50 protein-coding genes (1 of these 50 running past the window's edge) are annotated in these 56873 nt (G+C 72.3%); 25 read left to right on the top strand and 25 right to left on the bottom strand.

From position 1 onward, the window contains the following. A partial coding sequence (locus tag VFL99_RS16810) for an FAD-binding and (Fe-S)-binding domain-containing protein (RefSeq protein WP_325107511.1) occupies positions 1 to 2337 on the top strand: 2337 nt, incomplete at its 5' end. A gap of 134 nt (positions 2338 to 2471) precedes the next feature. Here VFL99_RS16810 and VFL99_RS16815 read toward each other — a convergent pair. The 4 genes from VFL99_RS16815 to VFL99_RS16830 form a co-directional block, all read right to left on the bottom strand. After that, a complete protein-coding gene (locus VFL99_RS16815) occupies positions 2472 to 3701 on the bottom strand; it encodes a M20 family metallopeptidase (protein WP_325107512.1) in 1230 nt (409 codons plus the stop codon). Next, positions 3698 to 4981: an aminotransferase-like domain-containing protein gene (locus tag VFL99_RS16820; RefSeq protein WP_325107513.1), complete on the bottom strand. Its 1284-nt coding sequence runs from the start codon at positions 4979 to 4981 to the stop codon at positions 3698 to 3700. The genes VFL99_RS16815 and VFL99_RS16820 overlap by 4 nt, the downstream gene beginning before the upstream one ends. A gap of 8 nt (positions 4982 to 4989) precedes the next feature. Further along, positions 4990 to 6315: a M24 family metallopeptidase gene (locus VFL99_RS16825; protein ID WP_325107514.1), complete on the bottom strand. Its 1326-nt coding sequence runs from the start codon at positions 6313 to 6315 to the stop codon at positions 4990 to 4992. Between the two features lie 153 nt (positions 6316 to 6468). Beyond that, positions 6469 to 7245 carry a maleate cis-trans isomerase family protein gene (locus VFL99_RS16830; protein ID WP_325107515.1) on the bottom strand — a complete coding sequence of 259 codons (777 nt, stop codon included), beginning with the start codon at positions 7243 to 7245 and terminating at the stop codon, positions 6469 to 6471. A 79-nt stretch (positions 7246 to 7324) separates the two neighbouring features. Between VFL99_RS16830 and VFL99_RS16835 the strand changes: the two genes are divergently transcribed. The 3 genes from VFL99_RS16835 to VFL99_RS16845 all read left to right on the top strand — a co-directional run bounded on the left by VFL99_RS16835 (position 7325) and on the right by VFL99_RS16845 (position 10432). After that, positions 7325 to 8410 (top strand): D-2-hydroxyacid dehydrogenase, encoded by a 1086-nt coding sequence (locus VFL99_RS16835; protein ID WP_414713791.1) that lies wholly within the window; start codon positions 7325 to 7327, stop codon positions 8408 to 8410. Continuing rightward, on the top strand, positions 8407 to 9822 hold the full coding sequence (locus VFL99_RS16840) for an amidase (RefSeq protein ID WP_325107516.1): 1416 nt from the start codon (positions 8407 to 8409) through the stop codon (positions 9820 to 9822). Before VFL99_RS16835 ends, VFL99_RS16840 begins: the two co-directional genes overlap by 4 nt. Positions 9823 to 9919: 97 nt before the next feature. After that, a complete protein-coding gene (locus tag VFL99_RS16845; protein ID WP_325107517.1) occupies positions 9920 to 10432 on the top strand; it encodes a DUF3830 family protein in 513 nt (170 codons plus the stop codon). A 193-nt stretch (positions 10433 to 10625) separates the two neighbouring features. Here the strand turns inward: VFL99_RS16845 and sigJ are convergent, their stop codons facing one another. Both sigJ and VFL99_RS16855 read right to left on the bottom strand, forming a co-directional pair. Next, positions 10626 to 11714 carry an RNA polymerase sigma factor SigJ gene (gene sigJ, locus VFL99_RS16850; protein ID WP_325107518.1) on the bottom strand — a complete coding sequence of 363 codons (1089 nt, stop codon included), beginning with the start codon at positions 11712 to 11714 and terminating at the stop codon, positions 10626 to 10628. Positions 11715 to 11719: 5 nt separating this feature from the next. Continuing rightward, positions 11720 to 12313, bottom strand: a complete 594-nt coding sequence (locus VFL99_RS16855) for a carboxymuconolactone decarboxylase family protein (RefSeq protein ID WP_325107519.1) — start codon at positions 12311 to 12313, stop codon at positions 11720 to 11722. Positions 12314 to 12572: 259 nt separating this feature from the next. Here VFL99_RS16855 and VFL99_RS16860 point away from each other — a divergent pair, with 259 nt between their 5' ends. Next, positions 12573 to 13412 carry a TrmH family RNA methyltransferase gene (locus tag VFL99_RS16860; protein WP_325107521.1) on the top strand — a complete coding sequence of 280 codons (840 nt, stop codon included), beginning with the start codon at positions 12573 to 12575 and terminating at the stop codon, positions 13410 to 13412. Positions 13413 to 13461: 49 nt separating this feature from the next. Further along, positions 13462 to 14115, top strand: a complete 654-nt coding sequence (locus tag VFL99_RS16865; RefSeq protein WP_325107522.1) for a VOC family protein — start codon at positions 13462 to 13464, stop codon at positions 14113 to 14115. Between the two features lie 78 nt (positions 14116 to 14193). On the opposite strand, the gene VFL99_RS16870 is transcribed toward VFL99_RS16865, so the two are convergent. From VFL99_RS16870 to VFL99_RS16880, 3 genes are all read right to left on the bottom strand, one after another. Then, positions 14194 to 14934 (bottom strand): SprT-like domain-containing protein, encoded by a 741-nt coding sequence (locus tag VFL99_RS16870; RefSeq protein ID WP_325107523.1) that lies wholly within the window; start codon positions 14932 to 14934, stop codon positions 14194 to 14196. 82 nt (positions 14935 to 15016) lie between these two features. Further along, the gene (locus tag VFL99_RS16875; protein ID WP_325107524.1) at positions 15017 to 17389 is read right to left on the bottom strand and encodes a heavy metal translocating P-type ATPase; all 2373 of its coding nucleotides are present in this window, start codon (positions 17387 to 17389) and stop codon (positions 15017 to 15019) included. A 2-nt stretch (positions 17390 to 17391) separates the two neighbouring features. Then, positions 17392 to 17673 (bottom strand): metal-sensitive transcriptional regulator, encoded by a 282-nt coding sequence (locus VFL99_RS16880; RefSeq protein ID WP_325107525.1) that lies wholly within the window; start codon positions 17671 to 17673, stop codon positions 17392 to 17394. Positions 17674 to 18103: 430 nt separating this feature from the next. On the opposite strand from VFL99_RS16880, the gene helR reads away from it, so the two are divergent. Then, complete coding sequence (helR, locus tag VFL99_RS16885; protein ID WP_325107526.1) at positions 18104 to 20320, top strand: RNA polymerase recycling motor ATPase HelR; 2217 nt, start codon at positions 18104 to 18106, stop codon at positions 20318 to 20320. Here helR and VFL99_RS16890 read toward each other — a convergent pair. After that, positions 20241 to 20720: a MarR family winged helix-turn-helix transcriptional regulator gene (locus VFL99_RS16890; RefSeq protein WP_325107527.1), complete on the bottom strand. Its 480-nt coding sequence runs from the start codon at positions 20718 to 20720 to the stop codon at positions 20241 to 20243. The genes helR and VFL99_RS16890 overlap by 80 nt on opposite strands. Positions 20721 to 21034: 314 nt before the next feature. On the opposite strand from VFL99_RS16890, the gene VFL99_RS16895 reads away from it, so the two are divergent. Together VFL99_RS16895 and VFL99_RS16900 are read left to right on the top strand one after the other, a co-directional pair. Next, positions 21035 to 21820 (top strand): nuclear transport factor 2 family protein, encoded by a 786-nt coding sequence (locus VFL99_RS16895; RefSeq protein WP_325107528.1) that lies wholly within the window; start codon positions 21035 to 21037, stop codon positions 21818 to 21820. A 91-nt stretch (positions 21821 to 21911) separates the two neighbouring features. Then, on the top strand, positions 21912 to 22193 hold the full coding sequence (locus VFL99_RS16900) for a hypothetical protein (RefSeq protein WP_325107529.1): 282 nt from the start codon (positions 21912 to 21914) through the stop codon (positions 22191 to 22193). A 1-nt stretch (position 22194) separates the two neighbouring features. On the opposite strand, the gene VFL99_RS16905 is transcribed toward VFL99_RS16900, so the two are convergent. The 5 genes from VFL99_RS16905 to VFL99_RS16925 all read right to left on the bottom strand — a co-directional run bounded on the left by VFL99_RS16905 (position 22195) and on the right by VFL99_RS16925 (position 26046). Then, complete coding sequence (locus VFL99_RS16905) at positions 22195 to 22833, bottom strand: hypothetical protein (RefSeq protein WP_325107530.1); 639 nt, start codon at positions 22831 to 22833, stop codon at positions 22195 to 22197. A 62-nt stretch (positions 22834 to 22895) separates the two neighbouring features. After that, the gene (locus VFL99_RS16910) at positions 22896 to 23126 is read right to left on the bottom strand and encodes a hypothetical protein (RefSeq protein WP_325107531.1); all 231 of its coding nucleotides are present in this window, start codon (positions 23124 to 23126) and stop codon (positions 22896 to 22898) included. Between the two features lie 65 nt (positions 23127 to 23191). Beyond that, positions 23192 to 24604, bottom strand: a complete 1413-nt coding sequence (purB, locus tag VFL99_RS16915) for an adenylosuccinate lyase (protein ID WP_325107532.1) — start codon at positions 24602 to 24604, stop codon at positions 23192 to 23194. Positions 24605 to 24632: 28 nt separating this feature from the next. Beyond that, positions 24633 to 25427 (bottom strand): VOC family protein, encoded by a 795-nt coding sequence (locus VFL99_RS16920; protein ID WP_325107533.1) that lies wholly within the window; start codon positions 25425 to 25427, stop codon positions 24633 to 24635. Positions 25428 to 25509: 82 nt separating this feature from the next. Continuing rightward, a complete protein-coding gene (locus VFL99_RS16925) occupies positions 25510 to 26046 on the bottom strand; it encodes a low molecular weight protein-tyrosine-phosphatase (protein ID WP_325107534.1) in 537 nt (178 codons plus the stop codon). A gap of 163 nt (positions 26047 to 26209) precedes the next feature. Between VFL99_RS16925 and VFL99_RS16930 the strand changes: the two genes are divergently transcribed. The 4 genes from VFL99_RS16930 to VFL99_RS16945 are packed head-to-tail and all read left to right on the top strand — an operon-like array spanning position 26210 to position 31301. Next, on the top strand, positions 26210 to 27724 hold the full coding sequence (locus VFL99_RS16930) for an APC family permease (protein WP_325107535.1): 1515 nt from the start codon (positions 26210 to 26212) through the stop codon (positions 27722 to 27724). Further along, positions 27721 to 29118, top strand: coding sequence for a glutamine synthetase family protein (locus VFL99_RS16935; protein WP_325107536.1), 1398 nt, complete (start codon positions 27721 to 27723; stop codon positions 29116 to 29118). Before VFL99_RS16930 ends, VFL99_RS16935 begins: the two co-directional genes overlap by 4 nt. Positions 29119 to 29157: 39 nt before the next feature. Continuing rightward, a complete protein-coding gene (locus tag VFL99_RS16940) occupies positions 29158 to 30054 on the top strand; it encodes a MurR/RpiR family transcriptional regulator (protein ID WP_325107537.1) in 897 nt (298 codons plus the stop codon). Beyond that, complete coding sequence (locus VFL99_RS16945) at positions 30054 to 31301, top strand: M20 metallopeptidase family protein (RefSeq protein ID WP_325107538.1); 1248 nt, start codon at positions 30054 to 30056, stop codon at positions 31299 to 31301. Before VFL99_RS16940 ends, VFL99_RS16945 begins: the two co-directional genes overlap by 1 nt. Here the strand turns inward: VFL99_RS16945 and bioD are convergent. Both bioD and galE read right to left on the bottom strand, forming a co-directional pair. Continuing rightward, on the bottom strand, positions 31291 to 31989 hold the full coding sequence (gene bioD, locus VFL99_RS16950; RefSeq protein ID WP_325107539.1) for an ATP-dependent dethiobiotin synthetase BioD: 699 nt from the start codon (positions 31987 to 31989) through the stop codon (positions 31291 to 31293). The two genes, VFL99_RS16945 and bioD, sit on opposite strands and share 11 nt — an antisense overlap. An 82-nt stretch (positions 31990 to 32071) precedes the next feature. After that, positions 32072 to 33091: a UDP-glucose 4-epimerase GalE gene (gene galE / locus VFL99_RS16955; protein WP_325107540.1), complete on the bottom strand. Its 1020-nt coding sequence runs from the start codon at positions 33089 to 33091 to the stop codon at positions 32072 to 32074. On the opposite strand from galE, the gene VFL99_RS16960 reads away from it, so the two are divergent. After that, complete coding sequence (locus VFL99_RS16960) at positions 33090 to 33749, top strand: MBL fold metallo-hydrolase (RefSeq protein WP_325107541.1); 660 nt, start codon at positions 33090 to 33092, stop codon at positions 33747 to 33749. The genes galE and VFL99_RS16960 overlap by 2 nt on opposite strands. Before the next feature lie 34 nt (positions 33750 to 33783). Next, positions 33784 to 35514 carry an arginine--tRNA ligase gene (argS, locus tag VFL99_RS16965; protein ID WP_325107542.1) on the top strand — a complete coding sequence of 577 codons (1731 nt, stop codon included), beginning with the start codon at positions 33784 to 33786 and terminating at the stop codon, positions 35512 to 35514. 111 nt (positions 35515 to 35625) lie between these two features. Here the strand turns inward: argS and paaK are convergent, their stop codons facing one another. Genes paaK through VFL99_RS16980 form a run of 3 tightly spaced genes read right to left on the bottom strand, consistent with a single transcriptional unit; the run spans position 35626 to position 38737 of the window. Next, positions 35626 to 36939, bottom strand: coding sequence for a phenylacetate--CoA ligase PaaK (gene paaK / locus VFL99_RS16970; RefSeq protein WP_325107543.1), 1314 nt, complete (start codon positions 36937 to 36939; stop codon positions 35626 to 35628). After that, on the bottom strand, positions 36936 to 37481 hold the full coding sequence (gene paaI / locus VFL99_RS16975) for a hydroxyphenylacetyl-CoA thioesterase PaaI (RefSeq protein ID WP_325107544.1): 546 nt from the start codon (positions 37479 to 37481) through the stop codon (positions 36936 to 36938). The genes paaK and paaI overlap by 4 nt, the downstream gene beginning before the upstream one ends. Next, complete coding sequence (locus VFL99_RS16980; protein WP_325107545.1) at positions 37478 to 38737, bottom strand: 3-hydroxyacyl-CoA dehydrogenase NAD-binding domain-containing protein; 1260 nt, start codon at positions 38735 to 38737, stop codon at positions 37478 to 37480. Before VFL99_RS16980 ends, paaI begins: the two co-directional genes overlap by 4 nt. Positions 38738 to 38818: 81 nt before the next feature. On the opposite strand from VFL99_RS16980, the gene paaN reads away from it, so the two are divergent. Beyond that, positions 38819 to 40543: a phenylacetic acid degradation protein PaaN gene (gene paaN / locus VFL99_RS16985; RefSeq protein WP_325107546.1), complete on the top strand. Its 1725-nt coding sequence runs from the start codon at positions 38819 to 38821 to the stop codon at positions 40541 to 40543. Between the two features lie 124 nt (positions 40544 to 40667). Here paaN and VFL99_RS16990 read toward each other — a convergent pair whose 3' ends face one another. Beyond that, a complete protein-coding gene (locus VFL99_RS16990; protein ID WP_325107547.1) occupies positions 40668 to 41750 on the bottom strand; it encodes a type IV toxin-antitoxin system AbiEi family antitoxin domain-containing protein in 1083 nt (360 codons plus the stop codon). 177 nt (positions 41751 to 41927) lie between these two features. Here VFL99_RS16990 and VFL99_RS16995 point away from each other — a divergent pair, with 177 nt between their 5' ends. Together VFL99_RS16995 and VFL99_RS17000 are read left to right on the top strand one after the other, a co-directional pair. Further along, a complete protein-coding gene (locus tag VFL99_RS16995) occupies positions 41928 to 42980 on the top strand; it encodes an isopenicillin N synthase family dioxygenase (RefSeq protein ID WP_414713794.1) in 1053 nt (350 codons plus the stop codon). Between the two features lie 264 nt (positions 42981 to 43244). Next, positions 43245 to 44186 (top strand): NUDIX hydrolase, encoded by a 942-nt coding sequence (locus VFL99_RS17000; RefSeq protein WP_325107549.1) that lies wholly within the window; start codon positions 43245 to 43247, stop codon positions 44184 to 44186. Between the two features lie 36 nt (positions 44187 to 44222). Here the strand turns inward: VFL99_RS17000 and VFL99_RS17005 are convergent, their stop codons facing one another. After that, the gene (locus VFL99_RS17005; protein WP_325107550.1) at positions 44223 to 45014 is read right to left on the bottom strand and encodes a dienelactone hydrolase family protein; all 792 of its coding nucleotides are present in this window, start codon (positions 45012 to 45014) and stop codon (positions 44223 to 44225) included. Between the two features lie 43 nt (positions 45015 to 45057). Further along, positions 45058 to 45462: a phage holin family protein gene (locus tag VFL99_RS17010; RefSeq protein ID WP_325107551.1), complete on the bottom strand. Its 405-nt coding sequence runs from the start codon at positions 45460 to 45462 to the stop codon at positions 45058 to 45060. A gap of 191 nt (positions 45463 to 45653) precedes the next feature. Here VFL99_RS17010 and hisC point away from each other — a divergent pair, with 191 nt between their 5' ends. From hisC to VFL99_RS17040, 6 genes are all read left to right on the top strand, one after another. Beyond that, a complete protein-coding gene (gene hisC / locus VFL99_RS17015; RefSeq protein WP_325107552.1) occupies positions 45654 to 46751 on the top strand; it encodes a histidinol-phosphate transaminase in 1098 nt (365 codons plus the stop codon). 241 nt (positions 46752 to 46992) lie between these two features. After that, positions 46993 to 48192, top strand: coding sequence for a pyruvate dehydrogenase (acetyl-transferring) E1 component subunit alpha (gene pdhA / locus VFL99_RS17020; RefSeq protein WP_414713795.1), 1200 nt, complete (start codon positions 46993 to 46995; stop codon positions 48190 to 48192). Then, positions 48192 to 49181: an alpha-ketoacid dehydrogenase subunit beta gene (locus VFL99_RS17025; protein WP_325107553.1), complete on the top strand. Its 990-nt coding sequence runs from the start codon at positions 48192 to 48194 to the stop codon at positions 49179 to 49181. The genes pdhA and VFL99_RS17025 overlap by 1 nt, the downstream gene beginning before the upstream one ends. A gap of 52 nt (positions 49182 to 49233) precedes the next feature. Then, positions 49234 to 50784: a dihydrolipoamide acetyltransferase family protein gene (locus tag VFL99_RS17030; protein WP_325107554.1), complete on the top strand. Its 1551-nt coding sequence runs from the start codon at positions 49234 to 49236 to the stop codon at positions 50782 to 50784. Between the two features lie 106 nt (positions 50785 to 50890). Beyond that, on the top strand, positions 50891 to 52006 hold the full coding sequence (locus VFL99_RS17035; RefSeq protein WP_325107555.1) for a baeRF2 domain-containing protein: 1116 nt from the start codon (positions 50891 to 50893) through the stop codon (positions 52004 to 52006). A gap of 60 nt (positions 52007 to 52066) precedes the next feature. Then, a complete protein-coding gene (locus VFL99_RS17040; RefSeq protein ID WP_325107556.1) occupies positions 52067 to 52459 on the top strand; it encodes a hypothetical protein in 393 nt (130 codons plus the stop codon). Positions 52460 to 52622: 163 nt separating this feature from the next. Here the strand turns inward: VFL99_RS17040 and VFL99_RS17045 are convergent, their stop codons facing one another. Both VFL99_RS17045 and VFL99_RS17050 read right to left on the bottom strand, forming a co-directional pair. Beyond that, complete coding sequence (locus VFL99_RS17045; protein WP_325107557.1) at positions 52623 to 54713, bottom strand: MDR family MFS transporter; 2091 nt, start codon at positions 54711 to 54713, stop codon at positions 52623 to 52625. Between the two features lie 38 nt (positions 54714 to 54751). Beyond that, complete coding sequence (locus VFL99_RS17050) at positions 54752 to 55282, bottom strand: MarR family winged helix-turn-helix transcriptional regulator (protein ID WP_325107558.1); 531 nt, start codon at positions 55280 to 55282, stop codon at positions 54752 to 54754. Positions 55283 to 55666: 384 nt separating this feature from the next. Here VFL99_RS17050 and VFL99_RS17055 point away from each other — a divergent pair, with 384 nt between their 5' ends. After that, on the top strand, positions 55667 to 56873 hold the 5' portion of the coding sequence (locus VFL99_RS17055; protein WP_325107559.1) for a formate--tetrahydrofolate ligase. Its footprint extends 494 nt past the window's final position; only the first 1207 of its 1701 coding nucleotides appear in the window; it begins with the start codon at positions 55667 to 55669; its stop codon lies off the right edge, out of view.

The raw sequence follows: 56873 nt of genomic DNA on the forward strand, positions 1-56873 counted from the left end.
TTCGGGCACTTCTCGCGGCAGATCTCCGGCTACGCCCTGCAGCGGCTGCTGCCGGACAACCTGTATGACGTCGCGCGCCTGCTCGTCGGCAGCGAGGGGACGCTGGCGACGACGTTGCGGGCGACGGTGGCGCTCACGCCGCTGCCGACGGCGAAAGTCCTGCTCGCGCTGGGGTTTCCGGACTCGGTCACCTCGGCCGAGAGCGTGACGCGGATCCTGCCGCACGGTCCGCTGACGGTGGAGTCGATCGCAGCGGTGCTGCTGGACCGGCTGCCCGACCACGTGCGCGCCGAGGCCTCGGCCGCCGGGCTGCCCGAGGGGCGGGCGTGGTTGTTCGTGGAGGTCGGTGGTGAGGACGACGCCGCGGCGGCGCGATCGGCGACCGCGATCGCCGACGACCTGCGCGATGCCGGGCTGCCCGTGACCTCCTCGCTGGTCACCGACCCGGGCGCCCAGGCGATCGTGTGGCGCTGCCGCCGCGATGGCACCGGCCTGGCCACGCGCCGCGCGGACGGCGGTGAGGCGTGGGGAGGCTGGGAGGACGCGGCTGTCCCACCGGCGAGGCTGGCCGAGTACCTGCGCCGCCTCGATGAGCTGCTCTTGCGGCACGGGCTGTCCGGGTCGTCATACGGGCACTTCGGGGAGGGGTGCATGCACATGCGCATGGACTTCGACCTGCTCACGGCCGCTGGTGTGTCGGCATACCGGCGGTTCATCGAGGAGGCGACCGACCTGGTGGTCTCCCTGGGCGGTTCGGTCTCCGGGGAGCACGGGGACGGGCGGGCGCGCTCGGAGCTGCTGACGCGGATGTACGGCGCGGACGCGGTCGGGGTGTTCGGGGAGGTGAAGCGGGCGTTCGACCCGGCCGGGCGGCTGAACCCGCGCATCATCGTCGACCCGCCGCCGTTCGACACCGGGCTGCGGCAGCGGGAGCCGGCCAACCGGCGGGACGTGCTGACGCTGTTCAGCTATCCCGGCGACGGGGGCAGCTTCGCGCAGGCACAGCGGCGGTGCGTCGGGGTGGGCAAGTGCCGGCAGCACTCCGGTGGGGTGATGTGCCCCAGCTACCAGGTGACGCGGGAGGAGAGGCACTCCACCCGCGGGCGGGCGCGGATGCTGTGGGAGATGCTCAACGGCGAGGTCGTCACCGACGGGTGGCGCTCGACCGAGGTGCGTGACGCGCTCGATTTGTGCCTGTCCTGCAAGGGGTGCCTGTCGGACTGCCCGGTCAACGTGGACATGGCGACGTACAAGGCGGAGTTCACCCACCACCACTACGCCGGCCGGCCCTGGGCGCGGCCGCGGTCGCACTGGTCGATGGGGTGGCTGCCGGTCACCGCTCGGGTGGCCTCGCGGCTGCCGCAGTTCGTCAACGCCGTGACCGGCTCCAGCGCGGCTGGACTGCTGAAGTGGCTGGGCGGGATCGCGCCGGAGCGGGAGCTGCCGGCCTTCGCGACGCAGTCGTTCCGGTCCTGGTTCGCGGCCCGCGGGCGCCCCGGCCCCGCGCAGCAGCAGGGTCATGGCGGCCGGGCCCTCGTCGGTTCTTTGGGACGTTTCGGACGCCCGAGGGGCACCAAACGTCCCAAAGAAACGCCCGTCCGGGGGGCCGCCCCGCGCGGCCGGGTCGTGCTGTGGCCGGACACCTTCACCAACTACCTCTCACCCGAGGTCGGCCGGGCCGCCGTGCGGGTGCTCGAGGACGCCGGCTTCGAGGTCGTGCTGCCCGCCGGGCCGGTCTGCTGCGGCCTGACATGGGTGTCGACCGGGCAGCTCGGCGTGGCCAAGCGGGTGCTGCGGCAGACGCTGAAGGTGCTGGCACCCGAACTGGACGCCGGCACCCCGATCGTCGGCCTCGAGCCGAGCTGCACCGCCATGCTGCGCCACGACGCGCCCGACCTGCTCGGCGCGGACGGGTATGCCGCCAAGCTCGCCTCCGCCACCCACACCCTCGCTGAAGCCCTGGCCACCCTGGCGCCGGACTGGGAGCCGCCGCGGGTCGGTGGCGACGCGCTGGTGCAGGTGCACTGCCACCAGCACGCGGTCATGGGCTTCGGGCCCGACCACGACCTCATGGCCCGGGCCGGGCTCGCGGCGACCGTGCCGGACTCGGGCTGTTGCGGGCTCGCCGGCAACTTCGGGTTCGAGCGCGGCCACTACGAGGTGTCCCAGGCCGCCGGGGAACGCGTCCTGCTGCCCGCCGTGCGTGAGGCCGGCGCCGACACCGAGGTCGTGGCCGACGGGTTCAGCTGCCGCACCCAGATCGGCCAAGGCACCGACCGCCGTGCGCGACACCTCGCCGAGATCCTCGCCGACGGCCTCGACCGCTCACCTCGCTGACGCAGCCGACCCCCCGCACGACTGACGACCCCGTCGGTGGCGTGTCGGGGCCGATCCGACCCGCGAAACGCCACACACGGGGTCGTCGGTCGCGGGTTGGGGCCGGGCTGGGCCGGGGCGGTCGGCCGAGCGGGTCAGGAGGCCGGCGCGAGGAGGCGCAGCGCAGTCAGCGCATAGGCCCGCGCCGCCACCACCAGCTCCTCGATCCCGACGGATTCGTCGGCACGGTGGGCCTGTTCGGCCACCGACCCGGGACCGAGCACCACGGTCGGGACGCCGTGGTCGCGGGCGACGTACCCGCCGTCGCACGCCGCCGTCCACCCACCCAGCGGCAGACCCGGCCCGCCGACCCCACCCAGGGCGCCGTCGACGCAGCGCACGAACTCGTGCCCCGCCGCGGTCTCGAAACCGGGCATGTCCATGGTCATCTCGACCTCGAGCCCCAGCCCGCGATCGGCCAACCCGAGCCGATCGAGCCGCGCGCGTGTCTCCGCGAGGACCTCCGTCGGCGACTCGCCCGGCAGCAGCCGCCGGTCGACGGTGATCCGGCACTCCGCCGGCACGATCGACCCGCCCGTGCCGCCGTGGATCGTCCCGACGTTCCACGTCCGCGCCCCGACGAGGGGGTGCCGGTCCCCGGCATACTGCTCGTGCCAGCGCTCCAACTCGCTGACGATGCGCGCGGCCCCGTAGATCGCGCTCCGCCCGTCGGCCGGGTTCCCCGCGTGCGCGGCCTGCCCGGTCACCCGGATCTCGAGGTAGGAGGCGCCGCGCGCCGCGATGATGGTCTGCAGGTCGGTCGGTTCGGCCACCACGCACCCCCGGTATGCCGGGAGCTCCCCTCCCGCTCGCCGCTCGCCCAGCCGCCGGGTCCAGTGCTGGATCCCGATGTCCGCGGCCTCCTCGTCGACCACGGCCGCGAGCTGGACCGGGCCGGCGAGCGGGAGGCCCGCGTCCCGCAGGGCGGTCATCGCGACGAGGCAGGCGGCGAGCCCGCCCTTCATGTCGGTGGTACCACGGCCGTAGATCCGCCCGTCCCGGACCGCCCCGCCGAACGGGTCGACAGTCCACCCGTCCCCGACCGGCACGACGTCGGTGTGTCCGAGCAGCAGCAGGCCCGGCCCGTCGCCGGCGTCCAGGGTGACGTCGACGTTGTCCCGTCCGGGCTCGACTTCGCTGAGCTCACCCGCGAACCCGCGCTCACGCGCCGCGGCCACGAGCTCGGTGACGGTCGCCGCCTCCTGGCCGGGCGGGTTCTCCCCGCGCGCGGCCACCAGCCGCTGGGTCAGCTCGACCAGCTCCTCGGCGCGGATCCGCTCCAGCACCGCCCGCTCGCCGGCGGAGGGCCCGTTCGACGGTTTCACCCGAGATCGCTCTCGGGAGCCCTGTCCGGTCGGGTGGCGAGGCGGTCGATCGCCCGGCGCAACCGGACCACGCCCTCGCGGATCCGCTCCGGCGCGGTGGAGGCGAAGCACAGCCGCAGTGCGTCGTGGAACCGCCCCGACGGCGAGAACGCCGGCCCCGGGATGAACGCGACGCCCTCGGCCAGCGCGACCTCGAACAGCTCCTGCGTGTCGACCCCGTTGGTCAGCGTGACCCACAGGAAGAACCCACCCTCGGGGTTCGTCCAGCGGGCGATGTCGCCGAGGTGTTGGGTGAGCGCGTCCTGCATGGCGTGCTTGCGCCGGCGGTACTCCTCGCGGTTGGCCGCCAGCAGCCCCTCCAGGTGCCCGCCGGCGAGGAACTCGGTCACGAGCCGCTGCATCGGCAGGTTGGTGCACGTGTCCATAGCCTGCTTGGCGTTGATCAGCAGCGGCTGCAGGCTGGGGTCGGCGTCGACCCAACCGACCCGCAGGCCGGGCGCGATGATCTTGGAGAACGTGCGCACCGAGAACACCAGCGGGTCACCGTCGGCGAGCTCGTGCAGCGTCGGCAGCGCGTCGCCCTCGAACCGCAGCATGCCGTAGGGGTCGTCGTCGACGACCACCGATCCCCACTGCCGGGCCAGCTCCAGCAGTCGCTGCCGCCGGGCCAGCGAAAGCGTTGTGCCGGAAGGGTTCTGGAAGGTCGGGATGGTGTAGATCACCTTCGGCACCCGGCCGGCTCGCTGGACCAGCGCGGACAGCGCCTCCACGTCCAGTCCCTCGGCGTCCACCGGCGCTTCGAGCAGCTCGGCCTGGTAGGACAACGCGGTCGCGCTGCCGTTGGTGTAGGTCGGCGACTCGACCACCACCAGGTCGCCCGGGTCGATGAACAGCTTCCCCGCCAGGTCCAGCCCCTGCATCCCGCCGGAGGTGAGGAACAGCCGGTCCGCGGTCGTGGCGTCACTCGTGCCCGCCAGCGCCGCGAGCAGGGCCTCCCGCAGCGGCGGGTCGCCCTCGGTCGCCGCGTAGTCGTAGGCGTCCGCCGACTCCGGGCCCAGCGCGGTCTCGGCGAGCTTGGACAGGATCGCGGTCGGCACCGCCTCGGCCGCTGGGCTGCCCATCGCGAACCGCACGATGTCGTGCGTCTGCTGGTGCAGCAGCGAGGTGCTCGAGTCGATCACCGAGCCGACGAGCTGGTCGGTGCGCCCGGCGAGGGGCAGCCCCCGGGACGCGGGCCGCGAGGTGGGGACGAGGGGCTGGGAGGTGGGCGTGCTCGGCATACCGTCTGTCACTTCCTGATCGTCAGCTCTTGGGGCACGTGCGTGAGGCGTTCGGCGCCGGCCGGGGTGACCAGCACGGGCTCGGACAGCTCGTAGCCCCACCCGTCCATCCACATCCCGAGGATCACGTGCAGGGTCATGCCCGCCTCGAGCTCGCGGGTCTCGCCGGGACGCAGGCTGATCGTGTGCTCGCCCCAGTCCGGCGGGTAGGCGATGCCGATGGAGTAGCCGATGCGCGAGTCCTTGGTCAGCCCGTGCCGGTTGATCACGTCGTTGAAGGCGGTATGCACGGCCTCGCAGCTCGCGCCCGGATGCGTCGCCTCCAGGGTCACGGCCATGGCCTCCTCCACCACCTTGGCGGCGTCGGCGAGCCGCTGCGGCGGCTCACCGAGCATGATCGTGCGGGCCAGCGGCACGTGGTAGCGCTGGTGCACGCCGCACAGCTCGATGGTGGTGGCCTCGCCCTCGACGAAGGGCGCGGAGCTCCAGGTCAGGTGGGGCGTGCCGGCGGCGTCGCCGGTCGGCAGCATCGGCACGATCGCCGGGTAGTCCCCGCCGTGCTGCGCCGTCCCGCTGGCCTGGGCGTGCAGGATCTCGGCGGCGACGTCGCACTGCCGACGGCCGACGACGATCGACTCGAGGGCCCGCTCCATGGCGCGCTGGGCGATCTGCCCGGCGATGCGCATGAGCCGCTGCTCGTAGGGGGACTTCACCACGCGCACCCAGTTGACGAGCTCGTTGCTGTCGATGCCCGGCGACTTGGGCAGGACCGAGGCGAGCGCGAGGTAGTCGCGGGCGGTGAAGAAGTGCGAGTCGCTCTCGACGCCGATGCGGAACCGCTCGTCGTCCTCGACCAGGCCCAGCTCGCGGGCGCGGGCGCCGATCCACTCGTAGGGGTGGGCATCGGAGCGGTGGACCAGCTCCTCGGGGTAGCCGTGCACCTGCTCGGTCGGCAGCACCGCGGTGTAGCCGGCGCCGGCGGCGTCCATCGCGCGGGCGAACAGGTGCTGCTCACCGCTCGCCGGCACCACGAGGCACTGCGGCATGTAGAACGACCACGCGTTGTAGCCGGTGAGGTAGTACATGTTCGCCGGGTCGGTGACGATGAGCGCGTCGAGGTCCTTGGCCGCCATCGCGGTCCGCACCTTCGCGAGGCGCTCGTCGAGCTCGGCCTGCGAGGGGGTGGTGGTGGCGTGCTCCGGGCTGTCGACCGGGATGGCCTCCACGTCCACCGAGGTCGGCTCGCCCTCGAGCGGGGCGAGCGGTCCGACCTGGTCGTCCTCCACGGGAGCGTCCAGGTCGCGGGTCAGCAGGTGGTCGGTCGAGTCAGCCAACGGGGCACCTCCTTGTCACGAGTTGGTCATGAGAGTTGTGGTCGACTCGGGGTCGTCGGGGTGGGGCCGTGTCCACGCCGTTGCAGATTGTCGACAATGCGAGCGTACGGTCGGGTCTGCCGGGTCAGCAAGAGCGGCTGGCCGCCGGCGCGATCACGACTCCAGCAGCCGCTGACCCCGCCCGACCGCCGCGAGCCCGATCTCGCGCAGCGCCGCCCACATCGTCACCTGGTTGGCGGTGATGATCGGCTTGCCGAGCTCGGCCTCCAGCGGCGCGATCAGGTCGTAGGTCGGCACGTTCGTGCAGGACACGACGATCGCCTCGGCCTGGGGGTGGTCGGCGCGGCGGATGAGCTCCGCGACGACGTGGTAGGGCAGCGTCCAGATCTCGTGGTCGAGCCCCAGCTCGCTGCCGGAGACCACGACGTGACTGGCCGTGCCGAGGAAGTCGTGCAGCGCCCAGGTCACCTCCTGCACGTAGGGCGTCGCCACGCCGACCGCGCTCACGTGCAGGTGGGCGAGCGCCTCCAGCAGCGCTCCGCTCGTGGTGACGGCGGCCGGTGCTCCGGCGCCGAGCATGGCGGCGACCAGGGCGTGTTCGCCCTCCCGGCCGCGCACGAAGCTGCCCGACGTGCAGCAGAACGCCATCACCTGGGGATGGACCGTGAGGACGTCCTGGGTGGCCGCGGCGACCGGGGCGATCTCCCCGACGTGGGCCATGGAGTCGATCGTCACGAACGGGGTCGCCACCGGTAGGCGGGTCGCCAGCAGGGTGACGTCCTCGGGGCACCAGCGCCACAGCTCGCGGTCGAGGGCGAAGTCGTAGGGGGCGACCACGCCCACCCCGGTGAGCGGCGGAAGGACCGGGAAGTCGGGGACGGCGGGGGACGAGCCGGGGAGCACCTCCCCGCCGGGGGCAGCGACGCCCATGGGCCACCTCGAAGGGAACGGGCCACCGAACGGCAGCGATTGTTGACAATCCTACTGTGTCGTTCCTAGTCTCCGAAAGGTGAACGCGCCACCTGACGCGCCGCGCCTCGTGGTGCTGTGCGACCAGCTCGACGACCCCCGGCCGGACCTGTCGCGGGTCGAGCAGCGCCTGTCGATTCGGTTCACCGAGGAGGCGGGGCTGCGCGAGGCGCTCGCCGGTGCCGACGCGCTGCTGCTGTGGGACTTCTTCTCCTCCGCGCTGCGCGACGCGTGGTCCGCCGCCGACGCGCTGCGGTGGGTCCACGTCGCCGCCGCCGGGGTGGACACGCTGCTCTTCGACGAGCTCGTCGACTCCGACGTGGTCGTCACCAACGCGCGCGGCGTCTTCGACCGGCCCATCGCCGAGTTCGTGCTCGCCTCGATCCTCGCCCAGGCCAAGCTGCTCCACGAGAGCCACGACCTGCAGCAGCAGCGCGTGTGGCGGCACCGGGAGACGTATGCCGTGCGCGGCCAACGTGCCCTCGTCGTGGGTACCGGCGCGATCGGTCGGGAGACGGCGCGCCTGCTGCGTGCCGTCGGCCTGGACGTGCGCGGCGCGGGGCGCCGCGCCCGCAGCGGCGATCCCGACTTCGGCGAGGTGGTCGAGAGCGCCGACGTGGCCCGGCACGCCGGCTGGGCCGACCACCTGGTCATCGCGGCGCCGCTGACCGAGCAGACCCGCGGCCTCGTCGGCCGGGAGGTGCTGCAGGCGATGCGGCCGGGCGCGCACCTGGTCAACATCGGCCGCGGGCCGATCGTGGACGAGGACGCCCTGGTCGAGGCGCTCGAGAGCGGTCACCTCGGCGCCGCCTCCCTCGACGTCTTCAGCACCGAGCCGCTGCCGGCCGACCACCCGCTGTGGTCCGCGCCGGGGGCCGTGGTCAGTGCCCACATGTCCGGGGACATCGTCGGCTGGCGCGAGACCCTGGCGGAGCAGTTCCTCGACAACGCCGAGCGCTGGCTGGACGGCCGCGAGCTGTTCAACGTCGTGGACAAGAAGCTCGGCTTCGTGCCTGCTGACGCCTCCGCCGGAGGGGCCGACCGGGCGGCCGGGCCCGGTTCGCGGCAGGATGCCGCTGACGATGCGTCGAACCCGCTGCTGAGCAATGACGGAGTAGTCCTGTGACCGACCTGAGCATGACGTCCGCCGTGGACCTGACGGCCGCCTACCGGAGCCGCCAGGTCTCGCCGGTGGAGGCGACCGAGGCGGCACTGGCCGCGATCGACCGGTTCGAGCCGGAGGTCAACGCCTACGTCCTGGTCGACCGCGAGTCCGCGCTCGCCGCCGCCAAGGAATCCGAGCAGCGCTGGGGTGAGGGGGCGCCCGCCAGCCCGGTGGACGGCATACCGACGCCGATCAAGGACATGCTGCTCACCAAGGGCTGGCCGACGACCAAGGGGAGCAGCCTCATCGACGAGGCCGGCCCGTGGCCCGAGGACGCGCCGTCGGTGGCGCGGCTGCGGGAGGCCGGGGCGGTGCTGGTCGGCAAGACGACCACACCGGAGATGGCGTGGAAGGGCGTCACCGACTCGCGGCGCTACGGCGTAACCGGCAACCCGTGGGGCGCCGGGCTCACGTCCGGGGGGTCCAGCGGTGGCTCGGCGACGGCGGTCGGTTTGGGCATGGGGACCTGGTCGGTCGGCACCGACGGGGGCGGGTCGGTGCGGATCCCCGCGTCGTTCACCGGCACGGTGGCGTTGAAGCCGACCTACGGGCTCGTGCCGCTCTATCCCGCGAGCGCGTTCGGGACGCTGTCGCACGCCGGGCCGATGACGCGCACGGTCACCGACACCGCCCTGATGATGGACACGATCGCCGGGTTCGACGCCCGGGACTGGTCGGCGATGCCTCGGCCGCAGGCCTCGTTCCTCGACGGGCTCGAGGACGGGGTCGAGGGGGTGCGGGTCGGCTTCTCACCGACGCTCGGCTTCGGGCGCAACGACCCCGAGGTGGAGGCGGCCGTGCGGGCCGCCGTGCAGGTGCTCGCCGACGCCGGAGCGCAGGTCGAGGAGGTCGACCCCGGCATCGAGGACCCGGTCGAGGCCTTCCACGTGCTGTGGTTCGCCGGCGCCGCCAAGGTGCTGGAGGCCTACGACGAGTCGGCGCTCGAGCGCATCGATCCCGGGCTGCGGCGCTGCGTCGAGCAGGGCCGGACCCTCTCGGCGTCGGACTACCTCGACGCGGTGCAGGTTCGGATGCAGCTGGGGCACCGGATGGGGCAGTACCACCTCGCGCACGACGTACTCGTCACGCCGACCATGCCGATCCCCGCGTTCGAGGCCGGGCGTGACGCGCCGGAGGGCTGGCCGTCGCAGCTGTGGACCAGCTGGACGCCCTACACCTACCCCTTCAACATGACCCAGCAGCCGGCGCTCAGCCTCCCCTGCGGGCTCACCGCCGACGGGCGGCCGATCGGGCTGCAGGTGGTCGCCGCCCGGCACGCCGACGCGCTCGTGCTGCGGGTGGGGCGGGCCTACGAGGCGCGCACCGACCCGCTGCCCCCACCGACGCTGCTGCGCGGCGCCGCGTCCCGGTGAGCGGGCGTCATACCTTCGTGCCCGCCCTCGGGGTGAGTCCCGCCGGCCACCATCCCCAGCACGTCCGTCCGCACACTGCTCACCGAGGAGGTCCCGAATGACCCGCTACGTCAGCGTCACCCTGGAGAAGCGCGCGGTGCGCTGCCTCGCCAAGCTGCTCGACGAGGAGGCGCCCCGCACCGCCCAGGCCGTGTGGGACGCGCTGCCGCTCGGCGGGCAGGTCTACCACGGCAAGTATGCCCGCAACGAGATCTACGCCCTGCTGCCGCTGTTCGCGCAGCAGGACCCGGGGCTCGAGAACACCACGATCACCCCGATCCCCGGAGACCTGTGCTGGTTCTCCTTCTCCTCCGACCAGCTCGGCAACCCCGCCTACGGGTATGCCGAGGGCCAGGGCGCCGCGGACCAGTCCCGGGTCGTGGACCTCGCCGTGTTCTACGGGCGGAACAACCTGCTCATCAACGGCGACCAGGGCTGGGTGCCCGGCAACGTGTGGGGCTCGATCGTCGAGGGCCTGGACGAGCTGGCCGCCGCGTGCCAGGACATCTGGATGGGCGGGGCGACCGGGGAGACGCTGTCCTTCGCCCGGGCCGAGGCTCCCGCGCGCTGACGGGGCGGTCCACGCCTCACCCGAGGGCGGCTCCCCAGCGCGACCGGTGGACGTGTGGGCGGCCCCCCAGCGCGACCGGTGGACGTGTGGGCGGCCCCCCAGCGCGACCGACGACGCCGTGTGTGGCGTTTCGAGGCCGTCGCGACCGGCGAAACGCCACACACGGCGTCGTCAGTCGGTGGTGGGCGCGGGGTCAGGTGGTGGTGGCGGGTGCGAGGTGGCCGAGGTGGGCGAGCTTCTCGGGGTTGCGGATCGCCTGCACCCCGGTGATCCCCCGCTCCTCGACGGTGAGGAAGGCGACGGTGTCGAGCACGTCGCCGACCCAGAGCGCCAGCGCCGGCTCCCCGTTGAGCTCGACGACCCCCGCCGTGTAACCGGCGACCTCGGGCTTCTCCGACACCGCGAGCAGCCAGCGAACGGCCTTCTCCGCGCCGACGATCGGCCGCAGCGCGGCCCGCCTGACGCCGCCCCCGTCGGAGACCAGCACCACGTCGGGCGCCATGGTGGCGAGCAGGCCGTCGAGGTCGCCGTTCTGCGCGGCCTCGAGGAACCGTTCGGTGACCTGCCGGTGCCGGGCCCGGTCGACCAGCTGCCGCGGCCGGCGGGCCTGCACGTGCGAGCGGGCCCGCGACGCGAGCTGTCGCGCCGCCGCCGGGCTCCGGCCGAGCGCCTCACCCACCTCGTCGAACGGCACCCCGAACACCTCGTGCAGCACGAACGCCGCCCGCTCCAGCGGTGACAGGGTCTCGAGGACGACGAGCATCGCCATCGACACCGACTCGGCGAGCTCGACCGCGGCGGGGCCGTCGCCGAGGTCGCGGGCGGCGGACGTCGAGGCCAGCTCAGGCTCGAGCCCGAGGGCGTCGCCCGGCAGCGGTTCGGGTAGCCACGGCCCGACGTAGCTCTCCCGCCGGCGCTGCCTCGAGCGCACGTGGTTGAGCGCGAGCCGGGTCGTGGTCGTCAACAGGTAGGCGCGTCGATTGCGTACCTGCTCCCGATCCACGTCCACCCAGCGCAGCCACACCTCCTGGACGACGTCCTCGGCGTCCGTGACGCTGCCCAGGATCCGGTATGCCGCCCCCACCAGCTGGCGGCGCCACGTTGCGAACTCCTCGGCGAGCCGGTCGAGCTCCCGGCGCTCCAGGGCACCGTCTGCCTCGACACCGTCTGCCTCGGCGCCGGCGGCCTGGACACCGTCTGCCTCGGCGCCGGCGGCCTCGGCACCGGCAGCCTGCTGGACCGGAGCGGCGGGTGAGGAAGAGGCGTCGGCGAGTGACGGCATACGGCTCATCCTGCCCTGCCGACGGGAGCGGGCGCGGGCTGCGCGCCGGCCACCGGCGTGAGCGTGCAGCTGGCCTTGAAGCCCTGGCTGGCGAGGCCGAGTGCGGCGTTGGTGCGGGAGCGCTGGTTCTCCACCGACACCATCGCGGTGAGCTCGACGAGGGCGTCGTCGGCGAGGTGCTCGCGCAGCTCGGCGACCTGCTCGTCGGTGACCTCCGGCGGGGTGGCGGTCATCGCTTCGGCGTAGCCCATGACCAGCCGCTCCAGCTCGGTGTAGGCGTCGCTGTCCCGCCACACGGGGACGTCCTCGAGCTTGCGGCGGTCGATGCCCTTGTGGTGGGACTCCCAGTAGCCGAAGTCCATGCACCACGAGCAGCCGATCTGGCTGGCGCCCACCAGGGTGGCCAGCGCCTTGAGGGTCGGGTCGAGGCGGTTCCACCGCTCGACCCCCATCTCGGCCATCGCCAGCGTGCGCATGACCTGCGGTTGGTGGGCGAGGGCTCGCCCCGGTTCGATGACGGTGCCGAAGCGCCGGCGACTCCAGTGCTCCCCAAGGCGGACGGAGAGGGTGCGGGGTGCGGTGAAGGGGATGCGGGCCATGGTGGTGCCTCCAGGTGGTGAGTGGTGCCGGTCCGCGGCGGGTGCCGTGGTGCCGGCCGGTCACTGGGGAGGACACCGCGGCCGCCCCGGACGTGACATCCCTGCGCACATGACCAGCCCCGCAGATGCCCAGCCCCGCGGGTGAGACGGCCCCGGATCGGACGTCGACCGGAAACCCGTGTCCCGCGGCTGGGTCGCGCACGGTCGCCGGAGTGCCGCACCAGGTCGGGCGCGCGGGTCGGGCATGCTGTCTGCCGTCATGACTGATCTGCACATCACCTCCGCGGCCAACCCCCGGCTCAAGGCGCTGACCGCCCTGCGCCGTCGCCGGGCCCGTGAGGAGGCGGGGCTCACGATGGTCGAGGGGCTCGAGGAGCTGCAGCTGGCGCTGGACGCCGGCGTGGTGCCCCGCGCGCTCTACCACTGCCCCGAGCTCATGCCCGATCCGCACCTCCAGGCCGAACTGGTCGACCGGGTCCGCGAACGCGGGGCCGAGACGATCCGCCTGGGGCGGGCCGCCTTCGAGAAGGTGGCCTACCGGGAGGGGCCCGACGGGGTGCTCGCGGTCGTCGCGAGCGTGACCCGCAGGTGCGCCGAGCTGCCGCACCTCGACGGTGACGCGCCGCTGGTGCTGGTCTCCCAGGGCGTGGAGAAGCCGGGCAACCTCGGGGCGATGCTGCGCACCGCCGACGCGGCCGGGATCGACGCGGTGATCGCCGCCGACCCGGTCACGGACTGGGGCAACCCGAACCTGGTGCGCGCGAGCAAGGGCACCGTCTTCTCGGTGCCCGTCGCGAGCGACGACACGGCCACCACGCTGCGTTGGCTGGACGAGCGCGGCATCGCCCTCGTCGCGACGACGCCGGACACCGACGTGGAGTACACCGAGATCGACTACACCGGCCCGGTCGCGATCGCCGTGGGCGCCGAGAAGTACGGCCTCACCCCCGAGGTGCTCACGGCGGCCCGCCACCGGGTCCGCCTGCCGATGGTGGGGCACGCGAACTCCCTGAACGTGGCCACCTCCGCCGCGATCGTGGTCTACGAGGCGGTCCGCCAGCGGCGTGAGCAGGGCGCTCGCCGGAGCCTGTCCGGCTGAGCCGGACCCGTCTCAGGAGAGCCGTTTCCCCTGTGTCAACATGAGCGGCATGCGTGTTGACCATGTCGTGTATGCCGCCGAGTCGGACGGGATGTTGCCGACGGCCAAGCGTGTCGCTGGCGCGCTGGGCCTCGAGCCGATCGACGGTGGCCTGCACCCGCGCTTCGGCACGCGCAACACGATCATCCCCCTCGCCGAGCACCGGTTCATCGAGGTCGTCGAGGTCCTCGACCACCCGGCCTCCGACAAGGCGCCGTTCGGTCAGGCCGTGCGCGCCCGCTCCGAGGACGGCGGCGGCTGGCTCGGCTGGGTCGTCGCGGTCGACGACATGAGCGAGCCGGAGAAGCGGCTGGGCCGCGAGTCGGTGCCGGGCAACCGCCACCGCCCGGACGGTGTGGAGCTGACCTGGCGCCAGATCGGCGTCCGCGGCCTGATGGCCGACCCCCAGGTGCCGTTCTACATCTGCTGGGACGACGACTCGGTGCACCCCTCCCACCTCGCGGACAACGACGTCCGGCTCACCCGACTGCAGATCGCCGGTGACCCGGACCGGGTCCGGGACTGGCTGGACCTGCGTGGCGTGATCGGCCGGGACCGCCCCGAATGGGAGCCGGGGATCGCGTTCGACTTCGTGGCGCCCAAGGGAACGCCCGGGCTGCTGTCGCTGGCCTTCCAGACCTCCGAGGGCGAAGTCGTCATCTGACGAGCACAGCCCTCTGCTCCCGGGCCCCGACCCCCGGGGCACCTCCCCCTACCCCGACAGCGCTCCCTGAGACAGCCTTCAGGCTCCGTCCGCCTCGCACGGGCTGACGAGCGCGAACGGCGCCGTGACCACGGTGCGGTCGGCGAGCTCCACGTGGAACCGCGTGCGGGCGCGCTTGAGCACCCGACCGCGGCGACCGGCATACTTGCCGGACCCTCCCAGGCGCACCCAGTCCCCCTCGCACACGTCGGCCGCCCGGTCGCGCTCGTCCTGGGCCGCGACCTGCTCCACGGCGGCGAGCAGGGCCGGGTCGTCCCGGCGCAGCCGGACCAGCCCCAGCTGCGCCTCGTAGTGCGCCCCCATCGGGACCTTCCGCCCGTGGAACAGCCAGTCGATCACCGGGTCGCGCCGCCCTGCGCGGGAGCACCGCACACAGGTCATGACCGACGCCGGCCGGCGATGTCGCCGGAACTCGTGACCAGCCGGGCAGCGCCCCACCCACGCCGCTGGGACCTTCGCCGACCCTTCGGGGACGCAGCGCATCCCGGTGCAGCCGATCGCCCTGGCCTTGGCCCGCCACACCCCGTCGTGGCCGTGCTGGGGCCCGACGAGGGCGTGCGCGATCTCATGCAGGATCGTGTCGCGCACCTCGTCCTCGCTGTGCAGCGGCGTGATGTGGCGGCTCAGGCCGATCTGCCGCCGGTCCGCGCGGCACACCCCTGCCCTGGTCCGTGCGTTGTCGAAGACCAGCTGCCAGCCGGTGAGTTCGTGCTGCCGCATGAGCCGCGTCGCCAGCGTCCGGGCCTCGTTCAGCTCCATCTCGTCCCCCTCAGGATCAGACGTGTGTTCGAGTCACCGACGCTAGAGCCCGGGTCGGACACACCGGACTGCGTGTGCCGGCTCAGCGCCGGGCGAACCCCTTCAACCGCAGGCTGTTCGTCACGACGAGCACGCTCGACAGCGCCATCGCGCCACCGGCGATCATCGGGTTGAGCAGCCCGAACGCCGCCAGCGGGATCGCCAGCACGTTGTAGCCGAACGCCCACACGAGGTTCTGCCGGATGATCGACAGCGTCCGCCGGGACAGCCCGATCGCGTCGACGACGGCCTCGAGGTCGGAGCGCATCAGCACGATGTCGGCCGACTCCATCGCCACGTCCGTGCCGGTGCCCATCGCCAGGCCGAGGTCGGCCTGGGCGAGCGCCGCGGCGTCGTTGACCCCGTCGCCGACCATGGCGACGGTCCGTCCGTCGCGCTGCAGCTGCTCGACGGCGGCGTGCTTGTCCTGCGGCAGCACGTTGCTCATCACGTGCATCCGCTCGATGCCCACCCGGTCGGCCACCTCGCGCGCCGTGCGCTCGTTGTCGCCGGTGAGCAGGTATGCCGTGAGCCCCAGTCGGCCGAGCTGGTGCACCGCCGAGGGTGAGGACTCGCGCACCTGGTCCCCGACGGTGAAGGCGGCGCGGGCGGTGCCGTCCCACCCGACATAGACCGTGGTGCCGGAGCGCTCCTCCTCGGTGAGGCTGGTCAGCTCCGCGGGCACGGTGTCGAACAGGTCGGCCTTGCCGACGGTGACCTCGGCGCCGCGGATCGTCGCGCGGGCGCCCTGACCGGGCAGGTTGGTGAAGTCACTGATCGCCGGCACGTCGAGCTTGATCTCCTGGGCGCCGGCGACGATCGCCCGCGCCACGGGGTGCTCGCTGCCGGCCTCGACGGCGGCCGCGGCACGGAGGGCAGCGGTCTTCGGCAGGCGGCCGGCGGTGCGGATCTTGCGCAGCCGCGCGGCGCCGGTCGTCACCGTGCCGGTCTTGTCGAGGACGACGGTGTCCACCACCCGCGTGCGCTCGAGGACCTCCGGGCCCTTGATGAGCACGCCGAGCTGGGCGCCGCGGCCGGTGCCGACCAGCAGTGCGGTCGGCGTGGCCAGCCCGAGGGCGCAGGGGCAGGCGATGATGAGCACGGCGACGGCCGCGGACAGCGCGGTGGCGAGGTCGTGGCCGGTCAGCAGCCACAGCGCGAACGTGAGCACCGCGATGCCGAGCACCACCGGGACGAAGACGGCGCTGACCCGGTCGGCCAGCCGCTGCACCGGCGCCTTGCCCGACTGGGCACGCTCGACCAGTCGCGTCATCTGCGCGAGGGTCGTCTCCCCGCCGACCCGCTTGGCGTCGACGACGAGCCGGCCGCTGGTGTTGATCGTGCCGCCGGTGACCTCGTCGCCCGGCTTGACGTCGACGGGCATCGACTCGCCGGTGACGACGCTGGTGTCGACCGCGCTCAGGCCGTCGACGACCACGCCGTCGGTGGCGATCTTCTCGCCGGGTCGGACCACGAAGTGGTCGCCCACCGCGAGCTGCTCGATCGGGATGCGTTGTTCGGTGGTGACCCGGGTGGCTGGGTCGATGCGACGCACGGCCACGTCCTGGGCGCCGAGCTGCATCAGCGACTCCAGTGCCGACCGGCCGGAGGCACGGGCGCGCGACTCGGCATACCGCCCGACGAGGAGGAACAGCGTGACGATCGCGGCGACCTCGAAGTACAGGTGCGGTGTGAAGCCGCTCAGGACGGCGACCAGGGACCAGCCGTACGCGGCAGTGACCCCCAGCGAGACGAGGGTGTCCATCGTCGAGGCGCCGTGCCGGGCGTTGATCGCGGCCGCCCGGTGGAACGGCCAGGCGGCCCAGGTCACGACCGGAGTGGCGAGCAGGAGCTCCAGCCACGGCGCGGCGGGGCCCAGCGCGTCGCGCAGCGGCATGATCATCGCGATGAGGAACACCGGTATGCCGAGTGCGGCCGCGACGATCGCCCGTCGCCGCAGCGACGCATCCCCGCGCGCGTGCTCACCCTGCGCGGGCGCGGCCGTGGGCTGCTCCGGAGCGGCGGGGCGGTCCACCGCGGGTGCCGCGGCGGACCCGGCGGCGTCTTCTGGGGTGCGCGTCGGCGGGGTGGCCGTCCCGGCCGCAGCGGGGACGGAGCCGTCGGACAGCACGGTCGCGCCGTAGCCGGTCTTCTTCACCGTCGCGAGGATGTCGTCGGTGCCGAGCGGGTCGGCGAAGCGCACGACCGCCTTCTCCGTCGCCAGGTTGACCTCGGCGTCCACCCCGTCGAGCTTGTTCAGCTTGCGCTCGATGCGGGCCGAGCACGAAGCGCAGGTCATCCCCGAGATGGCGAGGGTGAGCTCGTGTCGCGGCAGGGCGGCGAGGTCGAGGGCCCCGCGCTCCGGCGCGTCGGTCGCCGTGCCGCGGTCTGTCTGCGTGGTCTGCGGTGTCGTCATCGTCAGCTCCGTACCAATCGTGCAACGGCGTCGGACGCCTCGCGCACCTTCACGCTGGCGGCCTCGTCGGACTCGCGGGCGGCATCGACGACGCAGTGTCCGATGTGGTCCTCCAGCAGGCCCAGGCTGACGGCCTGCAGCGCCTTGGTCACCGCGCTCACCTGCGTGAGGACGTCGATGCAGTAGGTGTCCTCGTCCACCATCCGCTGCAGTCCGCGGACCTGCCCCTCGATGCGGCGCAGCCGCTTCAGGTAGTCGTCCTTCGTCCCGGTGTATCCGGCCATGATCCACTCCTCGCGGTCGTTCACCTCGGGTAACCAGCATACCCCTAGAGGGTATTCCGACCGCTTGCCGGGACGGCCCGGCGGCACCTGTCCGGGCGGGTCGCCGGCTGCCGGCGCTCATCATGCCCCATGCGTCTGGACGGGCCGGGTGAGGGAGCGGCCGGTCGAGCCGTCGTGGCGGTGGGTGCGGGACGTCATACCGACCCTGTGCCAACGAACCTGGGGGGTGACCCGGAGACAGACGTGAACCGCGGACGTGACCCGGAGCTGACGTGAACCGCAGACCTGAAAAGGGAGAGGCTCGTCCTCTCCACCTCCAACGTACAGCGGACCGGGGGTCTTGCGGCAAGGCCCCGGTCCTGGCTCAGAATTGCCGGCCGTGGCCACAATCGTTGGCCGCAGGTGGCGCTGCCCGATCGGAGCCGATGACGTGAATCCCGTGTCCCTCAGCGCGTTCGACCTGCCCGACCACCTGGCCGCCAAGGCCGACCCGGCCCTGATCGCCGGGGACGAGGAGCACTTCACGGCCATCACGGACACCCTGCAGCGCTCGATCGCCGACCTGTCCGACCAGCTCGACGTCACGCGCCGGCGACCCGGCGGTGGCGGGCAGCAGGCGCTGGACCGCGACCTGGAGGTCCACCGGCTGACGGCCCGGCTGCGGTTGTTGCGGCGGTTCGGCCTGGACCTGTGCCTGGGACGCATGGTTCGCCCGGGCCACCCCGAGCCCGTCTACGTCGGACGGATCGGCCTGAAGGACGACACGGGACGACCGCTGCTGCTCGACTGGCGCACCCCCGCGGTCGAGCCGTTCTTCGGCGCCACCCACGCCAACCCGATGGGCCTCGCGAGCCGCCGCAGGTATCGCTGGTCGCGCGGTCGGGTCAGTGACTACTGGGACGAGGTGTTCACCGCCGACGGGCTGGAGGGGCGTGCCGCCCTCGACGACCAGTCCGCCTTCATCGCCAGTCTGGGCGCGCACCGCTCGAACCGGATGCGCGACGTGCTCGCCACCATCCAGGCCGATCAAGACGCCATCATCCGCGCGGGCTCGCGCGGGGTCCTCGTCGTGGACGGGGGGCCGGGGACGGGCAAGACGGTCGTGGCGCTGCACCGCTCGGCATACCTCCTCCATGCCGACCCGCGCGTGGGCCACCACCGCGGTGGGGTGCTCTTCGTCGGGCCGCACCAGCCCTACCTGGCGTACGTCGCCGACGTCCTGCCGAGCCTCGGGGAGGAGGAGGTGCAGACCTGCACGCTGCGCGACCTCGTCCCGGAGGGGGCCGCGGCGACCGTCGAGGCCGACCCCGAGGTGGCGCGCCTGAAGGCGACCGCGGACCTGGTGACGGCGATCGAGCCGGCGGTGCGGTTGTACGAGGAGCCGCCGGCCGAAGGGATGCTGGTCGAGACTCCGTGGGCCGACCTGTGGCTCAGCGCCGCAGACTGGGCCGAGGCCTTCGACGCGCCCGACCCCGGCACGCCGCACAACGAGGCGCGCGACGACATCTGGGAGCAGTTGCTCGCGATCCTCGTCGACACGTGCGACGAGGAGGGCATCACCCCCGAACAGGTCCGCGCCTCCCTCGAGCAGAACCGGGCGCTGCGCACGGCCGTCCACCGGGCCTGGCCGATGTTGGAGGCCACCGACCTCGTCGGCGACCTGTGGTCGGTGCCGGCCTACCTGCGCAGGTGCGCCCCCTGGCTCGAGCCCGAGGCGGTGCGGCGGCTGCAACGCGCCGACGCCCACGCCTGGACCGTCTCCGACCTGCCGCTCCTCGACGCGGCGCGGCAGCGACTGGGGGACCCGGAGGCCTCCGGGCGCAAGCGGCGGCAGGCGGCCGCCGTCCGTGCCCAGCGTGCGCAGCTGGACCAGGTCGTCGAGCACCTCATTGCCAGCGACGACTCGGAGATGAAGGTCATGTCGATGCTCCGTGGCGCCGATCTGCAGGGTGCGCTGGTCGACGACGCGGCCCTGCCCGGCGTCGAGCCGGACCTGCTCGGTGGCCCCTTCGCCCACGTCGTCGTGGACGAGGCGCAGGAGCTCACCGACGCCGAGTGGCAGATGCTGCGGACCCGTTGTCCCTCCCGCAGCTTCACCGTCGTCGGTGACCGTGCACAGGCCAGGCACGGGTTCACCGAGACCTGGCCGGAGCGCCTCGGGCGGCTCGGGTTCGACGACGTCACCGTGGCCTCGCTCAGCATCAACTACCGGACCCCGGCAGAGGTCATGGCGGAGGCGGAGCCGGTGATCCGCGCCGCGGTCCCCGACGCCAACGTCCCCACGTCCATCCGTGCCAGCGGTGTCCCGGTCCGGCACGGGTCCGTGGCGGACGGGGACGAGTTCCTGCGCGCTTGGGAGGCGACGCACGCCGAGGGCATCGCGTGCGTCATCGGTGACCCCACGTTCGCGGCCAGCCCGCGCGTCCGCTCGCTGACCCCCGAGCTGGCCAAGGGGCTGGAGTTCGACCTCGTCGTCCTCGTCGACCCCGACGGGTTCGGCGGCGGCATCGAAGGAGCGGTCGACCGTTACGTGGCCATGACCCGGGCGACCGGGCAGCTGGTGGTGCTCACGAGCCCGCGCGCCCGCGGTGCGGACTGGGAGCACCCACCGAGGAGCGGCCCTGGACGCGATCGGCCTCCTCGTTGAGGGCCTGTGCCAGGGTTGCGAGCCAGCGCCGTGACGCAGGCGTCGTCTGCGCCGCCGTCAGGGCGCGCTCCATGTGCTGCTGGGCGTAGGCGGCGACCCGGCGGCCGGACGGCGTGAGGACCACCAGCACCCGCCGACGGTCCTGCTGCTGCGGCCGGCGTTCGACATGGCCCGCTCGGGCCAACCGGTCGATCACCGCGGTGAGGGTGCCCGACCTGACGAGCATGCGCTCGGCCAGCTCACCGGGTGAGAGCCGTCCCCCTGCGTCGGCGAGGTGTCCGAGCGCCACCGTCGCGCTCAGGCTGAGGCCGACGTGGTCGGCCACGGCCTGACGGAACCGCTGCCCGGCCAGCAGGGCAGCGCGCAACTCGGCGGACTCGCCGGTGGGTGCGGTCGCCATGGCGCAAGACGCTACAGCAGCCGCGTGGATTCTCCCGTGACAAGTACCTTGAAAATCGAGATAACTGGGACTAGCGTCGTCGGACGCGGGACCAATCGTCAAGGTTCCCCATGCGATTCCCGGATCAGGCGCCGCGCAGGGCGTCGGTTCCGCTGCACACGGCGACGCCTCTCGCGTCCCGCCTACGAGACGCGTGCCGCGTCCCCTGCACGCGACGAGCGAGCGCTGGCTCCCCCGCCCGATCGCCATCACACACCACTCGCGGTGCCGGGATGTGTGCCGGTGCCGCTCCGTCACGAGACAGGACGGCTGCCATGACGAGCACTGAGACCACCACCATGATGACCAGCAACATCGACCGGGACGGTCAGACCCGACCCTTCGTCGGACACGGGCAGGCCCAGCTGGCGAGCGCGGGTGGGGTGAGCATGCTGAGAGGGGTGTTCGAGCCCGGCTGGCGCTGGACCCAGGACCTCGGGCCGATCGCCGGGACCTCGTCCTGCCAGGCCAGGCACCTGGGCTACGTGGTCTCCGGACGGATGCACATCGTGACTGCCGACGGCAGCGAGGGCGACATCGGCCCGGGCGACCTGTTCGACCTCGCCCCCGGGCACGACGCCTGGGTGGTGGGCGACGAAGCGTGCGTCATGGTCGACGTCTCCCCCGACGCGACCCGCTACGCACAACCGGCGTCCGCGGCCACGGCATCCCCGGACCCCGCCATGGACGTGGTGCGGAGAGGGTATGCCGCATTCAACGCGGGCGACGTCGACACCCTCCGCACGCTGCTGGCGAGCGACGTCGTCCAGCACGTGCCCGGCACGAGCTCGCTCGCCGGGACCTACAAGGGGGTCGACAACGTCCTCGGCTACTACGGCAAGCTCGGCGAGATGACCGACGGCACGTTCCGGGTCTTCCTCATCGAGACCCACGGCGACGGAGCCGGGCACGTGACCGCCCTCCACCAGCTCACCGCCGTCCGCAACGGGACCACCCGCGTGACCCACGGCTCGATCCTGTTCACGGTCACCGGCGGCCGGGTCACCGACCTGCTCGAGCTGCGCGCCGACCTCGCTGGGGACGACGCGTTCTTCGCCTGACCCCTCCACCCACGCCGGGCCCCCACCCGCCTGGCCAAGCCCACCCAGACCACCCTTCGCACCACAGAATCGAGGAATCACCATGCGCTGCATGCTCAAGATCGAAGTCGACACCCAAGCCGGCAACAAGGCCCTCATGGACGGGACCCTGCCGAAGATCATCCAGCAGGTGATGGACCGGGCGAAGCCGGAGGCGACCTACTACGGCACGGAGGGAGGTTGCCGGACCGCGTTCGTCTTCTTCGACCTCGCCGACTCCTCCGACATCCCTGCCGTCGCCGAACCCGCGTTCCAGCAGCTCGGCGCGAAGGTCACGCTCACGCCGGTCATGAACGACGAGGACCTGCAACGGGGGCTCAGTCAGCTGCGCTGACTCACTGCTCCAGGTGCGAGAGCCGGTCGACGTGCTCCTGCAGCTCATCGAGCCGGGCCTGCAGCAGTGCCACCTCGGCCGCGAGCACCGGCACCATCCGGTCCGGGTCGGACTCCTCGGGGCCCGACCCGGACGCGTCGGACCCGGCCTCCGCTCGTCCCACGTGCAGGTCGTGGCCGGCCATCCGGGCGAAGGCGTCCAAGGTCAGCGCCGGCCGCCAGCCGGCGCACAGCGTGCACGCCCCCACGAGCCGACGCCAGCCCTTCTGGCCGGTCCCGGCGTCCACGAGGACGTCGGCCGCCCGGCCACACGAGCAGCGGCCGACGCGCACGGTGCGGATGCGCTGGCGGCTGCAGCGCAGCCCTTCCTCGTACCGGACGTACCGGCCGGAGCCCAGCACCTCCAGCAGCACCGCGGAGCGGTACCGCGAGTCACAGGCCAGGGCCAGCGCCGAGTCCACGCTGGTGAAGGAGTAGAAGCCGCAGTTGCAGAACCGCACGGGTGGGTGGTGCCGCGGGCTCAGGACACAGATCCCGTCCGCCACGACGTCGTAGACGTGGGAGCTCCCGAGCGAGACGCCCGTGAACCCCACCTTGGTGCCGTCGGCGGACACGACCGGGTAGGCGAGCTTGTACCCCACGAAAGGGACGGTCGGGCCGCTCCCGGGGCAGCCGGAGCGGGCGCAGCCAGCTCACCGTGACCTCATCTCGGCAGCGGTGCGGTGGCCGCTCCGTCCCGCGTGAGCTCTGCGTCGTCCTGCCGCTCGGCGGTGGCGCCGACGGGACCGACCGGTTCCGGAACGCTGCCGGCCTCAGCGGCGGCCACCCGCTCGGTGGCGGTCATCCGCTGGTCCGTCCGCTCGTCGCGGACGATGTTCTCGTCGTGCGCCGTCTCCTCGACCACGCCGACCGCGAGTGCTTTGCCCAACCTCATGGGTCGCCTCCTCGGAACGTCCTCGTGGGGAGACCCCTACCCGCACGCGGCGGATTTACTCCGCCCTACTCGGCGCCGAGGAAGTCCACCAGACGGGGCGCGAGGCCGACGTAGGTCTGCGGGGTGAGCTCGAGGAACCGCTTCTCCACCTCGGCGGGAAGCCCCAGCCCGCGGACGAACTCGCGCAGGTCGTCGGCGGTGATGCGCCGGCCGCGGGTGAGCTCCTTGAGCCGCTCGTAGGGGTTCTCCATGCCCGGCACGCCCTGGGCGCCCAGGGCCCGCATCGCCGACTGGATCGGCTCGCCCAGCACCTCCCAGTTCGCGTCGAGGTCGGCGGCCATCGCCTCCGGCACGGCGTCGAGCCCGGCCAGGCCGCGGGAGACGTTGTCGATCGCGAGCAGCGAGTGACCGAACGCCGTCCCGATGTTGCGCTGCATCGAGGAGTCGGTGAGGTCGCGCTGCAGCCGCGACTGCACCAGCGTCGCCGCCAGGACGTCGAGCAGGGCGTTGCCGACCTCCAAGTTGGCCTCGGCGTTCTCGAAGCGGATCGGGTTCACCTTGTGCGGCATCGTCGAGGACCCGACGGTGCCCTGACCGCGGACCTGGGCGAAGTAGCCCATCGAGATGTAGGTCCACACGTCGGTGCAGAGGTTGTGCAGCACCCGGTTGAACCGGGCGACGTCGGCGTAGAGCTCGGCCTGCCAGTCATGGCTCTCGATCTGGGTGGTGAGCGGGTTCCAGGTCAGGCCCAGCCCCTCCACGAACGAGCGCGAGATCGCCGGCCAGTCGGCGTCGGGCACCGCCGCGACGTGCGCGCCGAAGGTGCCCGTGGCGCCGTTGAGCTTGCCGAGGAACTCGGCCGCCCGCACCTGTCGCAGCTGCCGGCCCAGCCGGTGCGCCAGCACGGCAATCTCCTTGCCCATGGTGGTCGGGGTCGCCGGCTGCCCGTGCGTGTGCGCCAGCAGCGGCACGTCGCGCAGGTCCCGGGCCATCGTCGCCACCTGCTCGACCAGCGCCTCGGCACGCGGCAGCCACACCTGCTCGACCGCGCCCTTGACCATGAGGGCGTAGGACAGGTTGTTGACGTCCTCACTGGTGCAGCAGAAGTGGACCAGCTCCGGTATGCCGTCCGCCTCCGCCCCGAGGATCGTCGCCAACCGCTTCTTCAGGTAGTACTCGACCGCCTTGACGTCGTGGACGGTCTCGCGCTCGATCTGCTTGAGCTCGGCCACGTCGTCCGGCCCGAAGTCGGCGACGACCGCACGCAGCCCGTCCTTCTCGGCACCGGTGAGCTCGCGCACGCCGGGCACGACGTGCCGATCGGTGAGGTGGATGAGCCACTCGACCTCGACGTGCACCCGCTCGCGGTTGAGGGCGGCCTCGGACAGGTAGTCGACGAGCGGGGCGACCACGGGGCGGTAGCGGCCGTCGAGGGCACCGAGGGGGATGGCGGGGGATGCGTCAGCGAGCGAGGCCATGGCCCTCATCCTCCCAGAGCAGGGTGCGCTAGCTCGTCGGCTGGTCCTGCTGCCAGGCGACGCTGATGAGGCAGAACGCCTCACCCTGCGGACCCGTCACGCGGGCGACCCGGCCGTAGGGGGAGTCCTGCGGCTCGCCCTGCACGCTGCCGCCGAGCTCGCTCACCCGGGCGGCCGCCGCGTCGGTGTCGCTGACGCCGAAGTAGATCGCCCAGTGCGCCGGGACCTGCACGTCGCCGGCCGGCAGCCTGCCGATCCCGCCGCGCAGCTGCCCGTCCGTGGTGGAGAAGGTGGAGTAGAGGAAGTCGCCGCTGTCCATCGAGTCGTAGGAGTAGCCGAGCACGCGCGCGTAGAACGTCTTGGCCGCCTCGTAGTCGTTGCTCATCTGCTCCTCCCAGACGAGCGCACCGGGTTCGCTGTGCAGGCCGATGCCCTTGTGCTCTCCCGCCTGCCACAAACCGAAGGTCGCCCCCGTCGGGTCGGCGCAGTAGGCCATCCGCCCCATCTGCCCGACGTCCATCGGCTCCATCATGAAGCTGCCGCCTTCGTCGCGGACCTTCGCGGCGGTGGCCTCGAGGTCGTCGACGGCCAGGTAGGTGGACCACACGTTGGGGAAGGGGTTGTCGTCCGGCTTCGGGCTGATCGCCGCGACCTGCCGGCCGTTCAGCAGGCAGGTGACGTAGCCGCCGTAGTCGGGGCCGCTCTCCTGGCACTCCCAGCCGAACAGCCCGGAGTAGAAGTCCTTCGCCGCGGCCACGTCGGTGACCATGACGTCGATCCAGCAGGGGGTGCCCTCGGGCCACGTGTCGTCGTGGGTCGGCATGCTCGCTCCTCGGGTGAGTGGTCGGTCTCGGCGCCTTCACGGGAAGCCTGCCACCCACCCACGGGCACCCGCCAGCGTCCGCTCAGTGCCTCCCTTGCTCCCCTGCACTCCCCGCCGGCGTGAGCTCACCGGCCAGGTGCTCGACCAGACCGCGGCAGGCGGCCTCGACCTCGCGCAGGCAACGGTCGAACCCCTCGGCCCCACCGAAGTAGGGGTCGTCGGTCTCCAGGGTCCCCGCTGCCACGGCCTCGGGGTCGAACTCGCGCAGCAGCCGCACCTGCGCATCGCCCGGCTCGGCGATCTCCCGCAGGTCGCGGGCGTGCCCGCGGTCGGCGACCAGCACGAGGTCGTGCTCGGACAGCCAGCGTTCGGTGAGCTGCTGTGCGCGGTGGGCGGACCCGTCATACCCGTGCTGGTGCAGCGCGGTCAGGGTGCGCGGGTCCGCGGGGCCTCCCACGTGCCACGCGCCGACCCCCGCGGAGTCCACGGTGACGCGGTCGGCCAGGCCCGCGTCCTCCAGCAGCGAACGCAGGATCACCTCCGCCATCGGAGACCGGCAGATGTTGCCCGAGCAGATCACGCTGATGCGGTATGCCGAGTGCTCACCGTGGTGTCCCATGGCCGCCATTGTGGTCGGTCGCGCGCCGACAACCGGTCGGCCCCCGGGGGCGGTGCGAGCAGCTGCGGGGCGAAACCGGGACGTAATGGACGAAACGTCTTGACACGTCGACGTAACGGGCGTTCCCTGAAGCGAGCGGCGCAACGCACCTCAGGAGGCCGCGATGGCAGCACAGGCAGCCGGTTCGTCGTCCGGAGCGTCCCTGCGGCGGGAGCTCAACATCTGGGAGGCGATCGGGCTCTCGGTCGCCCTCATGGCGCCGTCGATGGCCGCCAACATCAACCCCCAGGGCACCGCCCAGACGGTCGGGCGCGCGGTGCCGCTGGCGTTCGCGCTCGCCACCGTCGGCGTGCTGCTGGTCGCCTGGACCTTCGTGCGGCTGTGCCAGAAGTTCCACCACGCCGGCTCGGTCTACGGGTTCGTCGGCGCCACCCTCGGCGCGCGGACCGGGGTGGTCTCGGGGTGGTCGCTGATGGGCACCTACACCTTCTACGGCGTGGTGACCTCCACCGCCTGCGGCATCCTCGGCACCGACTTCCTCACCTCCGTCGGCGTGTGGCCGTCGCCGCCGTGGTGGGGACCGTTCATCGTCAGCGGCGTCGTGCTCATCGGCGTCGCGCTGCTGACGATCTCGCCGGTACGGATCGGGACGCGGGTGCTGCTCGCGGTCGAGGGCACCACCGTGCTGCTCATCGTCGCGGTCGCCGTGGTCGTGCTGATCCGGCTGCTCAGCGGCACCGCACCGCACGGCGGCCACGCCACGTGGAGCGTCTTCTCGGTCCCGCACGGCACGGGCAGCTCGGCGCTGTTCCTCGGTGTCGTGTTCGGCTTCCTGTCCTTCGCCGGGTTCGAGGCCGCGGCCACCCTGGGTGAGGAGGCCAAGGAGCCGCGCCGGGACATCCCCCGGGCGATCCTGGGCACCGCGATCTTCGGCGGCGTCTACTTCGTCTTCGTCACCGCGGTCGAGGTGATGGGCTTCGGCGCGACCCCGGCGGGGATGAAGCGGTTCGTCGGATCCGGTTCCCTCATGGGCGATCTCGGCTCCTCCTACATCGCCGCGTGGATCGGGGACCTGATCACCTTCGGTGCGGCGGTGAGCGCCTTCGCCTGCGCCCTGGCCTGCGGTGTCGGCGCCTCCCGGCTGCTCTTCGCGCTCAGCCGGGACGGGGTGGGGCCGGAGCGGCTCGGCCGCATCTCCACCCGGCGCGGTACCCCCGTGGCGGCCTCGGTGCTGGTGATCGCCGGCATGTACGTCTTCGACATCGTGTGCGTGATCGCCTTCCACGCCAAGCCGTTCGACGTGTTCACGTGGTCGGCGACGATCGGCACGCTGATCCTGCTCGTCGTCTACGTGCTCGCCACGCTGGGGGCCGTGCGGCTCGTGTTCTTCTCCGGCGAACGCTCCGCGTTCACCTGGGAGATCATCGTCCCGGCGCTCGCGCTGCTGGTGCTGGGCTACACGATCTACCGCAACGTGCTGCCCTATCCCCAGGGCGCGGCCGCCTGGTTCCCCGTGGTCGCCGCGGTCTGGATCCTGCTGTCCGTCGCGCTGGTCGTCAGCCGGCCCTCGGTCGCCCACCGCGCCGGTGAGCGGCTGATGCACGAGGAGGGCCTCGGCACGGTGGCGAGCTCGCCGACCTTCGGGGCCGAGGCGCCGGGACGGCCGGTGGGGACATGAGCAGCCACCTGGACGGGGACCTGCTCGCCGGGGCGACGGTCCGGGCGCGGATGGCCCGGGAGGCGGCGCGCCCGATGCGCGAGCAGGGGGTCGCCGGGATCGTCCTGTCCTTCGTCGACACCGCCGGCATCAACCGGATCAAGACGGTGCCGGTCGAGCGACTGCCCGCCGCAGCCACGCGGGGCGTCGGCATGTCGCCCGTGTTCGACACCTTCCTGGCCGATGACTCCCTCACCACCACCGCCCGGTTCGGCGGCCCGGACGGCGACCTGCGCCTGGTGCCGGACCTCGCGGCGCTGACCGTCCTGGCGGCCCAGCCGGGCTGGGCGTGGGCGCCGGTCAACCGCTACACCCAGGACGGCGCGCCCTACGTGCTGTGCCAACGCCGGTATGCCGCCGAGGCCGCCTCCCGCTGCCAGGAGGCCGGCCTCGACGTGATCGCCGCCGTGGAGATCGAGTGGGCGGTGGCGCGCGGGGACGGAGCCGGCTTCGAGCCGGCCTGCCGCGGGCCGGCATACGGCATGGCGCGGCTGGTGGAGCTGTCCGACTACGCGCGCGACCTGCTCGTGGCGCTGCAGCGGGAGGGGGTGGAGGTCGAGCAGCTGCACCCGGAGTACTCCGACGGGCAGTACGAGGTCTCCGTCGGGCCGACCGACCTGGTCACCGCCGCGGACCGGAGCGTGCTGGTGCGGCAGACGATTCGCGCGGTCTCGGCCCAGCACGGGCTGCAGGTCTCGTTCGCGCCGTCGGTGGTGAACGGCCACGTCGGCAACGGCGGCCACATCCACCTGTCCGCCCGCTCCGGCGAGCGCAACATCTTCGCCGGCGGCGACCGCCGGCACGGCCTGACGGCGGCGGGCGAGGCGTTCGCGGCCGGGATCCTCGAAGAGCTGCCCGGGCTGTGCGCCGTCGGCGCCCCGACCGTCGCCAGCTACCTGCGGCTGGTGCCCTCGCACTGGGCCGGCGCCTTCCAGTGCTGGGGCCTCGAGACGCGGGAGGCCGCGCTGCGACTGGTCCGGGGACTGCGCGGCGACCAGGACCGCGCCGCCAACATCGAGGTCAAGTGCGTCGACCTCACCGCCAACCCCTACCTGCTGCTCGGGGCACTCGCCGGGGCGGGGCTGGCCGGTGTCCGGAGGCAGGCGCGGCTGCCCGAGGAGGTGACCGGCGATCCGGCGCTGCTCGACCCCGCCGAGCTCAAGGCGCGCGGCGTCCAGCGCCTGCCCCAGTCGCTACCCGAGGCGATCGACGCCCTCGCCGCCAGCGCGACCCTGCGGGAGGTCCTCGGCGACGACCAGCTCGAGGTGGTGCTGGGCGTGCGACGGGCCGAGGCGGAGCGGTTCGCCGGCAGGGAGGACGACGAGGTGGTCGCCGCCACGCGGTGGGTCTACTAGGCGGTCCGCGTGCCCCAGGTTCATGTGCCCCAGGGTCCCGTGCCCCCAGACAATCCGGCCACGGTCGGCCAGCTCATCCGGGCCCGGCTGCCGTTCCTGCCGCCGGCCGAACGACGGGTGGCCGTGTCCCTGCTCGGCGGGGACCCGCTGCTCGGGCTCGGCACCGTGGCCGACGTCGCCGCGGCCGCGGACACCAGCGCCCCCACGGTGCTGCGGCTCCTGGCCCGGCTGGGGTTCCCCGCCTTCGCCGACTACCAGGCCGCCGTGCGCCGGGAGCTGTCCGGGCGGCTGTCCTCGCCGCTGGAGCAGTTCCCCACCCATTCGAGCGACTCGGCACCGGCGGTGATGCTCCAGAGCCTCGCCGGCTCCGTCAGCGAGGATGCGACCCGGCTGCCGTCCGGGGACCTCGACCTCGCGGTGCGCCTGCTCGCCGACGAGCGCCGGCGCGTCCTCACCCTCGGCGGCCGGTTCAGCAGGTTCCTCGCCGGCTACCTCGCCGCGCACCTGCAGCTGCTGCGCCCGGGCGTCAGCTGGGTCGACGCGTCCGCGCAGGAGCGGGCCGCCGCCCTGCTCGACGTCGACCGGCGCAGTGTCGTCGCCGTCTTCGACTTCCGCCGCTACCAACGGGACACCGTCGACTTCGGTGCCGCGGCCGCGGCCCAGCGCGCCCACCTGCTGCTGTTCACCGACCAGTACCTCTCGCCGCTCGCTGCGCAGGCCGACGTCGTGCTGCCCACGAACGTCGAATCGCCCTCGCCCTTCGACGTGCTGACGCCCGCGATGGCGCTGGTGGAGGTGCTGGTCGCCGGGGTGGTCGCGCGGCTGGGCCGGCGCCCCCGGGAGCGGATGGCGAGGTATGACGAGTTGTCCCGGGACGCGGTCGCCGTCCAGCGTGCCCTCGCCCCGCCCCCGGACGCCGAGGAGGCGAACGGCTGATGGCGGGAGGGGGCTCGGGGCAGTGGTGTGACGCGCTGCACGACGAGCTGCGGCGCGCCGTGGCCGCTCACCTGCCCGCGGCCGTGGCGCTCCGGCGCGAGCTCCACACGCACCCGGAGGTCTCCGGTGCGGAGGGGTGGACCGCCGAGCGGGTCAGCGTGGCCCTGCCGGCGCTGGACTGCCGGGTGGTCGCCGGCACCGGCCGGCTCGTCCGGGTGTCCGCCGGGGAACGGCCGGTCGTCATCCGGGCCGAGCTGGACGCTCTCCCGGTGCACGAGCAGACGGGCGCCCCCTTCGCCTCCGCCAACGGCGCCATGCACGCCTGCGGCCATGACGTGCACCTGGCCGCCCTCGTCGCCGTGGCGCACGCCTGCGCCGACGTCGGGTCGGTGCCGCTGCTGGCGCTGCTGCAGCCCCGCGAGGAACGGTCGCCCTCCGGGGCCCGGGACGTCGTGGAGTCCGGCGCGCTGGTGGAGGAGGGGGCCCGGGCGGTCGTCGCCGTCCACGTCAACCCCGCCGTGCCCTCCGGCACCGTCGCGGTCGACCCCGGCGTCGTCAACGCCGGCTCGGACGAGCTCGAGATCGCCATGGTGGGCCGCGGGGGCCACGGCGGTTACCCCCACCTGGCCCGCGACCCGGTGCCCGCGCTGTGCGAGGCCGTCGGCGCGTTGGCGCAGGCGGTCCGCGGCACGGTCGGCCCCTTGCAGCCGGCGGCGGTCAGCATCGGCGTGCTCGAGGCCGGCGCCGCGCCCAACGTCATCTCGTCCACGGCCAGGGCGGCCGGCACGATCCGCACCTTCTTCCCCGACGACCGGGCCCGGTTGCACGCCCGAATCGAGCAGGTGGTCAGCTCCGTCGCCGCGGCGCACGGCTGCACGGGGGAGGCGACGATCGTGGAGGTGGAGCCGCCGCTGCGCAACGACCCCGCCCTCACCGTGGCCGCGCGCACGCGGTTGTCCGACGGCGGCGTGGTCCTCGCACCGGAGTTCCGCTCGTGCGGCGCCGACGACTTCTCCTTCTACGGGGACCAGCTGCCCAGCCTGATGGCGTTCCTCGGCACGTCGGACCGACCGCCGGCTGCGGCGCTCGCCGACGGCGACCGCGTCTCGTTGCACGACCCACGGTTCCTGCCGCCGGACGACGCGGTCCGGCAGGTCGCCGAGGTGATGATCGGCTGCCTCGTCGCGGCGCTGGAAGGCGAGGAGCCGCAGCCCGGCGAGCGACCGGGGGCGGACCTCAGAGGGTGACCCAGGCGGGTGACTCGGCACGGAACCGCTCGCGGTCCCACGTGCCGGCCTCCTCCGGGATGCGGCCGATCAGCGGCGTGTCGGTCACCGACGGCAGGTCGCTGAGGTTGGTCAGCGCCACCAGGTCGGGGTCCTTGGGCCAGGAGCCGATCACCACGCCGAGGCACTCGAGGTCGCGGGCGGTCAGCGCCTCCACCGTGAGCGCGCAGTGGTTGAGCGTGCCGAGGCCGGGTCGCGTGACGACGATGAACCCGACGCGGGCGTGCCGGTGCTGCAGGGCGATCCCGAGGTCGGCCAGAGTCGCGCCCGTGGCGTCGAGGCGGTCGAGCACCCCGCCGGTGGCGTCGACCAGGACCAGGTCGACCCCGTCCCGGCCGGCGAGCCCCAGCAGCTTGTCGGCGTGGTCGTCGACCAGCGGCAGGACGACGCCGTGGCGCCGGGCGCCGGTCACCAGCGGCAGCTCCTCCTCGAGCCGGAAGAACTCGTGGGTCTCCACCTCGCCGGCCAGCCGGACGATGTCGTCGACGTCTCCCGGCTCGTCCTCGGCCCGGCTGGTCTGCGCGAGCTTGACCACCACGACGCGAAGGTCGTGGTGGTCAAAGCCTGCGGCCAGGGCCGCGGTCGTCACCGTCGTGCCCACGCGGGGGCCGGTGCCGGTGACGACCATGATCGGTGCCAGGAGAGCCATCAGCGCCGATTCTGTCCCATGACGGGCACACGGTCAGCGCAGGCGCGTGACGAAACGGTGAAGAAGGCTCCCCCGGACCAGGTCACGCGTCCGGGTAGCCGTTCGGGTTCTGCGACTGCCACCGCCAGCTGTCCGCGCACATGTCGTCGATGGACTTGACCGCATGCCAACCCAACTCGGCGTTGGCGCGGGAGGGGTCGGCATACGAGGCGGCGATGTCACCGGGGCGCCGGCCCACGACCTCGTAGGGCAGCTCGTGGCCGACGGCCTTCTCGAACGCGTGCAACAGCTGCAGGACGCTGGTGCCCTGGCCGGTGCCGAGGTTCCAGGTGCTGACCGGCTGGTCGGTCCGGGTGAGCTTGTCCAGAGCCGCGACGTGCCCGGCCGCGAGGTCCTCCACGTGGATGTAGTCGCGCACGCCGGTTCCGTCGACGGTGTCGTAGTCGTCGCCGAAGACCCGGAGCCTGTCCCGCCGGCCGACGGCGACCTGGGCGATGAAGGGCATGAGGTTGTTCGGGATGTCTGAGGGGTCCTCGCCGATCGTCCCCGACTCGTGCGCGCCGACCGGGTTGAAGTAGCGCAGCAGCGCAACACGCCAATTCGTCTCTGCCGCAGCGACATCGCGCAGGACCTGCTCGATCATCACCTTGGTCCAGCCGTAGGGGTTGGTGGCCGAGGTCGGCAGGTCCTCGCGCATGGGCACCGGGGCGTCCGGGCCGTAGACGGTGGCCGAGGAGGAGAAGACCAGCTTGTCGACACCGTGCCGCCGCATTGCGCGCACGAGGGAGAAGGTGGAGCCGAGGTTGTTCTCGTAGTACTCCAGCGGCTTCTCGACGCTCTCGCCGACGGCCTTGAACCCGGCGAAGTGGATGACCGCGTCGAGCTGCTCGTGCGCGAAGAGGTGCTCGGTCTTGTCGGCGTCGCGGAGGTCGAAGCCGTGGACCGGCAGGTGCCTGCCGGTGATCGCCTCGAGCCGGTTGATCACGGTGGGCTTGGCGTTGGAGAAGTTGTCCACGACCACCACGTCGTGCCCGGCCGCGACGAGCCGGACGACGGTGTGGGACCCGATGTAGCCGGCGCCGCCGGAGACCAGAACGCGCATGGGCGCAACTCTATGTGTCGTCGCCGCCGGCGTGTGCTTGGCTGAGGGCGTGGTGGCGTGGGTGGAGCAGCTCGTCGTGCCGGGGCAGATCGGCAGCAGCCCCGACGTCGACGGCGCCAACGTCTGGATCGTCGGGGACGAGACCGAGTGCGCGGTGGTGGACCCGGTCGGCGACGTGTCCGGCATACAGGAGGTGGTGGGGGAGCGACAGGTGCGGCTCGTGCTGTGCACCCACGTGCACCCCACGCACGTCGCCGGCGCGATCGGGCTCGCGGAGGCGACCGGCGCGCTGATCTTCCTGCACTCCGACGAGTTCCCGTTCTGGGCGCGGCACCGACCGGACCGGCGGCCCGACGTCGAGGTCGTCGACGGGTTGACCGTCGACATCGGACGCACGCGGATCGAGGCGGTCTACACCCCCGGGCACACGCCGGGCAGTACCTGCTGGCACGGCGTCGACCTGGACGTGGTGTTCACCGGCCACACGCTGGGCGCGCAGGGGCCGCACGTCGCCGGCCGGGCGTTCGACATCGAGCAGCAGGTGGCGTCGATCCGGGGCCGGCTGTTCTCGCTGCGCAACCAGACGGTCGTGCACGCCGGCGCCGGGCCGGACACGCGGATCTCCACCCAGCGGTGGGACGTCGAGTTCTGGCGCTGACCGGAGAACCGGTGCGGGTCCGTAGGCTTTCGCCATGGTGGATCCAGCCGTCGTCCTGACCGAGCGGGTGCAGGCGGCGATCAGGTCCGCGCTCGGGCCCGACTTCGCCGACGTGGATCCGATCATCCGGCCGTCGCAGTTCGCGGACTACCAGGCCAACGCCGCGCTCGCCCTCGCCCAGCGGGTGGGTCGTCCCCCGCGCGAGCTGGCGAGCGAGATCGCCGGGCACCTCGATGCGGGGCAGGTGTGCCGCTCGGTGGAGGTCAGCGGACCGGGCTTTCTCAACCTCACCCTGCGCGACGACTGGATCGGTATGGCGACCAGCGAGTTGGCAGGGGAGGACCGTCTCGGGGTGCCCCGCCAGTCGCGGCAGGTCGTGCCGATCGACTACTCGGCGCCGAACGTGGCCAAGGAGATGCACGTCGGGCACCTGCGGACGACCGTCGTGGGCGACGCGCTGGCGCGGACGCTGGAGCACCTCGGGCACCAGGTGATCCGGCAGAACCACATCGGTGACTGGGGCACGCCGTTCGGCATGCTGATCGAGTACCTGCTCGACGTGGGAGAGGGATCGGCCGAGGCGAAGCTGCTCGAGGACGACCCGAACGCGTTCTACCAGGCCGCCCGTCGGCAGTTCGACAGCTCCCCGGAGTTCGCGACGCGGGCACGGGTCCGCGTGGTCGCGCTGCAGGGCGGCGATTCCGAGACGCTGCGGCTCTGGCGCGAGCTGGTCGACCGGTCGCGGCGCTACTTCAACCGGGTCTATGCGGCCCTCGACATCACGCTGATCGACGCCGACCTCGCCGGGGAGTCGACCCACAACGCCGAACTGGCGCAGATCTGCGATGAGCTGGAGACCAAGGGTCTCGCCCGCGTCGACGAGGGCGCGCTGTGCGTGTTCCTGCCGGGTTTCACCGGCCGCGAGGGCAAGCCGGTGCCGCTGATCATCCGCAAGAGCGACGGCGGCTACGGCTACGGCACCACGGACCTGGCCACCATCCGGCACCGCGTGCGCGACCTGCACGCCGACCGGGTGCTCTACGTGATCGGTGCGCCGCAGCACCTGCACCTGACGATGGTGTGGGAGACCGCCCGACGGGCGGGGTGGCTGCCTGACGACGTCGAGGTGGTGCACGTGCAGATCGGCAACGTGCTCGGCGCCGATGGCAAGCTGCTGCGCACCCGCAGTGGGGCGCCGGTGCCGCTGATGTCGCTCGTCGGCGAGGCGGTCGAGCGGGCCGGCGTCGTGGTGTCGCAGCTGCGTCCCGAGCTCGGGGCGGCCGAGCAGGCCGCAATCGCCAGGGACGTCGGCGTGGGCGCGGTGAAGTACGCCGACCTCTCCGTGGCGCACGACACCGAGTACGTCTTCGACTACGACCGGATGCTCGCGTTGCACGGCAACACCGGGCCCTACCTGCAGTACGCCGTCGCCCGGCTCCGCTCCCTCTTCAGCCGAGCGGGACTGGACGTCGGGCACGCGACGCACGCGGTCGGCATACGGGAGCCGGCGGAGCGGGCGCTGGCGCTGGCACTGCTCGGGTTCGGGTCGGTCGTCGCGCAGGTGGGCGACCTGCTGGAGCCGCACCGGCTGTGCGGCTACCTGTTCGAGCTGGCGCAGACGTTCACGACGTTCTACGAGCAGTGCCCGGTGCTGAAGGCCGAGGGGCCGGTGCGGGAGTCCCGGCTGGCGTTGTGCGCGTTGACGCTGCGCGTGCTGGGGCAAGGGCTGGACCTGCTCGGTGTCCCCGCCCCGGCTCGCATGTAGCCCCCACCCCCACCCCGCGACCGACGACCTCGTGTGTGGCGTTTCGCGCCGTCGAAACGGCGCAACACGCCACACACGAGGTCGTCGGTCGGGTGAGGCGGGCGCCTCAGCTCAGTGAGGGCGCTGGTCGACGATACGGCGGGCCTTGCCGACGGAGCGCTCGATGCCACCGGGGGCCACGACGTTGACCTTGGCGGTCGTGCCGATGGTGGACTTGATGTGGTGGGCCACCTCGCGGGCGAGCTGCTCGTAGGACGCCTCGCCGGTTCCGGGGTCGGCCTCCGCGTTGACGGTCAGCTCGTCCATGCGGCCGGGGCGGGTGAGCACGCACTGGAAGTACGGCGACAGACCCGGCAGCGACAGGATGATCTCCTCGATCTGGGTCGGGAAGACATTGACGCCGCGCACGATCATCAGGTCGTCACTGCGGCCGGTGACCTTCTCCATCCGCCGGAAGCCGGGCCGGGCCGTGCCCGGCAGCAGCTTGGTCAGGTCGCGCGTCCGGTAGCGCAGCACCGGCATCGCCTGTTTGGTCAGGGACGTGAAGACCAGCTCGCCGACCTGCCCCTCCGCGACCGGCTCGTCGGTGATCGGGTTGACGATCTCGGGGTAGAAGTGGTCCTCCCAGATGTGCAGCCCGTCCTTGGTCTCGGCGCACTCCTGGGCGACGCCGGGACCCATCACCTCGGACAGCCCGTAGATGTCGGTGGCGTGCATGCCGACGTGCTGCTCGATCTCCTGGCGCATCGCCTCGGTCCACGGCTCGGCGCCGAAGACCCCGATCTCCAGCGAGGTCTCGCGCGGGTCGATGCCCGCGGCCTCCATCGCGTCGACCATCGACAGGAAGTACGACGGCGTCACCATGATCGCCCGCGGCGCGAAGTCCGTGATGAGGCTGATCTGCTTCTCGGTCTGGCCGCCGCTGGCGGGCGTCACCCGGCAGCCGAGCGCCTCCGCGCCGTAGTGGGCGCCCAGCCCACCGGTGAACAGGCCGTAACCGTAGGCCACGTGCACCCCGTCCCCCGGCCGCACGCCGGCCGCACGCAGGGACCGCGCCACGACCTGCGCCCAGGTGCGAATGTCCTCGGCGGTGTAGCCGACCACCGTGGGCTTCCCGGTCGTGCCGCTGGAGGCGTGCAGCCGCACGACCTGCTCCTTCGGCACCGCGAACATCCCGAACGGGTAGTTCGCGCGCAGGTCGGCCTTGCTCGTGAACGGCAGGTGCCGCACATCCTCGAGCGAGGTGATGTCTTCGGGGCTGATCCCCTTCTCGTCCAAAGTCTTTCGGTAGTGCGGCACGTTGTCATAGGCGTGCCGCACGGTCCACTGCAGCCGCTCGAGCTGGTGGGCGCGCATCTCGTCGACGGACCAGCGCTCCGCCTCGTCATAGAGGTCGGGGCGGTCGTCGAGCACCGGGAGGCTCATCGGTTCTCCTGATTCTTGCCGGAATTCGGGCCGGGTGCTGCGCTCCCAGCATCAGACGTGTCGCTTTCGGCGTGAGCGGTGTCGCTGTCCCCGGTCGGCGCGGCCTGAGCAGCCGTCCGCGGCGTGAGCGCCCTTGAGCGGCCGCGGAACTCGGCGATGAGCTCACCGTCCGACTCGCGGGTCACCGTGACGTCGGTGAGACCATTCCGGCCGTATGCCGCGCGCTCCTGTGCCTGCGCGACCAGCACGTCGCCGAGGCGGGCCGAGGTGACGAAGTTGATGTCGCAGCCGGAGGCGACGGTCAGGCGCCCGGTGGCGTTGCACGCCAACGCGAACGCCGAGTCGCAGAGGGTGAAGATGAGCCCACCGTGCATGATCTTGTGCCCGTTGACCATGACCTCGGTGACCGGCATCCGGACCGAGGACCACCCGAGCCGGCCGTCGTGGCCGACGTCGAGCAGCTCCATGCCCAGACCCCGGGAGGCCTCGTCGTCGGCCCACATCGCCTGCACGTGGGACAGCTCGGGCGTACCGGTGCTCACGGGGCCGTCCCGTTGTCGCCCTCCAGCAGCCCCGGGCTGAGCCGGTAGCGCCCGCCCGGGAACGCCTCGTCCAGCTCCCGCAGCTGCTCGGCCACCCGGCCGAAGCCGATCTCCCGACCCCACTCGAGCGGGCCCTTCGGGTAGTTGGTGCCGAGCTTCATCGCGGTGTCCACGTCCTCGGCGCTGGCCTCGCCGCGTGCCACGAGGTCCACCGCCTCGTTGACGAGCATCGCGATCGTGCGGGCGACCGGGTTGGTGCGCACCGGCGCGTCGTCGGCGGTGAGCTTCGCGGCGAGCTCCTCGTCAGGTTCCGCATCGAGCGCGCGGCCGGTGTCGTCATACGAGAAGACACCCTGACCGGTCTTGCGCCCCAGCTTCCCGGCCTCCACGAGGCCGCGCTGGTAGTCGGTCGGCGTGTAGCGCTCGTCGCGGCCGGTCTGCTCCCAGACCGAGGTGCCGACCGCGAGGTTGACGTCCTGGCCGATGAGGTCGGTCAGCTCCATCGGGCCCATCCGAAAGCCGGCCCGGCGCAGGGTGAGGTCGACGGTGGCCGGGTCGACCGTGCCGTCGGCGACCATCCGCTGGGCCTCGCCGTAGAACGGCCGCGCCACCCGGTTGACGATGAAGCCCGGCGTGGAGGTGCACGAGACCGGGGTCTTGCCCCAGCGGCGCACGAGCTCCGCGGCACGGTTCAGCACCTGCGTCGACTCCGCGGTGACGTGGCCGTCGGGTCCTTCGTGGTTGTGGCCGTGGATGACCTCGACGAGCTTCATCAGCGGCGGCGGGTTGAAGAAGTGCAGCCCGAGCACGCGCTCGGGCTGCGGCAGGCCCTCGGCGATCGCGGCGATGTCGAGGCTGGAGGTGTTGGTCGCCAGGAGCGTGTCGGCCGGCTGGCGCTCGGCGAGCGCGGTGAAGAGGGCGCGCTTGTCGCCGAGATCCTCGCGGATCGCCTCGATGACCAGGCCGCAGGCCGGCAGGTCCTCGATCCGGTCGACCACGTCGAGCCGGGCGGTGGCCGCGTCGGCGTCCGCCTGGCTGATCTTGCCCTTGCTGGCGAGCTTGGTGAGGGTGGCGCCGAGGCGCTGGTGGGCCTTGTCGGCAGCCCCCTCGAACGCGTCGAGCAGGTGGACCCGGTGGCCGGCCTGGGCGGCGACCTGGGCGATGCCGGTGCCCATGGCACCGGTGCCGATCACCGCGACGTCGGCGAGCTGCTGGGCCGGGGGGTCAGTGGGGGAATCAGGGGTGGCGGACAGCATGTGACACATGTTGGCACGGACGCCTTACCGGTGTAAGAGCCGTCTCACGGCTCCTGTGGTGCGCTGGTTACGATCGAAGATGTGACTGACACGACCGCCGCCCAGTCCGCCTCCGCTCCCAGCCACCCGCTCGTGGCCAAGCACGAGACCGTGCTCAAGGAGGCCGCGCAGGCCCTCGCCGACCGCTCGTGGTTCTCCCGCTACCCGGAGTCCCCCTCCCCGAGGGTGTATGGCGAGAGCGCGGCTGCCGAGGGCAAGGACGCCTTCGAGGGGCGGCTGGCTGGTGACTTCACGGACCTGGCCGACCAGCCCACCGACGGCACGTGGGTGGGTAGCGAGGTCTCGCCCTACGGGCCGGAGCTGCGGGTGCGCTACCCGCACCTGGACATCGACGCGGGACTTGCCGCGGCGAAGGCGGCGCTGCCGGCCTGGCGGGACGCCGGTGCCCGCACGAGGGCGGCCGTGTGCGTCGAGATGATCGACCGGATCAACGAGCACTCCTTCGAGCTGGCCAACGCGGTGATGCACACCACCGGGCAGCCGTTCGTCATGGCCTTCCAGGCAGCCGGGCCGAACGCCCAGGACCGCGCGCTCGAGGCGGTGGTCGCCGCACTCGTGGAGCAGGAGCGGGTCCCGGCGTCGGTGGTGTGGGAGCGGCCGACCAAGCGTGAGCCGATCCGCATGCAGAAGGACTACCGCATCGTCCCGCGCGGCCTCGGGCTGATGATCGGCTGCAACACCTTCCCCACGTGGAACGGTTACCCGGGGCTGTTCGCCTCGCTCGCCACCGGCAACCCCGTCGTCGTCAAGCCGCACCCGCGGGCCACGTTGCCGCTGGCGATCACGGTCGCGGTGATGCGCTCCGTGCTCGAGGAGGCCGGGTTCGACAAGGCGCTCGTGCAGCTCGCCGCCGAGGACGACGGCGAAGGTCTGGCGAAGGAGCTCGCGCTGCGGCCGGAGGTCGCGCTCATCGACTACACCGGCGGGCCCGGGTTCGGTGGCTGGCTCGAGCGGGAGGCTGCCGCGCACGGCAAGCAGGTCTACACCGAGAAGGCCGGCGTCAACACCGTCGTCGTCGACTCGACCGACAGCCTCAAGGGGTTGCTCGGGAACCTCGCCTTCTCCTTCTCCCTGTACTCCGGGCAGATGTGCACCGCCCCGCAGAACGTCTACGTCCCGCGCGACGGTGTCGACACCGACCAGGGCCACCTGTCGTTCGAGGAGTTCGGGCAGCAGCTGGCCGGGGCGGTCACGGCGTTCAACGCGGATGACGCGAAGGCGGTCGAGGTGCTGGGCGCCACCGTCAACGACGACGTCCGCTCGCGGGCGACCGACCTGCCCGGCCTCGCCTCCCGCCTCGGCGGCGAGGTGGTGCTGGACACCCGCAAGGTGACCCACCCGGCATACCCCGATGCCGTGGTGCGCGTCCCGGGACTGGTGTCGGTCGACGTCGGCAACGACACGGCATACACCCAGGAGTGCTTCGGGCCGGTGTCGTTCCTCATCGCGACCGACTCGACCGGGCAGTCGCTGGAGCGGCTGCGGGACACGATCCGCGAGCACGGGGCGATGACGGCGTCGGTCTACTCGACCTCCGAGCAGGTGCTCGACGACGCGCGCGAGGCGGCGGCGGAGGCGGGCGTGGCGCTGTCGGAGAACCTGACCGGGCAGATCTTCGTCAACCAGACGGCGGCGTTCAGCGACTACCACGGCACGGGCGCGAACCCGGCGGCCAACAGCGCCTACGTCGACGCGGCATTCGTGGCGAACCGGTTCCGGGTGATCACCTCCCGCCGCCACGTCTGACGGCGGAGGGCACCGCCCTCTGCCCCTCTCTTTCGCCGCCCCCCGCCCCTCTCTTTCGCACCGACGACCTCGTGTGTGGCGTTTCGGGGCACGAATCGAGCCAGAATCGCCACACACGGGGTCGTCAGTCCGCGGGTGGCCACCAGGACCGCTGGTGGGGAAGCCGAATCCACTCTCCGTCGAGGCGCAGCCGCCCGGTGAACCGGCTGATGTCGCCGGTGGCAAAGGTGGACCGGACCCGACGGGCTACGCCCGCGACGTCACCCGTGGCCTCAGCGGTCGACCACCGGGCCACCTGCAGGCCCGTGTGCTCGACGGCCCGCTCGCGGTGGCGCTCGGCCATCACCCGTTTCGCGGCCCGCCGGGCCGCCGGCAGGTCGGCGGGGTCATCGGGGCTCTCCATGAGGTACTTGCCTTCGCCGTCGGCCTCCCCGGCGACACCGTGCTCCAGCCACAACCCGTCCACGCGTGCCACGAACATCCCCGTGGCAGTGAACACCTCAACCTGCGGCAGTGGCAGCTCGATCCCGACGTCATGCAGGCTGACGAAGGAGTAGGACTCGAGCCAGGTCTCTCGCCGCGGGTCGACGAGTTGCGTCGCCTCGGTCGCACGAGGCACGCCTCGCCAGCGTCGTTGCGCACAGAGCACCTCACGGACTTCCTCGAGGGTCGTGTCGCCGGCGCGAAGGGCGCCATCGGCGATCGCCACCGCTTGCGGCGCCCGCAGCGTGCGCAAGCAGTCCGCCACGGTGCGCGCCGGCGACGTGAGCAGCAGATCGTTCCGACGTTGCACCTCGTTGACCGCCGTGCCGCTGTGGTGCAGGACCAGTCCGGCCTCGCGGCGGCTCTGCGGAGACAGCTCGATCGCGGTCAGGTGCACCTCGCGCAGCGTCGCGAGGCCCACCGGCCACCCGTAGGCCAGCGCCGCGGTCTGGTGGCTCAGCACGTGCGTGGGGTGACGGGCGACCGCCTGCTGGGCGCGTGCACGGTGCAGCCGGTGGACGCGCTGCCAGTGAGCCTCGTCCTGCTCGGGCGGTGGCGGCGGTGGCGCCGCATAGAGACCTCGACCCAGCCGTTCGACCCGCCCCTGTCGCACCAGTCGGTCGAGGACCCAGCGCGAGATACCGCGTGCGGCGGCATCGCGGAGGGTGAACGGCGGCTCGACGGTCGTCAGGAGCGCAGCGAGTTGGGGGTCGACGTTCTGCATGAGGCGACAGGATCGCGGGAATCGGCCCGCGCGCGCCGACGTGCCTGTGGACAACCTCACTGACCACCCGGTGTGTGGCGTTTCGGGGTCGATCCCGCCCGCGAAACGCCACACACCAGGTGGTCAGTGCCGTGGAGAGAGCGCATCTCAGGATCCGGCCGCCCGAGCCCCCCACCGATGTCCGACACCTATCGTCGCGTTGTGTCCGCTGCCGCAGTCAGCCCCGACCTCCCGGCCCTGCCGGTGCTCGACCTCCGCCAGTCGGCGGATCCGGCGACTGCGCCGGTGTTCCGGGACGCACTGCGCGAGGCGACTCACGAGTACGGCTTCTTCTACCTGATCGGGCACGGCCTCGAGGCCGAGCGGATCGCGGAGCTGTTCGCCGTCGCGCGCCGGTTCTTCGCTCTCCCGGAGGCGGACAAGCTGGCGATCGAGAACCTGCACAGCCCGCACTTCCGCGGGTACACGCGGCTCGGCGGCGAGCGCACGCAGGGCAAGCAGGACTGGCGCGAGCAGATCGACATCGGCCCCGAGCGTCCGGCGATCACGCCACGCACCGCGGACTGGGACGTGCTCCAGGGCCCGAACCAGTGGCCGACGGCCCTCCCGGAGCTGCGCGAGGTGGTCACCGCGTGGAACGCCTCGATGGCGCAGGTCGGGCTGCGGCTGCTGCGCGAGTGGGCCGAGTCGCTCGGGCAGGACCGGGCGGTCTTCGACCCCGCCTTCGCCGTGGACCCCTCGGAGCTGACGAAGGTGGTGCGCTACCCGGGCCTTCCCGACGACGGTGCCGCCCAGGGCGTCGGCGCGCACCAGGACTCCGGCGTGCTCACGCTGCTGCTCGTCGAGCCGGGCTCGGTCGGCCTACAGGCCGAGCACGACGGCGAGTGGGTCGACGTGCCGTCCGTCGACGGTGCCCTCGTGGTGAACATCGGTGAGCTGCTGGAGTACGCCACCGACGGCTACCTGCGTGCCACGGTCCACCGCGTCGTCGCCCCGGGCCCGGGAACCGACCGGATCTCCGTCCCCTACTTCTTCAACCCCGCCCTGTCGGCCCGGGTCCCGCGGCTCACGCTGCCGCCCGAGCTCGCCACCGAGGCGCGCGGTGTCACGGTCGACCCGGCGAACACCATCCACGACACCTACGGCGCCAACGCCCTCAAGAGCCGGCTGCGCGCCCACCCCGACGTGGCCGCACGTCACCACCCGGACCTGGTCGCCCGGCTGGGCTGAGCGGCCGCCGTCCCCCGGGCCGGTGGAATTCCCGGGCGGGAGCCGTCTCGAGCGTTGCGCGCGGCCGCCCTGTCCGGTCGGGAGAGGCGGGGTGGCAGGGTGGGCGTCGTGAGCGGTATGCCGAGTGCCTCCGACCCAGCGGCGACGTCGCAGGAGCCGCGAGACAGGTCAGCGGCGACGTCGCAGGAGCCGCGAGACAGGTCAGCGGGGACGTCGCAGGAGCCGCGAGACAGGTCAGCGCAGCCCACGTTGCGGGACGGGCAGGTGGCGATCCGGCCGTGGCGGGCCGAGGACGGTGACCTGCTGGGGCCCGAGCTGCTCGCGGTGCTGGAGACGGACGGTGCCGGTCTGCTGCCGTTCGCGGTGGAGCACCGCGGGGTAGTGGCCGGCCGGGTCTCGGTCCGGCGGGCCGGCGACGGCGTCGGCGAGCTGCGGTGGGGCGTGCTGCCCGAGCACCGCGGATTCGGGGTGGCGGTGCGCTCGTTGCGCCTGCTGGTGGGGTACTGCTTCGACGAGCTGGGCCTTGCCCGGCTCGAGGCGTTCGTCCCGCCGGAGGACCGGCCCTCGATCCGCACCGCCGGCCGGGCCGGGCTCCGCAAGGAGGGCGTGGCGCGCGGACGCGCCCGACGCCACGGGCAGCGCGCCGACGAGCTGGTGTTCGCGCGGGTGGTCGGCGACCCGGAGCCGGACTCGCGCGACGGCTTCCTGTCCGTGCTCAACGCGGGCCTGCCCACCAAGCGGGTCATCACGCAGGGGCTGCTGCGCAACGGCGCCGGCGACCTGCTGATGTGCGAGTTGACCTACAAGGGTGAGTGGGACCTCCCCGGCGGCGTGGTCGATCCGCGTGAGTCCCCGGCCTTCGCCCTCGTGCGCGAGGTGGCCGAGGAGCTGCGGGTTGACGTGCGGCCGCTGCGGCTGGCCGCGACCAACTGGCTCCCGCCCTACCGGGCGTGGGACGACGCGATGCTGTTCGTCTACGAGCTGGAGCTGCTCGGGATGGCGGCCGAGGAGCTGTTCGACCACGTGATGCTCGAGCCCCGCGAGATCCGCCAGCTGCACTGGTGCTCGCTCGCCGACGTCGACGCCCATGCCGCGCCCTACGTCGGCCGGCACCTGCGCAGCATCGCCGCCGAGCTCGAGCGCTCGCGCCAGGAGGGCCGGAAGCCGGCCACGCTCTACCTGGAGGACGGGCTGGCGCCGGAGTGACCGGCATACCGTCACCCCTCGGGGCATCCCGAAGGTTCAGGTCGGGGGCAGGTGGGCGGTGAGGAACGCGCACGTCTGCTGCCAGGCCCGCGCCGACGCCGCGGGGTGGTGGAACATCGGGTGGGGGTTGTCGAATGCGTGCCCCGCGCCCTCGTGCACCTCGAACCGCGTCCCTTCCCCGGCGTGCGGCCCGGTGACGGCCTGGCGGATCCGCTCGACCGTCCCGGGGTCGAGGTAGACGTCCGCCGTCCCGAAGTGGTGCAGGCTCGGCGCGCGGACCGACGGCGCCAGGTCGAGCAGGTTCGGCAGCGCGGAGCCGTAGTAGCTGACCAGCACGTCCACGGCGGTCTGCGCCGCCACGTTGAACGCCAGCCCGCCGCCGAAGCAGAACCCGAGTGCCCCCACCCGCTCGATGCCCGCCTCCGCGCGGAGGTGCTCCACCGTGGCCACCCCGTCGCCGACCGCGGACGACCAGTCGAGCTGTCCGACCAGCTCCATCGCGCGATCGAGGAAGTCCGGCTGCTCCTCGTCGACGGTCGGGTCAACCCCCGCCGCCTCGAGCCGCCAGTACAGCTCCGGCGCCACCACGACGTAGCCCAGCTCGGCGAGGTCCGCGCACCGTCGCCGGATGTAGTCACTGACGCCGAAGATCTCCTGGAAGACCACCAGCCCCGCCCGCGCGCTGCGGCCCGCCGGCTCCCAGCGGTATGCCGGGAGCTCACCTCCCGCCGGGGGGACCTCCCGCTTGCGCGGGAAGCCCTCGCGCGGCTCCTGCGACGTCGCCACTGGCCCGATCACCACCCGCGTCGGTTCCCTCCGGTGTGCCATCCCAGCCCTCCTCCGCCGTGTTCGGGCACTCCTCAACTGCTGTTCAGATCCGGGCCCGGTCGTCCCGGTCGGGCAGGACCAGGTGCAGGATCATGCTCACGATCGCGATGATGATCCCGCCGAACACCGCGTCCCAGAGGAAATGATTCACGTGGAACGCCAAGTTGAAGGCGCCCGCGACCCATGACGTGATCTGCAGCATGAACGCGTTGATGACGAGCGTGAGCAGCCCGAGCGTCAGGATGATGAACGGGAACGCGAAGAACTTCACGACCGGCTTGATGATCGCGTTGACCAAGCCGAAGATCACGGCCACCACCACGACCGTGCCGACCTGCGTCGTCCAGGACTCGGTGTGCCCGGGCAGGCCCAGGGTGATCCCGGGGACGACCAGCGCGGCGACCCACAGCGCCACGGCGTTCACGAGGACCTTGATCACGATCGACATGCCCACATCGTGGCAGGTCCGCGGCGCTCATCGGCACGGACGGACGACCGACGACCTCGTCGGTGGCGTTTCGCGGGTCTGGAGCGGTGCGACACGCCACACACCGGGTCGTCGGTCGCGGGGGGCGGGCGCCGAAGGGCAGGGCGGTGACCGGCGCACCGGGAGGTGAGCGCACGCCATACAGTGCGTCTATGAGCGAGGTCCCCACCACTCCCACGGGTTCGGTGCGGCTGCGGGCCGCCCTCGATGCGGTGCCGGCCTACAAGCCGGGCAAGCCGCCGGTCGAACGGGCCGGCATCCGGGCCTACAAGATGAGCAGCAACGAGAACCCGTACCCGCCGCTGCCCAGCGTGCTGCAGGTGGTGCAGGACGCGGCGGCGCGGATGAACCGCTACCCGGACATGGGGGTCCGGGCGCTCACCGACAGGCTCGCGGAGACCCTCGGCGTCCCGGCCGCGCACCTGGCCACCGGCACCGGCAGCGTCGGGGTGCTGCAGCAGCTCCTCCAGATCACCTGCGAGTCGGGCGACGAGGTCGTCTACGCCTGGCGCTCGTTCGAGGCCTACCCGATCGTCGTCGCGCTCTCGGGCGCCACCTCGGTGCAGGTCCCGCTCGACCGGGACGCTCGCCACGACCTCGACGCGATGGCCGCGGCGATCACCGACAGGACCCGCCTGGTCATCGTCTGCACCCCCAACAACCCGACCGGGCCGACGGTGCACAGTGACGAGCTCGAGGCGTTCCTCGGCACGGTCCCCTCCGACGTGCTCGTCGTCATCGACGAGGCCTACCTGGAGTTCGTCCAGGACCCCGAGGCCCCGGACGCCCTGTCGTTCTACCGCCGGTTCCCGAACGTCGCCGTGCTGCGCACCTTCAGCAAGGCCTACGGGCTCGCGGGGCTGCGGGTCGGCTACGCCGTCGCCCAGGAGCCGGTGGCCACCGCGCTGCGCAAGGCGGCCGTCCCGTTCGGCGTCAGCGACCTCGCGCAGCAGGCCGCCATCGCCAGCCTCGAGGCCTTCGACCAGCTGCAGGAGCGGGTCGACGCGCTCGTCCTCGAGCGCCAGCGGGTGCTCAAGGGCCTGCGCGACCAGGGCTGGGAGGTCCCCGACACCGAGGCCAACTTCGTCTGGCTCCCGCTCGGCGAGGACACCCTGGCCTTCGCTGCCGCGGCCGACGAGGCCGGGCTCACCGTGCGGCCGTTCGCCGGCGAGGGCTGCCGGTGCAGCATCGCCGAGGACGAAGCCAACGACCGGTTGCTGCAGGTCGCCGAGGCCTTCCGCAACCGCTGAGCCGGTATGCCGAGCACTCACCCCGGGGGGCCGTGGCACGCCACCGCGTGGTCGCCCTACAGTGACGTCGACACCATGTCCGGCATGTGGACAGATCCCGGGTGGACAGATCCCACCCGGGCCGCGCCCGGCCGGACGCTTCGCGCACGAAGGAGACCCTGTGAGCGGCGACGATGCCCGCGGTGCCCCCACTGCCCCCGACACCGCTCCCTCGGGCACCGGTGCCCCCGCCGGGGAGCACATCGCCGAGCCGCCCCACCACCACGAGACCGTCGCGCCGGGGCTGCCCGTGCGTGACGTGACCGACGGCGGGCCCGACATGGTGCAGTTCGTCAGCGCCGAGGGCGAGCGCATCGACAGCGAGGTGTCGGCGCCCTACGCCGCCTACCTGGCCGACCTCGACGCCGACGGTCTCCGCGGCCTCTACCGCGACCTGGTGCTGGTGCGCCGGGTCGACACCGAGGGCCACGCCCTGCAGCGCCAGGGTGAGCTGGGCCTGTGGCCGAGCCTGCTCGGCCAGGAGGCGGCCCAGGTCGGCGCCGGCCGCGCGATGAAGCCGCAGGACTACGCGTTCCCCGGCTACCGCGAGCACGGCGTCGCCTGGTGCAAGGGCGTCGACCCGATGAACCTGCTCGGCATGTTCCGCGGGGTCAACCACGGGGGCTGGGACTCCAACGAGAACAACTTCCACCTCTACACGATCGTCATCGGCAACCAGATGCTGCACGCGACCGGCTACGCGATGGGCGTCCAGCGCGACGGCGCCGTGGGCACCGGCGACCCCGAGCGTGACACCGCCGTCATGGCGTTCACCGGTGACGGCGGCACTTCCCAGGGCGACTACAACGAGGCCCTCGTCTTCGCCTCCGTCGCCCACGCCCCCGTCGTGTTCTTCGTGCAGAACAACCAGTGGGCCATCTCCGAGCCGAACGAGCGCCAGTTCCGCGTCCCGCCCTACCAGCGCGCCCGCGGCTTCGGTTTCCCCGGCGTGCGGGTGGACGGCAACGACGTGCTCGCGACGTATGCCGTCACGCGCCACGCGCTCGAGCAGGCCCGGTCCGGACAGGGCCCCACCCTCATCGAGGCGTTCACCTATCGCATGGGTGCGCACACCACCTCCGACGACCCGACCAAGTACCGCGTGGCCGCGGAGGTCGACCTGTGGCGGGCCAAGGACCCGATCGCGCGGATGAAGGCCTACCTCGAGAAGGAGGGCCTCGCCGACCAGGCCTTCTTCGACCGGATCGAGACCGAGGCCGACGAGCTCGCGGCCCGGATCCGCAAGCAGTGCCAGGAGATGCCCGACCCCGAGCTGCCCACCATGTTCGACCACACGTATGCCGAACCGCACCCGCTCGTGCAGGCCGAACGGGAGCAGCTGGTCGCCTACCACGCCGGTTTCGAAGCCGACTCCCAGGCGGACTCCGAGGAGGGGAACTGATGCCGGGCCAGAAGCTCACGCTCGCCAAGGGCCTCAACGCCGGACTGCGCCGGGCGATGGAGCAGGACCCGAAGGTGGTCCTCATGGGCGAGGACATCGGCCAGCTCGGCGGCGTCTTCCGCATCACCGAGGGACTGCAGAAGGACTTCGGCGAGGACCGCGTCATCGACACGCCGCTCGCGGAGGCCGGGATCGTCGGCACCGCAGTCGGGTTGGCGCTGCGCGGCTACCGCCCGGTGGTGGAGATCCAGTTCGACGGCTTCATCTACCCCGCGTTCGACCAGATCATCAGCCAGGTCTCCAAGATGCACGCGCGGTCGCTCGGCTACCTCAAGCTGCCGATGGTCATCCGCGTGCCCTACGGCGGCGGGATCGGCGCGGTCGAGCACCACAGCGAGTCGAACGAGGCCTACTTCGCGCACACCGCCGGCCTGCGGGTCGTCTCGTGCAGCAACCCCGAGGACGCCTACTGGATGATCCAGCAGGCCATCGCCTGCGACGACCCGGTGATGTTCTACGAGCCGAAGCGGCGCTACCACGAGCGCGGCGAGGTCGACATCGACGAGGCCGCCGGTGCGCCGCGGGGGCTCTTCGAGGCGCGGGTCATGCGAGAGGGCACCGACGCGACGCTGCTCGCCTACGGCCCGATGGTCAAGACCTGCCTGCAGGCCGCGGCGGCAGCCGAGGAGGAGGGCCGTTCGCTGGAGGTCATCGACCTGCGGACGCTGTCGCCGCTCGACCTGTCCACCATCACCGCCTCGGTGAAGAAGACCGGCCGGGTGGTCGTGGTGCACGAGGCCAGCACCTTCCTGGGCATGGGCTCGGAGATCGCCGCCGAGATCCAGCAGGAGTGCTTCTACCACCTCGAGGCGCCGGTGCTGCGGGTCGGCGGCTACAACATCCCCTACCCGCCGAGCCGATTCGAGGAGGAGTTCCTGCCGAACCTCGACCGGATCCTCGACGGCGTCGACCAGGCGCTGGCCTACTGACCGCCGACCCATTGACCGCCGCTGGCCCATTGACACAGGAGACGCACGACTCATGGGTGTGAAGAACTTCAGGCTGCCCGACCCCGGCGAGGGCCTGGTCGAGGCCGAGATCGTCAGCTGGAAGGTCAAGAAGGGCGACACCGTCAAGACCAACGACGTCGTGGTCGAGGTCGAGACGGCCAAGTCGCTGGTGGAGCTGCCGGTGCCGTGGGACGGCAGCGTCGTCGACCTGCTCGTGCCGGAGGGCACCACGGTCGAGGTGGGCCAGCCGATCCTCGCCGTCGACGTGGCGGGGGCCGAGGACGAGGCGCCGGCCGGCCCGGCCGGTGGCGCGGCCGCCGGTGCGGGCGCGGCAGCTGGCGGTGCTGCCGCCGCCGAGGAGGGCGAGCGGGTCGCGAACCTCGTCGGCTACGGGCCCTCCAGCGGCTCCACGCGGCGCCGCCGACGCAAGGGCGGCGCGCCGGGCCGGGCGGCCGAGGGAGCCCAGGCCGCCATGGGTCAGGTCGGCGGACCGGCCGCGGGCCACGCCCCGGCCGAGGCCGTCGCCGCCAGCGACTCCCCGGTCGCGGCCGCCCCGCAGGCCCCGGCGCCGACTTCCCAGACGCCCGCACCGCCCGCGGCCCAGGCTCCGGCTGCTGAGGCCACCCCACCGGCGCCCGCCTCCGGCAACGGCGGTCGCCCGCTGGCCAAGCCGCCGGTGCGGAAGTTCGCCAAGGACAACGGGATCGACCTCGCCCTCGTCACCCCGACGCGGGAGGACGGGATCATCAGCCGCGCCGACGTCGAGCAGTTCCTCGTCGGCGGGGGTGCGACCGCTGGGGCGACCGGCGCGGCAGCGGCGGCAGCGAGCGCGACCCAGGCTCCGGCATACCCCGTGGTGGCGGGGGAGCGGGAGACGCGCATCCCGATCAAGGGCGTGCGCAAGATGACCGCGCAGGCCATGGTGGGGTCGGCGTTCACCGCGCCGCACGTGACCGAGTTCGTCACCGTCGACGTGACGCGCACCATGAAGCTCGTCGAGCGGTTGCGTGAGGACCGCGAGTTCGCCGGGGTGAAGGTGTCCCCGCTGCTGGTCGTCGCCAAGGCGCTGATCCTCGCGGTGCGGCGCAACCCGGGCGTCAACGCGACCTGGGACGAGGCCGCCGGCGAGATCATCCAGAAGAACTACGTCAACCTCGGCATCGCCGCGGCGACCCCGCGTGGGCTGATCGTGCCGAACATCAAGGACGCCGACCGGATGTCGCTGCGCCAGCTGGCCGACGCCCTCGCCGACCTGACGCAGACCGCACGCGAGGGGCGGACCACCCCCGCGGCGCAGGCCGGCGGCACCATCACCATCACCAACGTGGGGGTGTTCGGTGTCGACAACGGCACGCCGATCATCAACCCGGGCGAGTCGGCGATCCTGTGCTTCGGCGCCGTCCGACGGATGCCGTGGGTGGTGACCGGCAAGGACGGCTCGGAGCGGATCAAGCCGCGCTGGATCACCCAGCTGTCGCTCGCGTTCGACCACCGCCTGGTCGACGGGGACCTCGGCTCCCGGACGCTGGCCGACGTCGCCGCCGTGCTCGAGGACCCGGCCAAGGCGCTCGTCTGGGGTTGAGCGGCTGAGAAGCGCGCCGCCCGGTCAGACCTCAGGGCTCAGCACGCCGCGCCGCCCGCCGTGACCCGGGCGATTGCGGCCCGCCCGACCGGGTAGGGGCACCGCCATGCGTACTGCCTCACTAGCCTCGATCTACGACCAGCCGGGCCCGTTCGCGACGGTGCTCGTCGACGTCTCCGAAGAGGGCGGCGGTGGCGAGCGGCAGCACGAGCTGCGCGTGAAGGACGCGGTCACCGAGCTGGAGCACCAGGACGCCCCGGAGCAGGTCCGCGAGCTCGTCCGCGCCGAGCTGGACGCGGACGTCCACACCGCGGCCCCGGTCGCGCGCGTGGTGGTCGCGAACGACTCGGGCGTGCTCCTCAGCGGTGAGCTGCGCGAACGGGTGGACCGGCCCGTCGTGCAGTGGGGGACCCTGCCGGCGCTGACGCCGTGGGTGCGGCTGCAGGACGCCTCGGTGCCGTTCGCGCTCGTCCTGGCCGACCGCGAGGGCGCCGACATCGAGGTCCACCGCGCCTCCTCCGCGCCGGAGGTCGAGCAGGGGGAGACCCACGGCGAGACGTTCCACATGACCAAGGTCAACACCGGCGACTGGTCGATGAAGCGCTACCAGCGGCACGCCGAGGAGGTCTGGCGGCGCAACGCCGAGGAGACCGTCGAGGCCGTCGACTCGCTCGTACGGGAGGGCATCGAGCTCGTCGTCCTCGCCGGCGACGAGCGCGCCTGCAGCGACATCCGCGACGGCGTCGGGGAGGAGGCGCGGGTCAGTCTGGTCCGGCTCGACAGCGGCGGCCGGGCCGCCGGGTCCTCACGCGAGCAGCTCGACGCTCAGATCCGTGAACTCATCGTCGGGCGGGTCGTGCAGCGCCGGCTGGTCGAGGCGCGGGAGCTGGAGCAGCGGGTCGGCCAGGGCAGTGGCGCGGTGAGCGGCGCGGACGCGGTGCTCGACGCCTTCGTCCAGGGCCAGGTCGACCGGGTGCTGCTCGACCCGGGCGCCGCGCGGACGCAGCGGGTTCGGGTGTCCGAGCACGAAGGGCTGGACCTCGGCCCGGCATCGGGTGGGGACACCGGCGAGCTGCCCCTGGACGACGTCGTGGTCGCGGCGGCGGCACGCACCGGCGCCGACGTCGTCGTGGTCCCGGACTCCGTGCTCGACGGGGCGCCCGTGGCGGCGCTGCTGCGCTGGGATGCCCACGGCGGCGGCGCAGGCGACGAAACCGGGTGACCCTCCTGACACGCGCCCGGTGACGTGACCACAATGGGAGGGGAGTCCAAGGGAGTGACCGTGGCACGCAGGCGTGACGACGGCAGCATGCCGCCGGTGCCGGTTGTCGTGGTGACCGTCATCCTCGCCGCGGTCGGCGTGCTGGCCATCGTGGGAGGGGTGGCCGCCTTCACCGAGTCGGTCGGTGTGGGGATCCTGCTGCTCCTCGTGGCGGCGCTCCTGCTGGCCCTGGCGCACTGGATCCGCTTGGGCAACAACACCGCCCGCTCGATCACCTTCGCCTGCATGGGCATCGCCGTCGCCTACTTCCTCTTCACCGGGTTCGGTGACGGCAACATCGTCTTCGCCCTCGTGCCGATCGCGGTCGTCTGGCTGCTCGCGGGCGGCGACGCGCGCGACTGGTTCGCCGCGCACCAGAAGAAGCCCCCGGACTCGGGCTCCTCTCCCCCCTGACCGCCTCGGCTGCGGACCGCGCGCAGACGACGACCGGCCGGCACACCTCCCCGTGGTGTGCCGGCCGGCCCTGTCCGGCGCCTCGCCGGACCCCCTGCACCCGCCCCTCATCGGGGCGTCCTGTCGGCACCCGGGCTCTGGACCCGGTATGCCGAGTGCTCACCTACGCGCGGTGGCGTCCCGGTCCGCGCCGCTTGGGTGCGGGCGGCTGGGCGTCCGATGCGCTCTCGTGCCGCCCGCCGCCGGAGCGCTGTGGCGCGGTCTCGGGGGAGTGGCCGTGGTCGCCGTCCTGGTCGACGATCTCGTCCAGGGTGCGCGCCCCGCACTCGGCGCAGACGGCGTCGGTGAGGCCGCGGCTGGTGGTCCACTGGTGGGTGTGGTCACCGTGGTCGTCCGCGGTCTGGGCCTGGTGTTCGCCGTGGTGCGTCCGGGCACCCACACCGACGAGCTCCCGCTCATCGCCGGGCCGATCGTCCTCGGGCACCTCGCCGCGGGCCGACCCGCCGTCCGACCGCTCGCCGTCCGAGCCCAGGCGGTCAATGGCCTGGCTCCCGGCGATGCCAGCGCTCGTGGCCGGCATACCCTCACTGGGCTCGGCCTGGGCCGCGGCAGCCGCGGCCGCCCGCTCGCTGGCAGCGATCTCCAAGCCGGACTGGGTGCGCAGCTCGATGCGAGGCAGGAAGCACAGCACGATCAGGCCGATCAGGACAACGGCGGCGCCGATGATGAACACCAGGTCCATCGCCTGCGAGAAGCCGACCCGGAACGGGTGGGCGACCGCGTCGGTCAGGTGACCGAGCACCGAGGAGTCGTTGAGGATTCCGCCGGCGCCACCGGCGCCACCGCCCTGCTGCGGGTGCTGCAGGGCCTGGGCGAGGGCCGCGGAGTCCGGGTGCTGCTGCAGGGCCGGATCGCGCAGCGCCTGCTGGTAGGCCGGCGTCTGCAGCGCGGAGACCAAGGCGTCCTTGATCTTCGTGCCGGCGCTGCTGAACAGGATCGACAGGAAGATTGCGACCCCCATCGTGCCGCCCATCTGGCGGAAGAAAGTGGCGGCGCTCGTGGCCATGCCGATCTCGCGCGGGTGGACCGCGTTCTGCACGATCAGGGTCAGCGGCTGCATCGTGTTCCCGAGGCCGAGGCCGAAGATCAGCATGAACGCCAGCACCAGCGTCAGCGAGGAGTCGGCGGTCACCCGGGACAGCAGCACCAGGCCGACGATCATCAGGGCCGTGCCCAGGATCGGGAAGATGCGGACCTTGCCGGTCTTGGAGATCAGCTGGCCGGAAATGACCGAGGAGACCATGATCCCGAGCACCAGGGGCAGCATCATGAAGCCGGAGGACATCGGCGTCGCCTGGTGCACGATCTGCAGGTAGAGCGGGATCGTCATCATCCCGCCGAACATGCCGAGGCCGACGATCATGCTGCCGACGATGGTGATGGAGATGGCGCGGCTCTTGAAGATCCGCAGCGGGATCAGCGCTTCCTCACCGATCCGCTTCTCGGCCCACACGAACAGCAGCACGCCGATCACGCCGATCGCGTAGCAGCCGAGGGACCGGCCCGAGCCCCAGCCCCACGTGCGGCCCTGCTCGGCCACGGTCAGCAGCGGGACGAGGGCGATGACGAGCCACACCGCGCCCCACCAGTCGATCCGGTGGTCGTGGCGGACGTGGTGCAGGTGCAGCGTCTTGCTGACGACGAACAGCGCGGCGATGCCGATCGGCACGTTCACGAGGAAGACCCAGCGCCAGCCGCTGATGAACAGGATCTGCGAGGCGCCGGCGAAGAAGCCGCCGATGACCGGGCCGGCGACGCTGGAGGTGCCGAAGACGGCGAGGAAGTAGCCCTGGTACTTCGCCCGCTCGCGCGGGGAGACGATGTCGCCGATGATCGCCAGCGACAGGGAGAACAGGCCACCGGCGCCGAGGCCCTGCAGGGCGCGGAACCCGGCGAGCATGTACATCGACGTGGAGAAGCTGCACAGCGCCGAGCCGATGATGAAGATCGAGATGGCGCTGATGAAGAACTGCTTGCGCCCGTAGATGTCGGACAGCTTGCCGTAGAGCGGCGTCGCGATTGTCGACGTGATCAGGTAGGCCGTGGTGACCCAGGCCTGGATGTCCAGGCCGTGCAGGTCGTCGGCGATGGTGCGGATCGCGGTGCCGACGATGGTCTGGTCCAACGCGGCCAGGAACATGCCCATCATCAGGCCGCTGAAGATGGTGAGGATCTGCCGGTGGGTCAGTCCCACGCCGGAAGAGGAACTGGTGGCGGTTGGTGCGGCGGCGGTCATGGACGGTCCTCGGTGGTGGCGGAGTCGGCGGTGACGGTGGTCTGGCCGGCGGTCATCAGGTCGGGGTGGGGCTGCTGGTTCATCCGGTCACGTGCCTCCTGGAGGGAGTCGCCAAACCTGCCGAGGTAGGAGTCGAACGCCTCGACGTCCTCGCGCTCCCACCCGTCGAGCAGCTGGGCGAGCCACTCGCTGCGCCCGGCGACGAGTCGGTCGATCAGGTCCCGCCCTTCCGGGGTCAGGGTCACCACCGAGGCGCGGCGGTCCTCCTCGTCCTGCACCTTCTCGGCGAGGCCGTGGGAGACCAGCCCGCTCACCTGGCGGCTGACCGTGGACACCTCGGAGTGGACGCACTCGGCCAGCGCCGAGACGCGTCGCGGCTCGCGGGAGAGCTGGAACAGCAGCGGGTATGCCGAGGGCTCGGCGCCCGGGTGCAGCCGGGGCAGGTGGTGGCGCATGGACGTGAACAGCTTGACCACTCGGATGAGGTCGTTGCCGAACCGCTGCGCTGTCTCGAGATCGATGGACATGGCGGCCTCTGGGGGAGGGATGAACAGCAATCAGTTGGTTGCCGCATACAAGTATGCGCGCGGCCCAGCTCTCCGCGCAACTTCGCCGATCTAGGGACTCTCCGCTGGATCTGGGGACTCTCCGCTCGATCTCGGGACTTTGCCGGCAGGAAAGTCCCGAGATCGATGGGAAAGTCCCGAGATCCGCAACGTCGCAACCACGGCCGTATGCCGTGTGCTTGCGTGTCCGTCGCGGGTCGCCCGGGACGGTTGTCACCAGCGCAGGCTGCGGTCGGGTCGGTCCGGAGCGGTCGACGTGTGCGGGGGGCGGGGGCTAGGTTCGCAGGTGTGGGCACCTCTTCGGGCGAGGTGCCGCCTCGTGTGCAGGAAGGGGCAGGTGGAGTCATGGCCGACGTTCCGTCCAACTTGGAGATCGCGCAGAACGCCACGCTGAAGCCGATCGAGGAGATCGCCGGGCAGCTGGGCCTCGAGGACCATCTGCTCGAACCGTACGGCCACGACGTGATGAAGGTGAGCCTGGACGCGATCCAGGAGTTCGCCGACCGGCCCCGGGCGAAGTACGTCGTCGTCACCGGCATCACCCCCACACCGCTGGGGGAGGGGAAGTCGACCACCTCTGTCGGCCTGGTGCAGGGGCTGAATCGGCTGGGCAAGCGCGCGACGGTGACGATCCGCGAGGCCTCCATGGGCCCGGCACTGGGCATCAAGGGCGGGGCCGCCGGGGGCGGCTACAGCCAGGTCGTGCCGATGGAGAAGCTGAACTTGCACCTGACCGGCGACATCCACGCCGTGAGCGCCGCCAACAACCTGCTCGCGGCGATGCTGGACAACCACCTGTTCCGCGGGAACGAGCTGGGCATCGACCCCTCGACCATCACGTGGCGTCGCGTCGTCGACATGGACGACCGGGGGCTGCGCGAGATCGTCACGGGGCTGGGCGCTCGGGGCAACGGGCCGCTGCGGCAGACCGGTTTCGACATCACCGCAGCCTCCGAGGTGATGGCCACGCTCGCGTTGACGACCTCGTTGACCGACCTGCGGGAGCGGCTCGGCCGGATCGTCGTCGGCTACACCGCCAAGGGCGAGCCGGTCACCGCCGAGCAGCTGCACTCGGCCGGCACCATGACGGTGCTGCTCAAGGAGGCCATCAAGCCCAACCTGCTGCAGACGCTGGAGAACACACCGGCGTTCGTGCACTGCGGGCCGTTCGGCAACATCGCGACCGGAAACTCCTCGGTGGTGGCCGACCTGATCGCCCTGCGCACCTCCGACATCGTCGTCACCGAAGCCGGGTTCGGCGCCGACATGGGCGCTGAGCGGTTCTTCAACATCAAGTGCCGTGTCTCGGGGGAGAAGCCCGACGCCGCCGTGATCGTCGCGACCGTGCGCGCGCTGAAGGCCCACTCGGACAAGTACCGCATCGTCGCCGGTCAGAAGCTGCCACAGGCGCTGTTCGAGGAGAACCCGGACGACGTCCGCGCCGGTGCGGCCAACCTGGTCAAGCAGATCGAGAACGTGCGGGTCCACGGGGTCTCACCGGTCGTGGCGGTGAACGCCTTCGGGACCGACCACCCGAGCGAGGTGGACGCGA

The organism is Segeticoccus sp. (assembly GCF_035708005.1).

Bases quoted from the DNA above. Each gene is read 5' to 3' on its own strand.
- purB (WP_325107532.1), bottom strand. From the start codon at position 24,604: ATGGCCTCGCTCGCTGACGCATCCCCCGCCATCCCCCTCGGTGCCCTC.
- VFL99_RS16945 (WP_325107538.1), top strand. From the start codon at position 30,054: ATGGCGGGAGGGGGCTCGGGGCAGTGGTGTGACGCGCTGCACGACGAG.
- argS (WP_325107542.1), top strand. From the start codon at position 33,784: ATGGTGGATCCAGCCGTCGTCCTGACCGAGCGGGTGCAGGCGGCGATC.
- VFL99_RS16880 (WP_325107525.1), bottom strand. From the start codon at position 17,673: ATGGCCGGATACACCGGGACGAAGGACGACTACCTGAAGCGGCTGCGC.
- bioD (WP_325107539.1), bottom strand. From the start codon at position 31,989: ATGGCTCTCCTGGCACCGATCATGGTCGTCACCGGCACCGGCCCCCGC.
- VFL99_RS17035 (WP_325107555.1), top strand. From the start codon at position 50,891: ATGCGTACTGCCTCACTAGCCTCGATCTACGACCAGCCGGGCCCGTTC.
- VFL99_RS16990 (WP_325107547.1), bottom strand. From the start codon at position 41,750: ATGCAGAACGTCGACCCCCAACTCGCTGCGCTCCTGACGACCGTCGAG.
- VFL99_RS17025 (WP_325107553.1), top strand. From the start codon at position 48,192: ATGCCGGGCCAGAAGCTCACGCTCGCCAAGGGCCTCAACGCCGGACTG.
- VFL99_RS16845 (WP_325107517.1), top strand. From the start codon at position 9,920: ATGACCCGCTACGTCAGCGTCACCCTGGAGAAGCGCGCGGTGCGCTGC.
- galE (WP_325107540.1), bottom strand. From the start codon at position 33,091: ATGCGCGTTCTGGTCTCCGGCGGCGCCGGCTACATCGGGTCCCACACC.
- VFL99_RS16870 (WP_325107523.1), bottom strand. From the start codon at position 14,934: ATGGAGCTGAACGAGGCCCGGACGCTGGCGACGCGGCTCATGCGGCAG.
- VFL99_RS16855 (WP_325107519.1), bottom strand. From the start codon at position 12,313: ATGGCCCGCATCCCCTTCACCGCACCCCGCACCCTCTCCGTCCGCCTT.
- paaK (WP_325107543.1), bottom strand. From the start codon at position 36,939: ATGAGCCTCCCGGTGCTCGACGACCGCCCCGACCTCTATGACGAGGCG.
- VFL99_RS16930 (WP_325107535.1), top strand. From the start codon at position 26,210: ATGGCAGCACAGGCAGCCGGTTCGTCGTCCGGAGCGTCCCTGCGGCGG.
- VFL99_RS16920 (WP_325107533.1), bottom strand. From the start codon at position 25,427: ATGCCGACCCACGACGACACGTGGCCCGAGGGCACCCCCTGCTGGATC.
- VFL99_RS16865 (WP_325107522.1), top strand. From the start codon at position 13,462: ATGCGTGTTGACCATGTCGTGTATGCCGCCGAGTCGGACGGGATGTTG.
- VFL99_RS16860 (WP_325107521.1), top strand. From the start codon at position 12,573: ATGACTGATCTGCACATCACCTCCGCGGCCAACCCCCGGCTCAAGGCG.
- VFL99_RS16820 (WP_325107513.1), bottom strand. From the start codon at position 4,981: ATGCCGAGCACGCCCACCTCCCAGCCCCTCGTCCCCACCTCGCGGCCC.
- VFL99_RS16875 (WP_325107524.1), bottom strand. From the start codon at position 17,389: ATGACGACACCGCAGACCACGCAGACAGACCGCGGCACGGCGACCGAC.
- VFL99_RS16910 (WP_325107531.1), bottom strand. From the start codon at position 23,126: ATGAGGTTGGGCAAAGCACTCGCGGTCGGCGTGGTCGAGGAGACGGCG.
- VFL99_RS16925 (WP_325107534.1), bottom strand. From the start codon at position 26,046: ATGGGACACCACGGTGAGCACTCGGCATACCGCATCAGCGTGATCTGC.
- VFL99_RS17030 (WP_325107554.1), top strand. From the start codon at position 49,234: ATGGGTGTGAAGAACTTCAGGCTGCCCGACCCCGGCGAGGGCCTGGTC.
- VFL99_RS17050 (WP_325107558.1), bottom strand. From the start codon at position 55,282: ATGTCCATCGATCTCGAGACAGCGCAGCGGTTCGGCAACGACCTCATC.
- sigJ (WP_325107518.1), bottom strand. From the start codon at position 11,714: ATGCCGTCACTCGCCGACGCCTCTTCCTCACCCGCCGCTCCGGTCCAG.
- hisC (WP_325107552.1), top strand. From the start codon at position 45,654: ATGAGCGAGGTCCCCACCACTCCCACGGGTTCGGTGCGGCTGCGGGCC.
- VFL99_RS16895 (WP_325107528.1), top strand. From the start codon at position 21,035: ATGACGAGCACTGAGACCACCACCATGATGACCAGCAACATCGACCGG.
- VFL99_RS16830 (WP_325107515.1), bottom strand. From the start codon at position 7,245: ATGGGCGTCGCTGCCCCCGGCGGGGAGGTGCTCCCCGGCTCGTCCCCC.
- VFL99_RS17005 (WP_325107550.1), bottom strand. From the start codon at position 45,014: ATGGCACACCGGAGGGAACCGACGCGGGTGGTGATCGGGCCAGTGGCG.
- VFL99_RS16935 (WP_325107536.1), top strand. From the start codon at position 27,721: ATGAGCAGCCACCTGGACGGGGACCTGCTCGCCGGGGCGACGGTCCGG.
- VFL99_RS16890 (WP_325107527.1), bottom strand. From the start codon at position 20,720: ATGGCGACCGCACCCACCGGCGAGTCCGCCGAGTTGCGCGCTGCCCTG.
- VFL99_RS16960 (WP_325107541.1), top strand. From the start codon at position 33,090: ATGGGCGCAACTCTATGTGTCGTCGCCGCCGGCGTGTGCTTGGCTGAG.
- VFL99_RS16900 (WP_325107529.1), top strand. From the start codon at position 21,912: ATGCTCAAGATCGAAGTCGACACCCAAGCCGGCAACAAGGCCCTCATG.
- VFL99_RS16980 (WP_325107545.1), bottom strand. From the start codon at position 38,737: ATGCTGTCCGCCACCCCTGATTCCCCCACTGACCCCCCGGCCCAGCAG.
- VFL99_RS16995 (WP_414713794.1), top strand. From the start codon at position 41,928: ATGTCCGACACCTATCGTCGCGTTGTGTCCGCTGCCGCAGTCAGCCCC.
- VFL99_RS17010 (WP_325107551.1), bottom strand. From the start codon at position 45,462: ATGTCGATCGTGATCAAGGTCCTCGTGAACGCCGTGGCGCTGTGGGTC.